Source organism: Bradyrhizobium sp. LA6.1 (assembly GCF_040547805.1).
GTDB lineage: Bacteria > Pseudomonadota > Alphaproteobacteria > Rhizobiales > Xanthobacteraceae > Bradyrhizobium > Bradyrhizobium barranii.
The window spans coordinates 1-57671 of record NZ_JBEPQK010000022.1 but is presented as its reverse complement, the minus strand read 5'-3'; the positions used below and the strand labels follow the sequence as shown (position 1 = coordinate 57671).

Below are 57671 nucleotides of genomic sequence, written 5' to 3'. Positions count from 1 at the left end.
GCGGGCTCCCAGAACGTCAACAAGTACTGCAACAAGGATCTCGATGCGATCCTGAACCAGGCTCGGGGCGAGGCTGACGAAGCCAAGCGCAAGGCACTCTACGCCAAAGCGACGGACATTTACCTGACGGCGCTCTCGTCGATTCCCCTCCATCACCCGAACTGGTTCTTTGCGGCCCGCAAATCGGTCGGCGGCATCGTCATGGTGCCGGACGGTCTGTTGCGTCTGGTCGGTGTCAGGCCTGTGAATTGATGCGCAACGCCTCGCGCCCGCCGATGCGCTCGCCCTGGTGAGGACCAGTCTGCCCCGATGAAGAGCTTGCTTCTGCGCCGGCTTGCCGTCCTGCTGCCGACCCTGTTGCTGGTGTCGATGATGGTGTTCGGTCTGCAGAAACTGCTGCCCGGCGATCCTGCGCTGGCGCTCGCCGGAGAAGAGCGTAATCCCGAAGTCGTTGAATATCTTCGGCAGAAGTATCGCTTCAATGATCCGATCCCGGTGCAATACGCCGTCTGGCTGAAAGCCCTGGTGCACGGTGACTTCGGTACGTCGGTACGCACCCGATTGCCGATCGGCACCATGCTGGCGGAAAAATTGCCGGTGACCGCTGAGCTCGCGATGCTGTCGATGCTGGTCGCGCTGCTCGTCGGGTTGCCGATCGGGATCTTCGCGGCGCTGGGGCGCGGGACGCCCTTCGACTACGGCGCCAGTCTGTTCGGGCTTGCCGGACTGTCGATCCCGCATTTCTGGCTGGGGATCATGCTGATCCTTCTGTTCTCGGTGAATCTCGGCTGGCTTCCGGCCGGAGGTTTCGTTCCGCCGTCCGAGAGCGTGGGAGGCAACCTGCTTTCGATGCTGATGCCCGCTTTGGTGCTCGGCACCGGCACCGCTGCGATCATGATGCGCCATGTCCGCGGCGCGATGATCGAGGCGATGAAGCAGGACTACGTGCGCACCGCCCGCGCGAAGGGTGTCCGCGAAAGCACCATCGTGCTGCGTCATGCGCTGCCGAACGCGCTGATCCCCGTGGTCACGCTGGGCACACTGCAATTTGGCGAATTGCTGGCCGGCGCGGTGTTGACGGAGCAGGTCTTTTCCATCCCGGGGTTCGGCAAGATGGTCGTCGACGGCGTGTTCAGCCGCGATTATGCCGTGGTTCAGGCGGTCGTGCTCTGCACAGCAGCCGTATTCCTCCTGATGAGCCTGATTGCCGACGTGGCGTATGTGCTGCTCAATCCGAGGCTCAGATCATGAGCTCGATTGAGACGGTGCCGGTCGCAAGTCAGGCACGCGCCGCCGCTCCTTCGGAAATTCGTCGCCTGTTGCGCGAACCATCCGCCGTCATCGGGGCCACGATCATCCTGTTCTTCGTCGTGCTGGCGGTGTTTGCCTCGTGGATTGCGCCGTACGATCCAAACTCGCCGGACTGGATGGCGATTCGCGCGGCACCCGGTGCGGCACATTGGTTCGGCACCGACGATCTCGGTCGGGACGTGCTGTCGCGCGTGATCTTCGGCACGCAAGCCTCGCTTTCCGCCGGCATCGTCTCCGTGACGGTCGCGGTGCTGATCGGCCTTCCGTTTGGTCTCATGGCGGGCTATTTCGGCGGCCTCACCGACATGGTGATTTCGCGCTTCGCCGATGCGCTGCTCGCTTGCCCCTTTCTGGTGCTGGCGATTGCGCTCGCCGCGTTCCTGGGCCCCAGCCTGCAAAATGCGATGATTGCCATCGGCATTTCCGCCGTGCCGGTGTTCGTTCGTGTCGCGCGTGCCGAGACGCTGGTTGTCTGCACCGAGGATTACATCGCCGCGGCCCGGTCCCAGGGCCTCGGCCATCTCGCCATCCTGACCGGACAGGTGCTGCCGAACGTGCTTGCGCCGACGATTGTGCAGGCGACGCTGACCATGGCGATTGCAGTTCTCGCCGAGGCGAGCCTGGCCTTTCTGGGGCTTGGCCAGCTTCCTCCGGCCCCCTCATGGGGCGCCATGCTTGACGTTGCCAGGCAATTTCTCGGCGAGGCGCCATGGATGGCCTTCTGGCCCGGCCTCGCGATCATTGCGCTCGTCATCGGCTTCAACCTGATGGGTGACGGCCTGAATGATGCCCTCAATCCCAGGCACTAGATGGAAGACGAGCCTGTTCCGCTGGGGGACTCCGCGGCGTGGCCTAGGGCTGTTTGATTTCAGGCGGCAGACCAAAGCCGATCTCGTCCGAGCGCTGCAGCGCGCAGATCCGATGACACAGGTCGATGACGTGCTCGTCGTAGACTAGCGTGTATTGGCGCGAGCATTGGGCGCGCCATTGATCTGTATCAAGCCCGCCGTGGGATAGGGGCCGCTAGGCTTCCAGCAGGAGCGCTGCCCGGACACAGGCCTTGAACACTCTTCGCCAGCATCGGTCTATCGACGGAGTCATCCAGCTCGTGATCCGGCTCGGATTGCTGGCGCTGCTGATCCTGTGGACTTTCCTCATCATCCGCCCCTTCGTGCCAATCTTGGCCTGGAGTGCGGTGCTCGCGGTGGCGTTCTATCCAGGCTTCGGCTGGCTTGCCAAGCGCCTCGGGGGCCGCCCGCGCACCGCCGCGTCCATTCTCACGCTGGTTACGCTGGGCATCGTCATTGGTCCTGCGGCCTGGCTCGGCATGAGCGCAGTCGACGGGATCAAGGATCTCGCGGGCCAGATCAGCAGCGGCGATCTCACGCTTACGGAGGCGCCCGAACAGATCAAGAGCTGGCCGCTGATCGGCCCCCAGCTCTACGATCTCTGGACCCAGGCCAACAGCAATATTCGCGCGGCGCTGAGCGAGGTGATGCCGTATCTGAAACCGCTTGCCGGGATGATGCTGTCGCTCGCCGGTGATGCCGGTGTCGGCACGCTCCAGTTCCTGCTGTCGGTATTCGTCGCCGGCTTCCTCTTTCCCTACGGTCCGCAGCTCGTCGACGCGGTGCGCGGCTTCCTGTTCCGGGTCGTACCGGAGCAGAGCGAGCATTTTCTGGAGCTCGCCGGCGCGACCATCCGCGCGGTGTCGCAGGGCATCATCGGTGTCGCAATCGTGCAGTCGCTACTGGCCGGAATCGGCTTCAAGCTCGCAGGCGCCCCGAGTGCCGGCCTGCTGGCATTCCTCGTCCTGTTGCTGTCGATCGTGCAGATCGGCCCCTTTCTCGTTCTCTTCCCCGTGGTCGTCTGGATCTGGATGGACAAGGACGTGACCACGGCGGTGCTCCTGACCGTCTTCCTCGGCGCCGTCGGCATCCTCGACAACATCCTGAAACCCATCGTCATGGGGCGCGGCCTGACCACGCCGACGATCGTGATCCTGATCGGGGTGATCGGCGGAACGCTCGCGCACGGAATCATCGGCCTCTTCATCGGGCCGATCATCCTGTCGGTCGCCTGGGAACTCTCGGCGGCCTGGATCCGGAACGACCGCGCCGCTGCGCCGAAAAGGCCGGAAGAGACCTGAATCTTCGCGCGCATCACCTTTGACCTAAGTCAATCCTCTCGACTCCCGGTGCGCCTTGATTGGGCGTAGGCAGATCTGACCTCAGGCATGTCGATGGCCCATCAAACGTCGCAGCGGGATTGCACATTCGGGCAAACGTCGCCGGCGATGACGGCCGTCGACTGATCGCCATGGATGCGATCCTTGCCATCGATGCGAATGCAGGAAGCGTGAACTTCCAGCTCTTCTCCGTACGAGGCGAGGGGAGGCTGGAACGGCAAATCAAGGGACGGCTTGACGGGCTCGGCCGCCATCCGCGCCTCAGGGCGAGCAGAGCGAACGGCGATCCGTTGGCGCACCGCACCTATCAGAACGACGACGTCGATGACATCCCGGCGGCATGCGCGGTTGTCGATAGCTGGCTGCGGGACGAATTGGGAATCCAGCCGTTGGCCGTGGGGCATCGCGTCGCTCAGGGAGGACCGGATGACGCCCGGCCGGCCCTGATCGATGACGCCGTGATGGCGCGTCTGGAACGGCTGATTGCACTCGCGCCGCTGCTTCAACCGTATAATCTTGCGCCAATCCGTATCATGCAGGCCAATCATCCGGCGCTACCGCAAGTCGCCTGCTTCGATACTGCATTCCATCTTGGCAAGGTCGTGGAGAGCGGCAGCGATCCTATTGCGCATCAACTCTGCGCAGGTGACGTAAGGCGTTACGGGGCTCACGGTCTTTGCTACGAGTCGATCGCACGAACTCTGACGCTTGAGGCCCCCGAGATTGCCACACGCCGCGTGATCGTTGCGTGCCTCGGCGACACCAGCTCGATGTGCGCGCTGAAGGAAGGCCGCAGCGTCGAAAGCACGAATGGATTCTATGCTTTTGGCGCATCGCCGCCGGACTATTCCGCAGGCGAAATCGATCCCGGCGACACATTTCTGTTCACCAATCCGGGTGACGACGGTGCGGCGGCTCGTTTTCTGCGAGCAGAACAGGCCGTCGAGCACCTCGCCTACTGCGCCGGCCTCAACGCCGGCCTGCTCGCGGCCGCGCTGGAGGGGCTTGACGCCTTTGTTTTCACCGGCGCGATCGGCCAAGGCTCGACCGCGATCCGCGCGCGCATCGCCGAAAGGCTGAGCTGGCTGGGTGCTATACTGGATGCTAAGGCCAACGCCCATAACGCACGGCTGATCTCGCGCCGCGATAGTCGTATCCCTCTGTATGTGCTCCCGTCCGACGATGAATTGACCATCGCGCGGCACACGTTGGCGCTCTTGTTGAACGGGCCGTCGCCACGTTGAGGCAGCTTCCCGGAAAGCTGAAAAGGATTGGCGGCGCTCGATGCTTCTTCAATTCCTCGTCGGTACGCTGGTCAGCGTGATCAATATCGGAATCCATGCGCTGGTGACCATCGTCGCCGTCGGGATCGCTCGCGGCGCGGGCTTGCGGCAAACCAGGCGACCAAGAGTGCATCTGATGGGTGTCATGGTCGCGACAGCCGTGGTGTTGCAGGTCGCGCATACGCTGGAGGTTCTGGTGTGGGCTCTGATGTATGAAGTCGTTCAGGCCGCCGCACCGGGCAGTGATGCGCTCTATTTCGCCTTCGTCAACTACACCACGCTTGGCTACGGCGATATCACGCCGGTGCGCGAATGGCGCCTCATCGGCCCGTTGACGGCCATGAATGGTGTCCTGCTGTTCGGCTGGTCGGCCGCCATCCTGTTCGAGGTCTTGCGCAAGACTCTCGAGCACCTCGGCGTAACCCAGGCGCCTGGCCTTAAATGATCCTGATACCGATGGAGGCTTCGGTCAGAGCCGAACTCACCCCAGGAAAAGGATCATGGCCGTGAACGCCACCGGCAGCGTCCCGAACAAAACGACTGCGATCCGAAATGCGGTCTCGTTCCACATCGGAAGAGGCTAGCATCGGACGGTACCGGTGTGATGTGCAGTTTGTGCCATTCGCCGGTGTCGGCCCGCTCAAGGCTGCAGGTCGAGGCTTGCAAGCTGGTGCCGATCCAGCAGCACGATCTGACGCTGGGTGTTACCGACGAAGCCGAGGGCGCCGAGCTCATGGAGCCGTGACAGCGCGCGGGACACCGTCTCCAGCGTCAGGCCGAGGTAATCGGCGATATCGCGCCGCGACATCGGCAGCGCCATGACGCCGGACGCCGTCAACCGCCCGTCCATCTCGAGCAGGAACGCCGCGACCCGCTCCAGCGAGGTCTTGCGTCCCAGCAGCAGCATGTGGTCCTCCGCATGCTGGAGGTTGTTCGTGGTCATGCTGAGGAGGTTTCTGGCGACCATCGCATCGCTTTCGGCCACCATTTCGAGGCTTTGCCGTCTGACCAGGCGCACCGTTGTGTCGACGATCGCTTCCGTGGTGAAGCGGTGCTCGTTGCCGTTCTCCAGGCCAAAAATGTCGCCGGCGAGGTGAAAGGCGCCAATCTGCCTGCGGCCGTCCGACAGCAGCTTGTAGCTTCGCACCGCACCGGACGTCACCTGATAGACATATTCGGCGGGCTCTCTCTCCCCGTAGATTTCGCTGCCTTTTTTATAGGTAAATTGGCTTAAACTGACGAGCGCATTTGAATCGCTGGTCATGCCGAGGTCACGAAGGGAGTTGGGACGCGGCGTCGAATCCGCTGTAATGCGAACGAACATAGGCCAACTCCTCAGCTCATCGCCGAATTGGTCTGTCAGACGAAAAGTCTCGCCGCTGGGAATGCGCCGCGCCGTCCCACTCCCGTCGAAGTTGATTTACGACTAAGGCGGCATTCTCATCCATTGTCCCAAGGTTCATTGTACCAAGGGACAGCGTGGACGCCTGTTGGGAGGTTGTTGCGCGGATTGAGAAGCTGTCGGAATTCAGCAAGAGGTGATGCGTGCCCGGCCTTGTTCACGTGGTGGACGACGACGATTCCTTCCGGACGGCGATCGCGCGCCGGTTGAAGCTCGCGGGCTACGACGTTGCGACCTACGCATCGGCGCAGGATTTACTGGATGCGGCGCCTGATGACGCGCAGCCGGGATGCATCCTGCTCGACGTGTGGATACCGGGGCTGAGCGGCCCCGACTTGCAGACCCGCTTGGTCGCGGCGGGCTCGACGCTGCCAATCATATTCCTGACCGGACACGCCGACACGCCAACCACGGTGCAGGCCATCAAGGCCGGCGCGGAGGATTTCCTGACCAAGCCGGTATCCTCCGAGCAGTTGATCGCTGCGATTGAGCGCGCGATGGTGCGCCAGCACACCGCGCAGGCGCATCGCGGAAGGCTCGAGACCTTCCGCATTCACCTCGCCGCATTGACGCATCGCGAGCGTCAGGTGTTCGATCTCATCGTCCGCGGCAGGATCAACAAGCAGATCGCGCATGAGCTTGGAACCACCGAGCGCACCGTGAAGGCGCACCGCCACCAGGTGATGGAGAAGATGCAGGTTCGTTCGCTGGCGGAGCTCGTTTCGATCGCGGAACGGCTTGGAATGCTCGATACGAGCGACGATTAGCTGATTTGTCGTCACGGCACAGTTCCCGCGGTGTGACTTCCCCAAGAGACAATATGAAATTCGTTGGTGCGGTGCTGCCATGCAGGGCGGCGAATGCGGCGCTTTGCCTGACACGCAAGTAGCCCAGGCAAATATGGCGCCGGCGCCGCCGTGATCAGTCATTCGTCTCGAAGGGGCACTTCCTTGCCAGAGCGTGACTCTGTTTTTGTCGTCGATGACGATCCGTCCATCCGGACCAGCGTGAACAGACTGCTCCGCGAGCATGGCTTTGCCGCGACGCTCTTCGACTCTGCTGGAGCCTTGCTCCATCACGGCAGCTTCGACAAGGCGATCTGCATCGTTCTCGATATCGACCTGAACGGAAGGTCCGGCATCGACCTGCGCCGGCAACTGGCCGAGGAGGGTGTCACCGCACCGGTGATCTACATCACCGGAAATGACAGCTCGGCGAACCGCGCGGCGGCGGTCGCGTCCGGATGCATTGCCTATCTGGTCAAGCCATTCACGGCGCAGTCCCTGATCGAGTCGGTGGCGCGTGCGTCGGCTGCGTAACGCAGCATGGCCGCTCATTCGTCGACATATTGCTCCAGCGTCCTGGCCGGTGCGCCCTTGTGGACGGACGCGAACTGCGCCAGCGGCACCGAGGTCGTCAATGCCAGAAGGTTTGAATCGACGACCTCGAGGGCAAGTGTCTTCCCTGCCTCCATCTCCTTGATGATCGCGGGAGGCGCGACGTCGGCCGCAATGCAGGCGTTGGTCAGGCACCAGCTGTAGGGGATGCGGAGAGGGCTGCCCTGGTCGACGGTCAGCTTCGCCGGCTGTTGCAGGTACATGCCGACGGGCACGAAGAGCTGCAGCCGCGCCGAAGGAGTACCCTCGCGCTCGATCAGGTCCACGCGCACGGCCGTTTGGCCGGTTGGAAACTTGCCGGTGATTGAGGTCCGGCACAACGTCGGCGCACCGCCTGCCTTGAAGCAGAGCTTCTGCCAGTCTCCGTAGACGATGTCCTTTGCCTCGCGCTGGCCGCGCGTCGCGACCTCGGCGGGTTTATCGGCCTGCGCGGATTTCGGCGCGGCGATGCCGGCACATGTCGCGCTTCCGGCGACCGCGACGACCAGCAGGCCGGAGAGACAATTGCGAGGACTTGGCATGATGTGCCTCCGAACCTGAACTCTATTTCTGCGCGTCGAGGAACTTCGCCACCAGCGGCGACCACAGCGGGATCGCGTCCGGCGAGCCGATGAAGAAATGGCCCTCGTTGCCGAATGGCGGCATCAGATGATATTCGGCGCGGCCGCCAGCCGCCGTGAATGCTGCATGCATGCGCTTCGACAGGTCGGGGCCGAAAAACGTGTCGTTCTCGATGTAGATCCACAGCATCGGCACCCGCGACGTGCTGCCGAAATCCGCGGTCGCCTCGACCAGCTTGTCGGGTGCGCAATTGTTGTTCGGCTTGCCGCCGACCCGCCCGCCGCGGCCGGCGGCAAAGGTGATGATGGCCTTCACCTGTGGTGGGTTCACGCTGGACAAGGCGATGGAAGCCCAGCCTCCGGCGGACTGGCCGACCACGATTACGTCCTTTGGAATGATCCGTTTCTCGGCGGCCATGTAGTCGATGATCCAGAGATCGACCTTGGCGACTGCGAGGCCCGCATCATGGAAGTTGGGGTTCGTACACTTTCCGACCTTGGAAAAGAATGGCCCATAGAGCGCGCGCTCGGGAATGTCGATGGCCGCGGCGCCATAGCCGCTGCCGACCGGTGCGACCACGAGATAGCCGCGCTTGGCGAACCACTTCGCAGCGTCGCGGAATTCCACCAGCGGAAAGAAGCTCCGGTCGGCCGGATTGAGAGAGACGCCGTGGTTCATGATCACCAGAGGGAAAGGGCCGTCGCCGACCGGGCGCACCAGATAGGCGAACATCGGCAACGGCAGTGGCAAGGCCCAGATCTCCTCCTGGATTCGGACCTCGTCCTCAGCCCGCGTCGGGGCGGAGAGCGAGGCCAGAACGAGCAGGGTAGTCGCCAGGGATCGGAGCGTTACAGCCAGAAGCGAGCGCATCGCGATCTCCTTCACCCCGTATACGTAGCGGCAACGACGATCGGGCCCAGCACCGTCAGCAACACGTTGCCGACCGCGTAGGGCACGGCGACACCGAGCACCGGCGTCTTGCTCTCGGCGACGTCGCACGCGCCTGTCACGGCGGCGTCGACCGTCATGGCGCCGGCGAGCGCGCCGCAGGTCACGACCGGGTTCATGCGGAGCACGTAGCGGGCGAACAGGGTCCCGGCCGTCAGCGGGATCAGCGTGACGACGATGCCCATGCCGACCAGCAGGAGGCCGTGCGCCTGAATGGCTGTCCAGGCGGCGAGGCCGTTGCCGAGCCCGATCGCCGCGATGAAGCCGCCAAGCCCCAGATCGCTCAGCGTCTGTTGCGCCGCCGGCGGCAGCGCGCCCATGGTCGGGTTTCGCGACCGCAGCCAGCCGCAGACGAGGCCGGAGATCAGCGCGCCACCTCCGCCGCCGAGCGTCAGCGCGACGGCACCGACTTTGAAGCTTGCGAGGCCGGCCAACAGACCGACGGCAATGCCTGCAGTGAGGAAAGCAATATCGGTCCGGTCGGACGCGTTGAGGGCGTGTCCGACCTGCGTTGTCGCCCGCGCGATATTGCCGGTGCTGCCGACCAGCGTCATGACGTCGCCGATGTAGACGCGCGTGTCGGGGCCGAGCGGCACCTCGCGGCCCATGCGGGTCAGAGAGCGCAGGAACACGCCGCGCGTATCGTCGCCGAGCCGCTCGGCGATGTCCCGGATCGAACGGCCGTGCAGCTTGCGGTTTTCCACGAGGACCTCGGTCACGTTGCCGGGCAAGTTGCGCAGGAGTTCGCCGGCGTCGATTTCGACGCCGAGAAGGGGCTTGGCCGCCACGATTGCCGTGGTGGGGCCGGCAATCACGACATCGTCGCCGGCTTCGAGCCGGGTGTCATGCTGCGGCTTGATGTCTGCTCCGGCGCGCACGATCCGCTCCACGACGGTGCGGCTGCCGATCTCGGCTTCGATCGCCGCGATCGTGGAGCCAGCGGCGGTCGAGACGCGATAGGCGCGCGCCTGGAACTTGCGATAGGACAGGTTTTCGGTTTTCGGTGGCGCGCCGTCGGCCAGCTCGGCTTCGAGCTTCGCAGCCTCCGCCTTGAGATCGACCCGCATCAGGATGGGCGCGACGAACGGGACGAACAACAGCGTCAGGATGTAGCCGAGCACGTAGGTCACGGCATAGCCGGCCGCGATATTGGCCTCCTGCTGCTCCAGCGCCGCCTTCGGCAGGCCGAGTTGCGCCAGCGCGCCCGACGCGGTGCCGATCACCGAGGACTGGGTCAGCGCGCCGGCGGTCAGCCCCGCCGCAGTTCCGGTATCGAGCTCGAAGACATGAGCGAAGACGAGCACGATGACGAGGCCGGTGGCTCCGATCACCAGCGCCAGGACAACCTGCGCCAGGGTCCGAAAGCTCAAGGAAGCAAAGAATTCCGGGCCGGAGCGGTAGCCTATGGTGAATACGAAGAGGCTGAACAGGATGGCTCTGAGGATCGGCGGAAAAGCGAAGCTTCCGAGTTGCCCGATCAGGACGGCGACGATCAGCACGCAGGCGGTCGTTCCGATCGAGAAGCCGCGAATCTTGATCCGGCCGAGGAGGGAGCCGATTGCAATGGCCAGCAGCAGGAAGATTTCCGGAGCGGTGGAGATGATCCACCTGACGGTTTCCATGGTCGCAATTCCCCCGGTGCTTTGGCCGATTTGATTTGCGGGGAGGGGAGATTGCTTGATCCAGATCAAGCCTTGCCGGCGGCAGGGCGCCGCCTATGCGCGCATGCAGAACCTGCGACGGCCCGCTTTGTCAGCATGAGCACTCTGGATGTCGTAGCCGATGCGGTGCGCCGCGATGAGACGGTCGAGATCGTCCTGCTGCTCGCCTTCGCCGGCGGCTATATCGATGCCTATACCTGGATCATCCACGGCGTGATGGCCAATGCCCAGACCGCCAACCTGATCTTTCTCTGGGTCTATGCGACCGCCGGCAACTGGGCGAAGGCGTTTCACTTCGTGCCGCCGATGCTGGCCTTCGCGGTTGGCATCGTGATCGCCGCCTGGCTGCGCCGCGCTGCCGGCGAACGGGCCAGCGCGATCAGCACGCTGATCGAGATTCTGCTCTTGATCGCGATCGGCATTCTGCACAATCGGCTGCCGGATATCGCCGGTACGCTCGGCATTTCGCTCGTTGCCGCGATGCAGACCGCGATCTTCACAAAGGTCGAGGGTGTGGTCTGTAGCACGGTGATGATCACCGGCAACATGCGCCAGGCGATCGAAAACATTTTCGCGGCTGCGTCCGGGGGCGCGCCGCCGCGAACGCTGCGCCGTTCGGGCATCTTCGTCGGCCTGTGCGCGGTGTTCGGCCTTGGCGCCGCTGTCGGGGCCCTTGCCACCAAAGGCATCCCGGATCTCGCGCTCGGCGTTCCCGTGATCGTGCTGCTGATCGTGCTGTTGCGGTGCGAGGTGCCGCATCACGAGGTGGTGCGGTGAGCGCGCCGTCCGAACCCGGATGGACCCGGTTCTTTCCTCCGGCCTCCTGGCTTGCCGGCTACCGGCGCGAATGGTTGCCCTTCGACGCCGTCGCCGGTGTGACGCTCGCCGCTTACGCCATCCCGGTCTCGCTGGCTTATGCGGCGCTCGCCGGTCTCGCACCGCAGGTCGGTGTCTACGGCTACATGCTCGGCGGCATCGGCTACGCTCTGCTCGGGTCGTCACGCCAGCTCGCGATCGGCCCGACTTCGGCGATCTCGCTGATGATCGCCGGTACCGTCGGCGCGCTGGCCGGCGGGGATGCGGTGCGCTATGCGCAGATCGCAAGCCTGGCGGCCTTCGCGGTGGCGGTGCTGTGCTTCATCGCCTGGCTGTTCAAGCTCAGCGTGCTCGTCCGCCTTGTCAGCGACAGCATTCTGGTTGGCTTCAAGGCTGGTGCCGGGCTCACCATCATCATGAGCCAGTTGCCGAGCCTGTTCGGGGTCGCCGGCGGCGGCCACAACTTTTTCGACCGCGCGATCAAGCTGGCAGGGCAACTTGGGCATGTCGATGTCCTCGTGCTGGGGATCGGCGCAGTTGCGCTGCTGCTGCTCCTGCTTGGCGAACGGTTTCTGCCGGGCAAACCGGTCGGCATCACGATCGTGGCGCTTGCGATCGTGGTGGCGACGCTGTTCGGCCTTCCGGCGCTCGGTGTGCCCGTCACCGGGAAGATACCGGAAGGGTTGCCGACACCGGGGCCGCCGACATTCGGGCTGCTGGAGTTCGACGATCTCTTCCCGCTCGCCGCCGGATGCGTCCTGCTCGCCTATATCGAAGGGGTTTCGGCCGCCCGCAGCTTTGCCGCCAGGCACGGCTATCCCCTCGACGTGCGGCAGGAGTTTTTGGGTCTTGGCGCCGCGAACCTCGCGGCCGCCTTTGGCCATGGCTATCCCGTCGCAGGCGGCCTGTCGCAATCGGCCGTCAACGACAGCGCCGGCGCACGGACGCCGCTCGCGCTGGTGATTTGCTCAGTGACGCTTGGGCTGTGCCTTCTGTTCTTCACGGGGCTGCTGACCAATCTGCCCAAGGCGGTGCTCGCAGCCATCGTCTTTGCCGCGGTCTATAAGCTCGTGGACGTGCGTGCGCTGCTGCGGATGTGGCGGGTCAGCCGGATCGATTTCTACGCGGCGGCGATTGCCTTGGTATCCGTGCTGCTGCTCGGCATCCTCCAGGGCGTCCTACTGGCAGCGATTGCATCGATCTTCCTGCTGCTGGCGCGCGCCTCGCGGCCGAATGTCGCGTTCCTTGGCCGATTGCCCGGCAGCGGCCGCTATTCCGACAGCGCCAGGCACGAGGACGTCGAACCGCTGGCCGGAATCATCGCATTCCGCCCCGAAGCATCGCTGCTCTACATCAATGCCGAGACGATCCTGGAGACGGTCCTGATCGCGCTACGGAGGTCGCCAGGCATCCGGCTGGTGGCCTGCGATCTTTCGGCCTCGCCTTATATCGATCTGGCCGGCGCGCGCATGCTGCACGAGCTCTACGACGAACTCGCCTCCCGCGAAGTCATCTTCTGCATCGTCGGCGCGCATGCGCAGCTGCGCGACCTGCTGCGCGCCGAAGGGCTGGCGGAGAAAACCGACAGCGGCCAGTGGCTGCGGTCGCTCGACAGCGTCCTGGGCGACGATTCAGCCAACACCGCGCAACGAACGGTCTGACGCCCCGGTATTGCGATGCAGAGGTGATGCAGGCCTTGACGACGAGGTCGTTTCGCCAACATGTCAGCGACGGGAGCGCCAATGACGACGGCAACGGTGACACCCCCGATCTGGTGCCGCAAATGTCCGGGCAGCATGGTGCGCGTCGTCCCTATTTCGAGACACTGATCGTCACCGGCCTCTCGTCCGGCAATTGGCTCGCGCTCGCCAACGAATGGCGCAAGCTGCGGCGGCCGGTCGATCCATTCGTCTATGAGCCGGTCATCGTCGGCAGCCTCGAAGATGCCTTCTGCGCCGCCATCCTGAATCCCAATCTCGCAGCCGTCGTCATCAACGAGGGCTTTGCGCTGCGCTCACGCCATGATGCGCCGGTGCTCCGTACGATGACCTCGTCGGCCGGGTTGAACGACGAGTCCGATGCCTCGGCGCTGCGGCTTGCCCACGTCATCAAGCGGGTCCGCCCCGAGCTCGACCTCTATCTGATGTCCAATCGCGACGTTGAGGCGATGGCCGGAAATCCCGAGGCCGATGTCGTCCGCCGCATCTTCTATTCGGTCGAGGAACTGCTCGAGCTGCATCTCTCGATCCTGGAAGGGGTGCAGGATCGCTACGACACGCCGTTCTTCGACAATCTGAAGAAATATGCACAGCGTCCGATCGGAACGTTCCATGCGCTGCCGATCGCGCGCGGCAAATCGGTCTTCAAGTCGGACTGGATCCGCGACATGGGCGAGTTCTACGGCCTGAACCTGTTCCTGGCCGAAAGCAGCGCGACCACCGGCGGCCTGGATAGTCTGCTGGAGCCGACCGGCAACATCAAGAAGGCGCAGGACAAGGCAGCACGCGCGCTTGGCGCCGATCGCGTCTTCTTCGTCACCAACGGCACCTCGACCTCGAACAAGATGGCGGTGCAGGCGCTGCTCGCGCCGGGCGACATCGCGATCGTCGACCGCAATTGTCACAAGTCGCATCATTACGGCATGGTGCTGGCCGGCGCGCAGCCGCTCTATGTCGAAGCCTTCCCGATGACGGAATATTCGATGTACGGCGCCGTGCCGCTGAAGACCATCAAGCAGGCCTTGCTGAACGCCAAGGCCGATGGCCGGCTCGATCGCGTCAAGCTGCTGGACCTGACCAACTGCACCTTCGACGGCCACATCTACAACACCCGCCGGGTGATGGAGGAGTGCCTCGCGATCAAGCCCGATCTGATCTTCCTGTGGGACGAGGCCTGGTTCGGCTTTGCGCGCTTCTCGCCGTTCCTGCGGCGGCGCACCGCGATGGGGGCCGCCAACGAGATCGAGGCCTGGATGCGCGATCCGAGATCGGTCGCAGCTTACGAAGCCCAACAAGCCACGCTCGGCAAGAATCCCTCGAACGAGGTGCTGCTCAAGACCCGACTGATCCCCGGTCCGCGCCAGATCCGCTTGCGCGTGTATCAGACCAATTCGACCCACAAGTCGATGTCGGCGATCCGTCAGGGCTCGATGCTCTCGGTCAAGGACGTCGAATTCCACACGGTCGAGCAGCAGTTCAAGGAGGCTGTCTTTACCCATGCCTCCACGAGTCCGAACCAGCAGTTGATCGCGAGCCTCGACGTCTCACGGCGCCAGATGGAGCTGGAAGGGTATGGGCTGGTGGCCAACGCGATCGAGATCGCGCTCGCCATCCGGCACGCGGTCAACACCAATCCGCTGATCTCGAAATATTTCCGTATCCTCGGCGCCGACGCCATGGTGCCGGCGCAATATCGCCAAAGCGGGTTCACCGATTATCTGGCGGCCGGCGCGAACTGGGCGAGCGCGCTGAAGAGCCTGGACGAGGACGAGTTCTGTCTCGATCCGACCCGCATGACACTGGTGTGCGGCACCGCCGGCTACGACGGCACCCAGTTCAAGGGCATCCTGGCGAACGACTACAACATCCAGGTCAACAAGACCTCACGCAATTCGGTGCTGCTCCAGTCCAACATCAACAACACCCGCAGCGACGTCGCGCATCTTGTCAGGGTTTTGGCCGAGATCGCGGGCGAGGTGGATCGCGGCCTGGCCCAAGGCGGTGCCAACGCGAAGAAGACCTTCGAGGCGCGGGTGAAGAGCCTGATGACTGACGTGCCTGATTTGCCGAACTTCTCGCACTTCCACCAGAGCTTCCGTGGCGATGCCGGCAGCAAGACCAATGAGGGTGACATCCGCAGCGGATTCTACGCGGCCTACGACGCGGCGGGATGCGAATATATCAGGCTCGCCGATCCCGAGATCGACCGCCGCCTGAAAGCCGGCCCCGACCTCGTCTCCGCCAGCTTCGTGATTCCCTATCCGCCGGGCTTCCCGATCATGGTGCCGGGTCAGGTCATCACCCAGGAGACCATCGACTTCATGCGCAAGCTCGATGTGAAGGAGATCCATGGCTACGACGCCAAGGAAGGCCTGAAGCTCGTACGCGCCGAAGCCTTGGCGAAGATCGGCAAGCCCAAGCCCGGCGCGCAGCCGAAGCTGAAGGCCGCTTCGTAAAAAGGGGACGAACATGCAAGGCTTTTTCACCTTCCTGCAGCAGAATCCGTTTCTGCTGTTGTTCTTCGTCGTTGGTCTTGCCGTCTATATCGGGCGAGCCAGCATCAAGGGCTATGGCCTCGGGATGGTTGCCGGTGCCATCGTGGTGGGCGCCGGCTTGTCGGTCTGGGCGTCCACTTATGGCGTGAAGCTCGAGCTGAACAATTTCGCCAAGAGCCTGTTCTACTATCTCTTCATGTACGGCGTGGGCTTGCGCGTCGGTCCGTCCTTCATCAACAGCCTGAGGGGCGACGGGCTGAAATTCTGCGTCCTGGCCGTGGTGTCGAGTGTTCTTGGCCTCGCGCTCGTCGTCATCTGTACGAAGTTGTTCGCGCTACCGATCGGCGCCGCCGGTGGCATGCTGGCGGGGTCTCAGACCATGTCGGCTGCGATCGGTTCGGCCGAGCAGGCCATCACCTCCGGTGTCGTCAAGCTGCCCGAGGGCATGAAGCCCGAGGACGCCTCCGGGATGATCGCGTTGTCCTACGGCATCACTTACATCTGGGGCACCGTCGGCATCATCCTGATCTGCAAATATCTGCCGCGCTGGTGGGGTGTCGACGCCACGGCCGCCGCCAAGCAGTATGAGCGGGAATTCGGTGTCAAGGATCTCGAGGGCGGCGGCCTGACCGGTTATCGCCAGTTCGCCCTGCGGGCCTACCGGCTGGAAAATCCCGCGACGGTCGGCATGAGCATCGCAAAATTCCGTACCGTGAATCCGGAATACCGCATCGTCAATGTTGGGCGGAACGGTGAGCCGCAAGGCGCCGATGCTGACCTCGTCTTGCAAAAGGGCGACATCGTCGCGCTGGGCGGTGCGACCGAGCATCTCACGGAGAAAATGGGCCTGATCGGTCCGGAGGTTGCGGACGCCAAGACGCTCGGCATCCCCATGGACCAGGCGGACATCCTCGTCACCAACAAGGACATGGTGGGACGCACCTTCGAGTCCTTCCGCGACACCGCAATCGCCGGCCAGTTGCAGGTGACCAAGGTTGAGCGTGGAGGCGTCCAGATTCCGGCGGGTCTCAAGACCAAGCTGGAGCGAATGGACATCGTCTCCGTGGTCGGTCTGAAGTCCGCGGTCAACGATCTCGGCGAGATGTGGGGGCGCATCGCGCGCACCAACACCTCGACCGACCTGCTGACGCTGGCGGTCGGCATGATCATCGGCTTCCTGATCGGCATGATCGAATTCCCGGCCTTCGGCGCCAAGATCGGCCTCGGCAACGCCGGTGGTCTCCTGCTCTCGGGCGTCATCGTGTCCTCGATCGTGTCGCGCTTGCGCTTCTTCGGCAACACGCCGAACGCGGCGCGCAATGTGCTGGAGGATCTCGGTCTCGTGGTCTTCGTCGCGATCGTCGGCGTCAATGCCGGCGCCGGTCTGCTGGCACAGCTCACCGGTGCGGTCGCCTTGAAGATCTTCCTCGCCGGTTTCATCGCTTGCACGATCCCGCCGTTCATCGTCTGGGCGATCGGCTTCCACCTCTTCAAGATCAATCCGGCGGTGCTGATGGGCGGCGTTGCCGGCGCCCGGTCGCATTCCGGTCCGTGTCGTGAAGCCGCGGTCGAAATCCAGAGCTCCGTGCCCTGGATCGGCTTCCCGGTCGCCTATGCCGTATCGGGCATCCTGCTCACCGTGTTCGGCTACTTCGCGATGATCCTGGCACAATAGTCCGTTGCAACAACCAAAAGGGGAATGAACATCATGAGGAAATTTGCCATCGGCGCCACTTTGGTCATCTCGTTCGCCGCCGCGGCCGGCTTCAGCACGCCGTCGCGTGCCGAGACCGGTCAGGTTGCCGTCGTCTTCACCAAGGGCGGCTTCATCGTCGGCGTCGGCGGCGGCGAGGGTGTTTTGGTGTTGAGGGGCAAACAATATCCCTTCACCGTGTCAGGCATGAGCGTCGGTTTCACGATCGGAGCTTCGACGACCAAGTTTGTCGGCCGCGCCCTCAATCTGAGGGGTCCGCAGTCGATCGAAGGCTCTTACGCGGCGGGCGGAGCCGGCGGCGCCGTCGCCGCGGGAGCCGGAGCCGTGCAGTTGCAGAACGGCAATGGCGTGATCCTTCAGCTCAGTGGACCGAGGGTCGGCGCGGAAGTATCGGCTGCGGTTGGCGGCGTCACGATCCGGCTGAAATAGGCCCGGCAGGGCGCTCAAGCTAAACGGGCTGCGTCATCGCAGCCCGTTTCGTGTTTCAGTAGCGTTCCTCGACGAACTTCAGGCCGCGCAGGCTCGCCTGGTCGTTGTAACGTCCCTTGTCGGACCGCGGCGGCAGCTTGACCTTCTCCCGCTTGACCTTCTTGTAAGGGATCGTTCTCAGGATGTGCGAGATGACGTTGAGCCGCGCTCGCCGCTTGTCGTCGGAGCGGATCAGTCGCCACGGTGCATGCTTCGTGTCGGTCGCCTCGAACATCGTGTCACGCGCGCGCGAGTAATCGTACCAGCGTCCGAACGACTCGGTGTCCATCGGGCTCAGCTTCCACTGCCGCAGCGGATCCTCGATACGCGCCTTGAAGCGGAGCTCCTGCTCCTCCATCCCGACCTCAAGCCAGAGCTTGATCAGGACGATGCCGGCGTCCACGGCGAATTTCTCGACCAGCGGACACAATTCCAGGAAGCGCTTGTGTTCGGTCGGCGAGCAGAAGCCCATGACGTACTCAACGCCGGCGCGGTTGTACCAGCTGCGGTCGAATATCACGATCTCACCGCCGGCCGGGAATTGCTCGATATAGCGCTGCAGGAACAGCTGGGATTTCTGCCGGTCGGAGGGCGCGGGCAGGGCGCAGACACGGAACACGCGCGGGCTCACCTTTTCGGTCAGCGCCTTGATGGTCCCGCCCTTGCCGGCCGCGTCGCGCCCCTCGAAGATGATGATCACCTTCAGTTTCTGGGCTCTGACCCATTCCTGAAGGTGACACAACTCGACCTGGAGTTTTTCGAGCTCCTTCTCATAGTCCTTCCGCTTCATCCGCTCCACGGGCGCGTCCTTGGCCATGCTCAATCACCCCAGGAAATGGTCACCCCGATGTCGCCGGGCACACCGCCTGGAAAATCGATGATCTGATAGGCGATGCGATAGCCGCGCGGTTTCAGGTAATCGCTCCAGAGCTGGAAGATTTCCTTCGGAATCCCGGTCAGGGTGTTCTCCCAGCCCGCTTCCATCTGATTGATGGCGCGGCCCTTGTCGGTGCACAGCGTGTTGGGGAAGCGATAGACCAGAACTTCGGTCAAGCCGTTCCGCACCGCACGCTGGATGATCGTCGAGGCGAGCTTGATCTTCTCGTCCTCGGTCTTGCCAGAAGGCTTGCTGAGGCGTTCAATGAGGGCGTGTTTCTCGGCTTCGGCGGCGGCGGCAAGGCGCGCATACTCGTCGGCCTTCTCTGCCTCCTTGAGGGCTGCTTCTTTCCGGATCTGCGTGGCGCTGGGGATGAGATCATCGATGCCGGGCATGGCAGGCGGCTCCTGTTGTTGCACGTCAACTTTCAGGCGAGGCTAGGTGGGGCCGTTCCAGGCCCGTTGATCCAAATCAAGCAATTGCGCCACCCGATACCGACACTGCTTTCGACGCATTCAAGTGGAAACGCGCCTGACGAGGAGAGAACGTTGAGCGATCAGCTTCATCCGATGGCCCCGCATCATCTACCGTTCTATCTCGCACCGGGAAGCGGGGCGGATCCGCTGATGGTCGTGATGGGAATTTTCCTGATCGGCACCGTGCTCTGGGTCGGTACTCTTTATTGGAAACTGCACAGCCTGCCCGAGCGAATGGCGCACAAGTCGCAGAAGCTGCAATTCGAATTCGTAGCCGTGCTCGGCCTGATCTCGCTCTTCACGCACATGCACATCTTCTGGATCGCAGGCCTGCTGCTGGCCATGATCGACATTCCCGACTTCGGCGGTCCGCTGCGCAGCATCGCCGATTCCGTGGAGAAGATCGCGGATGCGACGCCCGAAGACAGCGACGCGGCCACGCAGGCCAGCCCACGACCGACAGGTGGCGACACGCCGCCTCCAGAAAAGCCGGGGCCCGCGAAGGAGAAGGAGCACAGCCATGTTTGAGCTGATGTTCTGCTCGCTGCTGACGATCCTGCCCGACTATCTCTACCGCCGCTACGTCCAGGGCAAGCGCTTTGGCAAGGAGATTACCTTCTTCTCCATCTGGTACGAGCTGCGCTGGGGCATTACCGGCTGCCTGATGCTGACGGTGTCGCTGATCACCATGATCTTCTATTTCCATCCGTCGACATCCAACGCAACGCTCTATTTCCGTACCGTGCCGATCTTGCCCGAAGGCTCGGGCCGCGTGGCCGAGGTCAAGTTCGGCTTCAGCGCGCCGGTGAAGAAGGGCGACGTGCTGTTCACGCTCGACGCCTCGAAGCAGCAGGCCGCGTTTGAGACCGCCAGGCGCAAGATTGCCGAAGTCGATGCCGCCATGCAGACGGCACAAGCTGACGTGGCCAAGGCCGAGGCGCAGATCGGCGAAGCGAAGGCGAATTACCAGCAGGCCAAGGACGAGCTCGACGTCAAGACCGAGCTGCAGCGCCGAAATCCCGGCATCGTGCCGCAGCGCGATATCGAAAAGCTCCAGGTGCTGGTCGACCAGCGCCAGTCCGGCATCGATGCCGCGACGGCCGCGCGGCAGTCGGCGGCCTTGCAGGTTTCGACCTCGCTTCCAGCGCAGAAGGCGAGTGCCGAGGCGACGCTTGATCAGGCCCAGGTCGATCTCGACAAGACACTAGTCCGCGCCGGCGTCGACGGGCGCGTCGAGCAGTTCCTTGTGCGCCCCGGCGACGTCGTCAACCAGTTGATGCGGCCGGCGGGAATCCTGATTCCGACGGAGGCCGGCCGATCGGTCCTTCAGGCCGGCTTCGGTCAGATCGAGGCCCAGGTGATGAAGACCGGCATGGTGGCGGAGGCGACCTGCATCTCGAAGCCGTGGGTCATCATCCCGATGGTGATCACGACGGTGCAGGACTACATCGCCACCGGCCAGTTCCGCTCCGGCGAGCAGTTGCTGGAAGCGCAGAACGCCGTTCGGCCCGGCACGATCCTGGTGTTCCTGGAGCCGCTCTACAAAGGCGGCCTCGAGGGCGTGACGCCGGGCTCGAGCTGCATCGTCAACGCCTACACCAGCAATCACGAAGAGATTTCCGCCAAGGACACGCCGACCAGCCGGAAGATCGCGCTGCACGTCGTCGACGGCGTCGGCCTGGTCCATGCCCTGCTGCTGCGCATACAGGCGTTGCTGCTGCCGATCCAGACGCTGGTGCTGAGCGGGCACTGACGTGCCAGATCGGATCGTTTCGCCCCGTCCTGCGTGCAGCTTGACTGCGTCCTCGGCACTGTCGAAGCGGCCCATTTGCCGCTAGAATTGTGGTCCGGAGGCGCCGGAGAGCGGTTGAGGCGAAGGGGAACGGGCGCATGACCATGGCGTCGGTCAAGCAGTGGCTGGTTGCTGCCACGCTGTTGGGTCTCGGCTTGTTGCTCGCCGCGTGCATGCTGTCCGGGCCCGCGCGAGCCGCTGAGCCCGGCTCGGCTGCGCGCAGCGAGCCAAAGCGCGTGCTGATCCTGCACTCCTTCGGCCGCGAGTTTCGCCCCTGGAGTGAATATGCGCGGAGCATCAAGGCCGAGCTCGAGCGGCAATCGCCCTGGCCGCTCGACGTCCAGGAGCACACGCTGCTCACCGCCCGTTTCAACAGTCCGGGCCCCGAAGCGCCCTTCGTCGATTATCTCGGTTCGCTCTACCAAGGCAGGCCGCCCGACATCGTGCTGAGCATCGGCGCACCCGCGGCGCGGTTCGTGCAGAGATACCGTGCGAAGCTCTTTCCGGAAACGCCGACGGTGCTGACCGTGGTCGAACAACGACTGGTGAACCGCCTCGACCTCACCGACAATGACGTGGTCGTGTCCGTCCGCAATGATTTCGTGGCGGCCTTCGAGAACATTCTCAAGCTCTTGCCCGATATCAAAACGGTTGCCGTTGTGGTCGGTGCCTCGCCCCTCGAGAAATTCTGGATCGACGAGGTGAAGCGGGAGTTGAAACCGCTGGAAGGCCGGCTCGACCTCGTCTGGTACTCGGACCTGCCGTTTGAGGAGATCCTGAAGCGCGCATCGGTGCTTCCGCCTCATTCCGCGCTGTTCTGGGGGCTGATGTTGGTCGATGCTGGCGGCATTGTCCACGAGGGCGATATCGCCCTGCACAGGCTGCATGCTGTCGCGAACGCGCCGATCTTCTCGTATCAGGAACCTTTCTTCGGCGACGCCAGCGTCGGCGGGCCCATGCACTCCGTCGCCGAAACCAGTTCGAAGACCGTCGGTGCCGCGATCCGGATCCTCGGCGGCGAGAAGCCGGCCCGTATCAAATACGAGCCGATCGGATTCGGGCCGCCGAAATATGATTGGCGGGAGTTGCAGCGCTGGGGGATCGGCGAGAGCAGTCTGCCGCCGGGCAGCGAAATCCTGTTTCGTGAGCCGGCCCTCTGGGATCGCTATCATTGGCAGATGCTGCTGATCGCGGCCGTGATTTTGATACAGGCCGGCTTCATCGGCGGACTTCTGAGCGAGCGCCATCGCCGTCAATTGGCCGAGATCGAGTCGCGACAGCGCCTGACCGAACTCGCCCACGCCAATCGGTACTCGGCCGTCGGCGAGTTGACGACGTCGATTGCCCACGAGCTGAACCAGCCGCTCGGGTCCATTCTGACCAATGCCGAGACGGCGGAGCTCATGCTCAAAGCCACTTCACCCGACATCAACGAGATTCGCCAGATTCTAGCCGACATCAGGCGCGACGATCAGCGGGCGTCCGAGGTCATCCGCAGGCTTCGCAGCGTCCTGAAGAAGCGGCCGTTTGAAATCAAGGACACCGAACTGAACGACACGGTGCGGGAAGCAATTGGTCTGGTGACAGCGCTCGCCGACGGGCGCCGGATCACGCTGGCTTACGCGCCGGCCGCTGCGGAGCTGCACGTCAAGGGCGATCCCGTGCAGCTGCAGCAGGTCGTTCTCAATCTGATCATCAATGCGTTGGATGCGGTCTCCGACGCGGACATGAAGAAGCGCGAGGTCAGCGTATCGACCGGGCGCGCCAGAGGCCACGCCGAGATCCGGATCGCCGACACCGGTTCGGGCATTGCGGTCGGTGACCTCGCGAACATCTTCAATCCATTCTTCACGACCAAGCCTCAGGGCATGGGTATGGGGCTTGCAATCGTCAAGACCATCGTCGAGGCCCATCACGGCACCATAGCCGCCGAGAACCAGCCGTCGGGCGGCGCGCTGTTCACGATCAGGCTCCCGATCATCCACTAGCGCGGACGTTGAGCGATCCGGCAGCCCGGCATTGCTCTCGCGCCGCAACAAGGCGGCGAAGCCGTCCTTCGGGTTGATCTTGATCAATAAACGCCAGTACCGCGGCCCGATCTTGGTGGTCGGAAAGTTCGATGGAGGATGGCATGTTTCGCTGCGGCAAGACCCTGTTGGCGCTTGCGCTCGTGGTTGCGATCCCGGTCGTCGCGACTGCTCAGACCGCCGACAAGCCGGCGGCCCCGAGCACGCAGGCGCAGCCGGCAAGTCCGCCGGCACCGGCCGCCGAGGTTCTGAAGCCCGAGCAGCTCGAGGCCCTGGTCGCGCCGATCGCACTCTATCCCGATGAGCTGCTTGCCAATCTGCTGGCTGCCTCGACCTATCCGCTCGAGGTGGTGCAGGCCGACCGTTGGCTGAAGGACCACAAGAGCCTGAAGGGCGACGCGCTGAAGGCGGAGGTCGACAAGCAGGGCTGGGACGACAGCGTCAAGGCGCTCGCAAGCACGGCCGATGTTCTCTCCATGATGAGCGACAAGCTCGACTGGACCCAGAAGCTCGGCGATGCCTTTCTTGCGCAGCAGCCCGACGTGATGGATGCGATCCAGCGTCTGCGCAACAAGGCCTATGACAACAAGAAGCTGGTCACCACCAAGCAGCAGAAGGTCAGCGTCCAGAGCCAGGAAGGCAGGCAGGTCGTCGTCATCCAGCAGGCCGATCCGGAGACGATGTACGTCCCCTATTACGATCCGGCGACGGTCTATGGCACCTGGCCCTATGCGGACTATCAGCCGTATTATTTCGGCTATCCATCCTATATCGGTGCTGGCGTGGTCGCTGCTGGCCTCGCCTTCGGCACGGCCTGGGCGATCGGGCGCTGGGGCAATTACTGGGGCGGCGGCGCCAACTGGGGTAACCGCAACGTCTACGTCAACCGTCGCACCACCAACATCAACAACGGCTGGCAGCACAATCCGGCGCATCGCCAGGGGGTGCGCTACAACAACGTCAATGTTCAGCAGCACTTCGGGAACAACAATATCAGGGCTGGCGCGTCGGACCGGATGGACTTCCGCGGCCGCGATGGAAACCAGGTGCTGCGTCCGAACCAGGGTGCGGGAGATCGGGCGGGAGATCGCGCCGGCGACCGTGCCGGTGATCGTGGCGGTCCGGGTGATCGTGCAGGAGATCGTGCTGGTGATCGCGGTGATCGTGCCGGCAATCGCGGCGACCGGCCCGGCGGCGGCGATCGCGCTGGCGCGGGAGATCGTGCCAAGGGTGGTGGAGATCGCGCCAAGAATGCAGGCAAGAATGCAGGTAAGGGCGGTGGTGATCGTGCAAAGGCTGCCAACCGTGCCGGCGGCGGCGCTGCCGCCAATCGTGGCGGTGGCGGCAATCGCGGCGGCGCGATGAACGTCTCCTCCGGTCGGGCGGCGGCCGCAGCATCGGCGCGCGGACGCTCCAGCATGGCGAGCATGCCGCGCGGTGGTGGCGGCGGGGGCTATGCCGGGCGCGGCGGCGGCGGCGGAATGGCCATGCATGGTGGTGGTGGTGGCGGCTTCCGTGGTGGAGGCGGAGGAGGAGGCCGCGGCGGTGGCGGCGGTGGCCGGCGCTCCGACATCGCGCTGAAGCACGACATCACGCTGCTCGGCCATCTCTCTAACGGCCTCGGCTATTATCGCTTCAGCTACATCGGCAGCGACAAGGCCTATGTCGGCGTGATGGCGCAGGAGGTGGAGCAGGTGATGCCTGACGCCGTGACGCGCGGCAGCGATGGTTATCTGCGCGTCTATTATGAAAAGCTTGGCCTGACATTCCGCACCTACCGCGATTGGCTCGCCGACGGCGCGAAGATCCCTGCGGAGGTGACGCCATGATCGGCCTGAAATCGCTCCATCGCGCGATCCTGGCGGGCGTGGTGGCGCTCGCCATGCTTGGCTCGGCGGCACAGGCACAGCAATCCTACAAGACACCGGAGGATGCGGCCGCCGCGCTCGCGGCCGCAGTCAAAAGCGGGCCGGGCGACATTCTGAAGGTGCTCGGCAGGGCCGCCGAGGATATCGTCTCGTCCGGTGACGAGGTCGCCGACAACGACATCCGTCAGCGCTTCACGTCGATGTACGACGCCAAGCACGGCATCAAGGCGGAGGGCAACAAGACCGCGACCTTGATACTGGGGCCGGACGATTTCCCGTTCCCGATTCCGCTGCTCAACACCAAGACAGGCTGGGCGTTCGACACCGACGAGGGGCGGATCGAGGTGCTTCGCCGCCGCATCGGCCGCAACGAGCTCGACGCGATCCAGACCGCGCTCGCCTATGTCGATGCCCAGAATGAATACGCCGACAAGGATCGCGGCGAGGGCGCCGGTGTCTACGCGCAACGCTTCCTTTCCACGCCCGGCAAGAAGGACGGCCTGTTCTGGCGTGACGACAGTGATCCGAGCCCGCTCGGCGCGCTGGTCGCGGAGGCCTCGGCCGAAGGCTACAAGCAAGGCACAGGCGAGGGACCCGCGCCTTATCACGGCTACTACTTCCGAATACTGAAAGGCCAGGGTTCCGACGCGCCCGGTGGCGCGCTCAACTACGTCGTCAAAGGCAAGATGATCGGGGGCTTCGGACTGATCGCCTGGCCCGCCGAATACGGCAATTCCGGCGTGATGACCTTTCTCGTCAATCATGCCGGCACCGTCTACCAGAAGGACCTCGGCAACCGCACGGCGGTCATCGCCGAGCGCACCACGCTGTTCGATCCCGACCAGACCTGGAAGAAGGTCGATGCCGCGAAGCCATAAACCGGAACGCATGCGGCGCGCGATCGCAATCGGCTTTACGGCGCTCGTGGTGCTCCTGCTCGCGATGCCGGCCACGCCGTCGTTCGCGCAAGCGAGCGGCCATGTCCAGGTGAGGTTCGTCAAGGCTGGCCTGCTGGTCGGAGGCGGCACCGGCAGTGGTGTGCTGAACTACCGTGGTCGGAACTATCCCTTCAAGGTCTCCGGCTTGAGCGTCGGCATCACGGCCGGTGCGACCGTCGGCAGATTTGATGGCCGGGCATCAGGCATTCGCGATGTCGGCGACTTCGTCGGCAGCTATAGCTCCGTCGGCGGCGGCTTCGCACTCGTCGGCGGCGTCAACGGCGCCCATCTGCGCAACGAAAAGGGCGTGACGATCGTGCTGCAAGGCCCGAAGGCCGGACTTGAGCTCGCCTCCAACATCAGTGCGATCACGATCGCCTGGAAGTGAGCGCCTCGAGCCTGGGGTTACCGGGCCGCGATGGCAGTCATCTCGAGTTTGACGCCCGGACCGAGATCGGCCACGCCGATCGCAGCGCGCGCCGGCAGGTGAGCTTCCGCAAAGTGCGCCTTCCAGGCCGCATTGAACTCCGCCTTCTCCTTCAGGTTGGTCATGAAGATGGTCACCTGCAAGACGTTGGCGAGATCGGAGCCGAGCGTCTTCAACAGGCGCGCCAGCTGCCCGAGGACGTCGTTGGCCTGGCCCGACATATCGAGGCTGGTGTCCTCGGGGACGATCCCGCCGATGTAGAGCACGCCATTATGCTCGACCACTTCGTGGAGGAGTCCTTCGTAGGGCAAGACGCGCTGGATCATGATGAGACCGATGTTGCTGTGGGGATGGGCGGCATATCGCACATTTCCATATCGATGTCGTTTGAAGAGATTTCGCGACCGGGGCGTCCCGAAGGTCATTCAACAAGATATTGAAAATAAAGAATAAATTGGCTTAAGAATCGCCGCTCGTCGCGCGGTCGGACGGTCACCAAGCTGTACTTGCGCGCGGGAGCCCGGCGTTTCCGACGGCCCTGATCCCGACGACATCGGGATGCGGATCGGTATACTGCCACCGGAATCGACGCGGCAGCGGCTGGGCCCGTGCCGTACCGGAACAAGGATCAGATGATGGACGATACGATTGGCTTCCCCGACCCCGGCCTCGACCTGTCTGACGGCTTCAAGCCCCACACCTCGCATTGGGGCGTGTTTTCGGCGCGCCAGAGCGAAGCCGGGCTCGAGGTCAGGGCCTATGCGGGCGACCCCGATCCGAATGGCATCATCGGCAATTTCCCCGGCGCGCTGCGTCATCAGGCGCGCATCGCCCAGCCGGCGATCCGCCGCGGCTGGCTCGAGCGCGGACCTGGCCCGGACGATCGCCGCGGCCGCGATGAGTTCGTCTCCGTCAGTTGGGAGAAGGCGCTCGATCTGCTCGGCGACGAGCTCGGCCGCATCCGCGACACGCGCGGCCCCGGCGCCGTGTTCGGCGGCTCCTACGGCTGGTCGAGCGCGGGCCGCTTCCATCACGCCCAGAGCCAGGTGCATCGCTTCCTCAACATCGCAATGGGCGGCTATGTGCGCTCGGTGAACACTTACTCTTCGGGCGCATCCTCGGTGCTGCTGCCGCAGATCCTTGCGGGCTACGAGGACATCACCAAGCGCAACGTCACCTGGGAGCAGATTGCCGAGAACACCGACATCGTGCTGGCGTTCGGCGGCATGGCGCTGAAGAACTCCATGGTGGCCGGCGGCTCGATCAGCAAGCATGTCGAGCGCGGCGCCATGGAAGCCGCGCGCCGGCGCGGCTGCGCGTTCATCCTGGTCAGCCCGCTGCGCGACGATCTTCCCGTCGAGGCCGGCGCCGAATGGATGACGTGCCTGCCCGGCACCGACACCGCCCTGATGCTCGGCATCGTCCACACACTTGTGAGCGAAGGCCTGCACGACCAGGCCTTCCTCGATCGCTACACCGAAGGCTGGCCCGTGTTCCTGCGCTATCTCAATGGCGAGAGCGACGGGCAGGCCAAGCATGCCGAATGGGCCGCCGCGATTTGCGGTGTCGATGCGGACGCGATCCGCGAGCTCGCGCGTCGCGCCGCCGGAAAGCGTGCGCTGATCACCGTTTCGCATTCGCTCCAGCGCGCCGAGCATGGCGAGCAGCCGGTGTGGATGGGCATGGTGCTCGCAGCAGCGCTCGGCCAGATCGGCCTGCCCGGTGGCGGCTATGCTTATTCGCTCGGCGCGATCGGCTATTATGGCCGCCGCGTCAACGACGTGCCGGGACTGACGCTGGGGCAGGGCCGCAACGGCGTGCGCGATTTCATTCCGGTCGCGCGCATCGCCGACATGCTGCTCAATCCCGGCACGACCTATCGCTACAATGGCGAGACGCGTACCTATCCGGACATCCGCCTCGTCTACTGGGCCGGCGGCAATCCCTTCCATCACCACCAGGACATCAACCGCTTGCGCAAGGCTTTTGCGCAGCTTGATACGTTCGTCGTGCACGAGCTCGCCTGGACCGCGACGGCGCGGCACGCGGACATCGTGCTGCCCTCGACGATGACGCTGGAGCGCGAGGACATCGGCTATTCGACCAACGATCCCCTGATGGTCGCGATGCACAAGATCGCCGAGCCCTTCGGCCTTGCGCGTGACGATTACGACATCTTTGCCGATCTCGCCGAGCGCCTGGGTGCGCGCGAACCTTTCACCGAAGGGCGCACGTCGCGGCAGTGGCTCGAACACCTGTACGAGCCGACTCGCGCCTCGCTTCAAGCGCGTGGCCTCGAGGCGCCTGATTTCGACGAATTCTGGCGGCGCGGCAGCCTGGTCGTGCCGCAACAGCCCGATGACGGTGGCCGGCTGCGCAGCTTTCGCGAGGATCCGGCCAATCATCCGCTGCCGACGCCGAGCGGACGCATCGAGATCTATTCAGCCAAGATCGCTGCGCACGGCGATGCCGATTGCCCCGGCCATCCGGTCTGGCTCGACAAGACCGACATGCCGAAACCCGGCGCGCCGTGCTTCCTCGTCGCCAACCAGCCGGTGACGCGCCTGCACAGCCAGCTCGACTTCGGCGGCCATTCGCTGGGCGCGAAGCATCGCGGCCGCGAGGTGGCGCGCATGAATCCACGCGATGCCGATGCACGCGGAATCAAGGACGGCGACATCATCCGGCTGTTCAACGAGCGCGGCGCCTGTCTCGCCGCCGTCCACGTCACCGACGGCATCGCGGCCGGCGTCGTGCAGCTTCCGACCGGCGCGTGGTACGACCCGATGGACCCCGAGGACGAAGCGCCGCTCTGCGTTCACGGCAATCCCAACGTGCTCACCCGCGACATCGGCACCTCGTCCTTCGCGCAGGGCTGCACCGGCCAGCTCACGACGGTCGAGGTGGAGAAGTTCACCGGCAATCTGCCGCCGATCCGCGCGTTCGATCCGGTGTAGGCGCGTTGCCGGGATTGCTGCGGCCGTAGTGCGAAGGCGCCGGACTACGCTGCGCTCTATCCGGTCTACGCGCGAAATGCGCTCGCAACGACGACGTGGAGGGAGTGTGAGTCATACTGCGCTCTCGTGCCCGTGCCGTAGCGCGTCCAGGACACGAGAGGCAGAAAGAAAAGGGGCCGTCCTGTGTGGGCGCAGGGACGGCCCCGAGTGGCTCGCAGACCCGGAAGGAAAAGGGCTCGAGCCGGCGCGAGTGGCAGGGCACTCACGCCAAAGAAATCGCAAACCGGTCGAAGTGCAGATGGCGTGATCCCAAGTGCCTTGATCTCAAGTCGCTTGATTCCAAGTCCCTTGATTTCAGATCCCTCGATCCCAATTCGCCTGCCGCCGCACGAACTACGCGGCTGCGCCGACCATCCAGTCCATGTCCGCGGCAGGGCGCCGCCGCGGAAGCGCCTCCGTAGCAGGCAGAACAGCCCTGCTGGCCAGACGCCAGCGTGCCGGTGACTCGCCGCTGATGCGCTTGAACACGGTCGAAAAATGCGCCTGGGTGCTGAAGCCGACGGCAAGCGCGATCTCCGCCAGCGGCCGCTCGGTCGTCGTGAGCAAGGTCTTCGCATGCTCGACGCGATGATTGAGCAGATATTCGCGCGGACGGTAGCCGGTCGCGGCGCGGAACTGTGCCGCGAAATGCATCCTCGAGAGGCCTGCGACATTGGCGAGCTCTGACAGGCTGATGCAGCGATCAAAGTGATCGGCGATATATTGCTCGACGCGGCGTAGCCGCCATTTCGGCAAGGCATTGACTTTTGAGCGTGGCAGCTCGAGCCGGGTCAGATGCATCGCAAGGGTCTCGCCGATGCAGCGCGCGAACTGCTGGTCCGCGGTATCGCCATGCTCGGTCAGTGCCTTGGCGAGCTCGGCTGCGAGCGGGTCGCGCAGCAGGACGAGGTCGTTGAGGCCCTCGGTCGCCGGCCGCGCCGCCGAAAAATGATCGGTGGAGATGTGGAAGTGCAGGAAAGCGCTGGGCGACTGGAATTGCACGCCGAGAAGCTTCGATGGCGCACTGACGTACAGCGTGCCCGCGGGCATGGTGCCGTCGAAGATGATCTGACGGTCCCGCGTCAGCTTTACCCGAGCGGTCTTCAGGGCGATGGCGACGAAATAGCGGTCCGCCGGCGTCGTCGCTTCGTGCGACGAGGTGGTCCGAGAATCCTCCCATCGCGAAATCGTGATGTCCGCGTCCAGGCCGCGGTCGATCTTGCGCCATCCGCTTTCCTGCGCGATTGCTCGCATCCCGTGCGAAGCCTCGCGATCACACCGGCTGGTGGGAAATTCGATCCAGGCATGCGCTGCTTGCAAGTCATTGAACATCGCTCGTCCTCTCCTGGCCTCGTCGCCGCTTGCAGCGATCGGCCAACTCTCAGTGCTTTCCACGATCAGAGGATAGGCGTGAGCCAGGCAAGAAGCCCGTTAGTGATGATTAGGAGGTGTTAGATTTTGTGCGAGCGCCTGTAGTGTGACAGCCCGCCGCAGGACGTTTGATTTTGTCCAGCTTTTCAATTATTTGCGCAGATCGGTGCGGTGTGAGGACATTGCAGAACATCGTGCTGCGATCGATGTGCCGGTATGAGGCCGGCGCGGTGCCTCGCTGGACCGCGCATCGACGGCGGGTATAGTCGCCGCGCATTTGAATGAAATGGCCGTCAAGATGAGTCAGAAGTGACCGAACCCCCGGCAGGACATGGCTCGCCCGGCAATGGCGCCGGGGCGAGCCTTGATTTCGACGCAGTCTCGTTCGGACCGTTTTCGCTGCGGTCGCGGTTGCTCGAGAGGGACGGGGCGCCGGTCAAGCTCGGCAGCCGCGCAATGGACATTCTGCGCCTGCTCCTCAGTCGTGCCGGCGAAGTGGTGCCGAAGAACGAGATTCTGAGCTACGCGTGGTCCGGCCTCGCGGTCGAGGAGATCAGCCTGCGCGTCCATGTCGCGGAGCTGCGCAAGGTGCTTGGCGACGGCAAGGACGGGGCCCGCTATATCGCCAACGTCCCGAGCCGCGGCTATTGCTTCGTCGCGCCTGTGCAGCGTGGCGAACGCAACGTGGCGCCCGTGCCCGTATTGCGTGCGCCCGAACGAGCGGCGGCGCCTGCGGCCTTGCCACACCGGCTGGACCGGATGATCGGTCGGGACGATGTGCTGCCCGAGTTGTCGGCGCGTCTGCTGAGCGACCGCTTCGTCACGCTGCGAGGACCGGGCGGCATCGGCAAGACCACGGTTGCGACCGCGCTTGCGCATGACCTGTGGCAGGCGTTCGAGGGGCACGTTCATTTCCTCGAATTCGGCCCACTGAAGGACGCCACGCTGGTCGCGAGCACGGTTGCCGCTGCTCTGGGCCTCGTCGTGCATCACGATGATCCCTCAGGCAGCATCGTCAATTTTCTGCGCGGACGGCGGCTGCTTCTCATCCTCGACAGCTGCGAGCACGTCATCGACGAGGTCGCGCGTCTGGCCGAAAACATCTATCGCGAGGCACCTGGCATCGCCATTCTCGCCACCAGCCGCGAGTCGCTGCTGGTGGAAGGCGAGCAGATCTTCGAGCTCGTTCCGCTGGCCGGCCCGCCGCAAGGCGCCCGCCTCAGCGCTGGCGAAGTGCTGGATTATCCGGCCGCGCAGCTGTTCATCGATCGTGCCGCGGCCGCAGGCCATCGCGGCGATATCACGGACGACGATGCCGACGTCCTGGCCGAGATCTGCGGCAAGCTCGACGGCATCGCGCTCGCGATCGAGCTCGCCGCCGTGCGCGTCGGCGTCTACGGATTGCGGGAGATGGCCGCGCTGCTCGACTCCAGGCTCAAGCTCGAATGGCGCGGACGGCGAACGGCGCCCCCACGGCAGCAGACGCTCGGCGCGACGCTCGACTGGAGTTTTGGCCTGATCGGCGAGAGCGAACGCACGGTGCTTCAGAGACTCGCCATCTTCGCCGGCCCCTTCACGCTCAAGGGGGCGATCGCAGTCGCCGCGGATGAGGGTGCCGCGGCCGATCGCGTCGTCGATGCGCTGGAGCAGCTCGTGGCCAAGTCGCTGGTGTCGGCACAGCCCGATGGCGCATCGCGGCGCTATCGCCTGCTGGATGCCACGCGCGCCTATGCCATGCAGAAGCTGGTCGACGCAGGCGAAGCGGCAGCGATCGCGCGCCGTCACACGGCATATGTCCAGCGCACGCTCGAAGCCGGCATGGCGGAGCAGGGCGGCGACCCGGCTTCGCGCCTGCAGGCGCGCGCGAGCCTGCTCGCAGATGCCCGCGCGGCGTTGGAATGGAGTTTTGCCAACCACGACGGTGCCGCCTTGCGCGTGCCGCTCGCCGGCAGCGCCGCAAGGCTGTTCGTCGAGCTCAACCTATTGAACGAGGCGCGCATCTGGTCGGGCCGCGCGCTCGCGATGCTCGACGATGCCAACCAGGGCGGCAAATGGGAGCTCGAGCTGCAGTCGACGCTTGGCCACGCCTTCATGTTCACGGAGCGCAACAGCGAGCAGGCCGAGGCCGCACTCCGGCGCGGGCTGGAGATCGCGGAAGCACTCGACGATCACGCCAACGCGTTCAGGCTGCTTTCGCGGTTGAACATGTTCTATCGCCGCACCGGCGACTACAGGCACCTCGTGCCGACCGCACGCCAGGCCGAGCGCATCGCCCGCCAGATCGGCGACACCGCGGGGATCGCAGGCAGCAAGGCGCTTCTCGGCGTGTCCTATCATCTCGCCGGCGACCAGGCCGAGGCGCAGGCCCATCTCGATGAAGGCGTGCGCGACGACGCCGCGCTGCGCGGGACGGAGCCCGGGCATTTCGCCTATTCACGCACGCCGCAGATTCCGCTCGCGCGGGTGCTGTGGCTGCGTGGCTTTCCCGACCGCGCACTCGATTGCGTCCGCCCGCTCGTCGGCGCCGCCGCGCCGCGCGATGTGGTGATGCATTGCATCGCGCTGTGCTGGTCATCCTCGGTGTTCGGCTGGGTCGGCGACTGGGCCGCCGTCGAGACGATGACGGGGCGCCTCGCGACCCATGCGAATTTGCACGGACTCGCGCCGTACGAAGCCGTCGCGACCGGCTTTCGCGCGCAGACCATGATCGCCCGCGGTGAGCCGGCCGGCGGTGTCGATCTGCTGCGGAGCGCGCTGCCGCGCCTGCATGCGGATCGCTACGAGCTCTACGCATCCGCCTTCGCCGGAGACCTGTCGCAGGGACTGGCGGCGCTGGGACGGTTGACGGAAGGGCTGCAGGTCCTGCACGAGACGATCGCCCGCGTCGAGCAGGGCGGCGGAGGTTTTGACATGCCCGAGCTCCTGCGCCGGCGCGGCGACCTCGAGGCGCGGACCGGTGATCTCGGTGCCGCCGAAGCGAGCTTTGCCGCATCGCTCGCGCTGGCGGAGCAGCAGGGCGCGCTGTCCTGGCGATTGCGGACGGAGATGTCGCTCGCGGCGCTTCGGCTTCAGCAGGGTATCAAGAATCCGCTCGACGATCTCGCCGCGACCTATGCGCGGTTCTCGGAAGGATTCGAGACAGCGGATTTGAAGGCCGCCCGGCTCGTGCTGGACGAGGCATCGGCCTGACGAGGCTCAGTCGAACCGGAAATCCGCGAGATCGATCGACACCATCAGCTCGTCACGCAGCGGCATCAGATCGTCGCCGCGCAGATAGATGCGCCGGCGGCTCGGGAGCTTGAAGCCGTCGACGGTGACGGGATCGGATACGTACTGAGCTGCCGGAAAGTTGCCGGCGATCTCGACCCGGTAATCATGCCGGCGGATGAGCATGTCGGGGCCAAAATAGAAATCCTGCTCGGCGCTGTGGCTTGCGATCACGGCCGGGAAGGTCGCCCGCAATCCGCGCCAGACCTCCGCGCCCTCGCGCCAGGGTGCGATCTCCCGGACCTCGAACCCGTCCGCCGCCAGCAGGAATGGCGCAGTCATGTAGGTCCAGAGCGCATAGCCGTTGAAATAGGCGCGATGCAGCGGATCCCAATGCGTGCGCATATCGTGCCGCGCGAACGCGGCGCGCGGATTGTTGCGCTCCGCGACGACGCGGCCGTCCGCAGCCACGATGGCGATCCGCTCCGGGCTGAAGTCGGTGCGCTGGCCGGGCTTGCCGAACGGCTCCACCGAAGCCCGCTCCCGATGCAGCTCGATCCGCATCGTGCGCGGCGCTTGGTCCTGATCGACGCCCTTCAATATCCAGAGGTCGCCGCCGGTCACGATCGTGGCGGTGAGTCGCTCGTGGGCATTCCATCGATCGAGCCCGCCATGGGCCTCGATCGCATTCGCCAGCAGCGGAATCATCCGGCCGTTTCCTCTCGCATCGGTGGTGTCGCCCCAATAGAGATACCCCCGCGCGCAGACGGCCGCCCGTTAAGCGTTGTTAAGTGCCGTTGGCGGGTCCGGCGCCTAGGCTTCGGCCATGACGTCCAGCACCGCGTCGGCAAAGGCCTTCGGCGCCTCTTGCGGCAGATTGTGGCCGATACCGCCCTTGATGGTCCGGTGCGAATAACGCCCGGAGAATTTCTTCGCGTAGGCGGACGGCTCCGGATGCGGCGCCCCGTTGGCGTCACCCTCCATGGTGATGGTGGGCACGGCGATCACGGGCGCCTGCGCCAGTTTCGCCTCGTCGTCAGCATATTTCGCTTCGCCTTCGGCGAGGTCCAGACGCCAGCGGTAATTGTGGATCACGATCGCCACATGGTCCGGATTGTCGAACGCCTTCGCGCTGCGGTCGAAAGTGGCGTCGTCGAAATGCCACTGGGGCGAAGCGAGCTGCCAGATCAGCTTCGAGAAATCGTGGCGGTACTTGTCGTAGCCCTCGCGGCCGCGCTCGGTCGCGAAATAGAACTGGTACCACCATTGCAGCTCGGCCTTCGGTGGCAGCGGCATCTTGCCGGCCTGCTGGCTGCCGATCAGGTAACCGCTCACCGAGACCATCGCCTTGACCCGCTCCGGCCGGAGCGCAGCGATGATGTTGGCGGGGCGCGCACCCCAGTCGAAGCCGGCAATCGTCGCCTTGTCGATTCCGAGGGCGTCCATCAGGGCGACGATGTCGGCCGCGATCGCCGCCGGCTGCCCGTTCCGCATCGTCGCGTCGGAGAGGAAGCGCGTGCTGCCGTAGCCGCGCAGGTAAGGCACGATCACGCGACGCCCGGCTGCAGCGAGCAGCGGTGCGACGTCGACGAAGGCGTAGATGTCATAGGGCCAGCCATGCAGCAGGATCACGGGCGGGCCATCCGCGGGACCCGCCTCGGCATAGCCGACGTTGAGGAGGCCGGCGTCGATCTGTTTCAGGGACGCGAACGAGGTGTTGGCGCCGGGCTTGACGATGGCGGCGGACTTCGCCGGCTTCGCCGTAGCCGTCGTGCTCAGCGCAAGATGGGTCGCGGCGAGCGCCATCGCAGCCCTGCCGACGAAACGACGTCGTTCGTGGCTGATGTTGTCGGTCATGTGTGCCTCCTGTGGTCAGTGCATTGTGCAAGTCGCCGTCAGCCCTTGTGCCCGTCCAGACGCGCAAGGAAGTCGCGGACCAGCGTGGCGATCTCGTCGGTCGCCTCGTCGAGCGCGAAGTGGCCGGCTTCGAGGATGTGGACCTCCGCATCCGGCACATCGTCACGATAGGCCGAAGCGCCGGCGATGGCGAAGGACGGATCGTACTTGCCCCAGACCACCAGCGTCCGCGGCCGCGCCTTGCGCAGCCACTCCTGCCACTTCGGATAGGAGGCGACGTTGGTCCGGTAATCCAGGAACAGCGTGGTCTGGATCTCGGCCTGGCCCGGACGCGTCAGGAATGCGTATTCGTCGGTCCAAGTGTCAGGGTCGTAGCGCTCGGGGTGCGGGCTGGAGCCGAGGTGCCTCTGGCGCGTGGCGGCCAAGGATGTGAAGTTGGCCTTGAGCGCCTCGACCTCATGCGCCGGATCAGCCCAGTATTTGCGACGCGCTTCCCAGAGCGGGCTCAAGCCTTGCTCATGCGAAACGGCATTCTGGATCATGATGGCGCGGACGCGCTCGGGATGCGCCAGCGCCATGCGGAAGCCGACCGGGCCGCCATAGTCCTGCATGAACAGCACGTAGTTGGTCAGGCCGAGCTTGTTCGTCAGCTCGCCCATCACGCCGGCGATGTTGTCAAAAGTGTAGGTGAAGTCGGACGGCGGCGGCGCGCTGCTGTTGCCGAAGCCGGGATAATCAGGCGCGATCAGGTGATATTTGTCCGCGAGCAGCGGCAGCAGGGGTTCCCACATCCGCGACGAGGATGGGAAACCATGGAGCAGCAGCACGGTCGGCGCATCGGCTGGCCCGGCCTCGCGGTAGAAGATATTGAGACCCCCGATATCGATCGTGTGATAGCTGATCGAGCGTCGGCTCGACCGCAGATCCTGTGCCGAGGCCTGCACGGTCGCGCAGGTCAGCGCGGTCGCGAGGGCGAGGGTGGCTGGAATGTTCATGTCATCGCTCCGATGTGGGCGTGCCGCGTCGAGATGTGCCGGCGCGTCATGCGCCGGCAACCGCTCTGACGGGATTGAGCGGCACGCTGCCACCGTGATCGCTGTTGTGCGCGGCAGCTTCCGCTCGCCGGATCACATTCGTGAGCTCCGGCGTAAAGCTTTCGTCATCGTCCTCAATGTGTCAGGTCAGTGCCGGGGCCGTGCTCATTGATGCGCACCGCTCCGATGCGAGTCTGACTTACGCGGCCGACTTCGCCTTCTTGGCGAGCGCGGCGAGCAGCGTCTGCGCGGCCGGGCCGGAGGAGTGCGGATTCTGTCCCGTGATGAGCTGGCCCGCGCTGACGACGTGTACGCCCCAGTTCGCCGTTTTCGAGAAGACCGCGCCGAGCTTCAACATCTCGTCCTCCACGAGGAACGGCACGACATTGGTCAGGCCCACGTCCTCTTCCTCGCCGTTGGTGAAGCCGGTCACTTCCTTGCCCTCGACCAAAGGCTTGCCATCGGGCGTCTTGACGTGGCGCAGCGCACCGGTCGAGTGACACACCACCGCAATGATCTTGCCGGCGGCGAGGAAGGATTCGATCAGCTTGACCGAGTCCTTGTCTTCGGCGAGGTCCCACATCGGGCCGTGACCACCGGGATAGAACAGCGTGTCGAACTCTTCCTGCTTGACGCTGTCGAGGCGCACCGTCTTGTCGAGCTGGGCTTCAGCGGCAGCGTCCGCCTCGAAGCGCAGCGTCAGGTCAGTGCGGAACTCGGGCTCGTTGCTCTTGGGATCGAGTGGCGGCCGGCCGCCCTTGGGCGAAGCCAGCGTGATCTCCGCGCCGGAATCCTTGAACACGTAGTAGGGGGCGGCAAGCTCCTCGAGCCAGAACCCGGTCTTGCGTCCGGTGTTGCCGAGCTGGTCGTGGGAGGTGATAACCATAAGAATCTTCATGACGATCTCCTTGAGTGCGTTCGCCGCGATGACGCATTCCCTCGTGGTGGAGGTGCGCCGGCCTCGGTCTCGTTCGAGCACGACACTTGTTCGTTGCTCGTGAGCCCAATGTTGCACCCAAGGCCGCGTGTTAGCTCGTTATGTATTGTTAGGCGTTGAGAGCAGTGAACGGTTCCAGCTCTCGCGCGTTGCCACCGCTACTCGAACACGGCGTCGAAGATCTCGACGTCCATCAGCACGGGCTTGGCGATCACGCTTCCATCAGGCCGCAGCGTCTGCACACGCCGCAATGTCGGCACGACGATGCCGCCGAAGCTGTCATGGGCCCAGGAATAATGTGCGACCTTGTTTCCGAACAGATCGTGATCCGTCCGCCGTTGCAGGGCGTTCTCGTCGAAGTAGAAGATCTGCTCGGGCGCAAGCGTGATCAGGTTCGGCGGGAACTGCGCGCGCAGCCGACGCCACGTGTCAGCGTTTTCGCGCCACGGCGGAAGCTCCTCCGTGACGACGTCGGGATGGGCGAGCAGAAATGGGTTGGTCAGATAATTCCAGATCGCAACGCCGCAGAAGAAGACGAGGTGCAGTTCGTCCGCGAGCGCAGGAGAGCCGGTCTCGGGAAATGCAGGGCTCGGGTTATCCCAGGTGCGCAGGACCTCACCCTCGAGGCTCTCGATCGTGATCGCGTCGGGTTGAAAGCAGCCGGAGTGTTCACCCCCGGTGATGCCGGTGAAGCGGACCGACTGGGCGCGGGTCGAGCCCTCCGCCGTCACGTCCTTGAATTCGCTGGCATGTCCGGCGCTGGAGAACAACGAGCCGCCGACGGAAAGGTGGAGCGTGAATCGGGTCAAGCTATTCCAGCGGGCCATACCGCCGCTGGCATCAATTACATCGTCAAGAAGCGCCATATCCCGCCATATCCACCGTGAAGTCCCACCACCATGGCGGGGCGGATGCGGCTTGGCGTGTTAGAAGTTGTTAGGACTTGCGAGCAGGTGCTTGGACGGTATCCCGTTGAAGATACTGTCAATTCAGCGTGCTCAGGAGCTCCCTGGCGGCGACGAGATCGCGGGTCTGGAGGCCTTCTTGGTATCGCGCGACGAGCGGGGCGAGCAGAGCGCGTGCTTCGCCCGCTTGTCCGGCCTGGCGCCAGACCCGGCCGAGGCTGATCGCCCCCCGCAGCTCCCAGCCGAGCGCGCACTGCCGGCGCGAAAGATCGAGCGATTTCCGGAAGCAGCGCTCGGCCTCCGCGGTGTTTCCCGACCGGACGAGGATGTCGCCCTTGACCCGGAGCATCTCCGGCATGTCGAAGGATTCGCCATGATCTGGAATCTGCGCAATGGCATCATTGATCGTGCGCAGGGCCTCGTCCGGCTGGTTCTCCGCCACGAGGCCCTCCGCCAGCGCCGTCGCAAACACCGTCGTCATGATCCGGTGCCGCGTCGCGTACAGCGTGGCCTGGCTGCGGCGAAGATGCTCGATCCCGCCGGCGGTGTCGCCGCGGCGAAGCATGAGCTCGCCCTTCTGGCCGATGCCGACGGCGTGATAGGGACCGAGGAAGTGCCGCGCCGAATGGTCGATCAGCCGCTCGATCAGGATTTCGGCATTGGCCCAGTCGCCGACCCAGAGGAACACGTAGATCGTCCAGATCAGGGAGATGCCGAGGGTGAGGGGTTGTTCGAGCAGTTCGGCCTCGCGAACGGTGTATCTCGCTGCCTCGATCGCGCGATCGGGCCGGCCGGTGAGCCAGAGCCCGCGCGCCAGCGCGACCAGCGCGACGATGCGGTCATCATAACCGAGATGCCCGATGTTCAGCCGCTGCGAGCCGGGATTGTGCACCATCGCGCTCTCGCAGAACTGCACGGCCTTGTCCTGATTGCCGATCAGATGGTGCGCGACGCCCAGCATCCATTCCACGTTCAGCGCGGCGGCAGGATCATTCAGCTTGCGCGCAACGCTCTCGCCCTGCTCGCCGGTGCCGAGCGCGCCGTGAAAATCCCCGACCCTGGTCAGGTAGATGTGCAATCCGCGCAGCAGCCAGAGCTGCCAGTGCAGATCCTCGAGATCCCGCGCAAGCTGAAGACTGCGCGTGAACGCCGACCGGACCGCTTCGGTATTGCCCTGCGTGAACATCACGGAGACGCCGAGCGCGGCCTGCAACGTCATCTCCTGGCGGTGGTCGACCGAATTCGTATCGAGAGAGACCAGCGCCTGCTTCGTCCAGCGATAGCACTCCGTCAGCAATGTCAGTTCGAGGAAAAACTGGGCCGCCGAAGCCGCCAGATCCACGCCGATCGTTCGGTTGGCGCTATCCGAAAAGCTCCAGGTCAGCGCGGCCCTGACATTGGGCAAATGGTCGGCATAGGGAAGGAAGCCGCCCGCGGTCTGCATGCCCGTGGATTTGAGCGCGATGTCGCGCAGGAAGTCGCGGAAATATTCGGCGTGAGCGCGCGCGACACGGGGCGCTTCGCCGTTCTCGACGAGCTTCGCGCCGACGAAGGCGCGGGTGGTGTCGAGCAGACGATAGCGCAGCCGCCGCTCCGCGGGTGAGGTTGCGATCAGCGATTTGGAGAGCAGGTTCGAGATCGCCTCGACCGCCTCGGGCTCGCTGATGCCCTGGCTGAACGCAACGGCGAGCGCGGCCTCCATCGTGAATGGCCCGACGAACACCGACAAACCGCGCAGCGTCGCGCTTTCGGCTGCCGGCAACAGATCATAGCTCCAGGCGAGCGCCGCGCTCAGGGTCTGGTGCCGCGGGATCGCGGTACGGCGTCCCCGCCACAGCAGCGCGAAGCGGCTGTCGAGCAGCGAGGCGGTTCCGGCAATGCCATAGGCGTTAACGCGTCCGGCGGCGAGCTCGATCGCGAGCGCGATGCCGTCCAGTCGCCGGCAGATCTCGGCGACAAGCGGTGCATCCTCCTCGCTCAGTTCGAATTCGCCCAGGCTCTCGGCAATGCGTTCCACGAAGAGCTGGCTTGCGGGATAGGCAAGGATGTCGGCGATGCCGAGCCCGTCGCGCTGGGGCGGGCAGTCCAGCGGAAACAACCGGTGGACGCGTTCGCCTTCGGTGCGAAAGGATTCGCGGCTGGTGGCGAGAATGTGCAGCTCGGGCGCCTCCTGGACGATGTGCTCGGCCAGGGGCGCGAGCTCGTCGATGATGTGCTCACAGCTGTCGAAGATCAGCAGCATCCGGCGGTTGCGCAGCACCGTCAGCAGGCCCGGCATCGGGTCCTCGGAATTGACGGTCAGGCCGAGCGTGGCGGCGATGGTGCTTGGAACGAGCCTGGCATCCGTCAGCGCGCCGAAATCAACGAAGTTGACCTGACCGTCGAAGGCCTCGAGCTCGCGATGCGCGACGGCGAGCGCGACGGAAGTCTTGCCAATCCCGCCGGGGCCGACAATTGTCACGAAGCGATGCTGCGCAAGCTCGGTGGAAATCCGCTCGACCGCGTCGTCTCGTCCGATCATCCTGGCAAGCGGCGGCGGGAGTATGTGAGGCGACGGGACGGCCGGGCCTGTCCGCGTCTCCGACGATTCGGACCGGACCAGCGGGCTCGCGAAGCAATAGCCACGGCCGGGCACGTTGACGACATAGCGGGAGCCTTCGCCGGCATCCCCCAAGGCCTTGCGCAGCGTCGTGATGTGGAAGCGCAGGCTGCCCTCGTCGACCGTCACGTCGGCCCAGACGCGCTTGATCAACTCACGCTTGTCGATGACCTCGCCGGCGCGCTCGACGAGAAAAATGAGGATGTCGAGTGCGCGGCCGCCGAGGTGAAGCGGAACGCCGTCCTTCTCGAGCAGGCGCGACCTTGCGTACAGCCGGAATGGCCCGAAGGAAATCGCCGCATCCTGGTCGTTAGTGTCCACCACGCGCCAATGAATCCAGTGAAGGGGCTGTTGTCCGCATCCTGATCTAGCAGAACGAGGTCATGAGTAAACTGGTCGAAAGTGGCGAAATCGCGCGGCAAGTCATTCGGCCGCACCGGGATGATGCGTGACAAATTTCGCTTAAACGCGAGCGGCTTGGGAAGCGATCGGGACGACCCGTCAGCGTGCTTGACCGTCGAGAGGACGGTCTGGCCGCCAACTTGTGCCGCCGATAATAACAAAATCTTGCAACGTCTAACGAGCAAAACGCGCGCGGTGCATCCAGTATAGGCTTCGAGTTAGGTCCTAGATCCAACGGGGAGGCTATCATGTCCGCTATCGGCCTGGAGACGAGCGACCATTTCGTTCGTTCTCAGCACATTGCCAGCCTTGATGATCAGTCGCGTGATTGGGAACTCGTGCTGCGGGAATCCCACCATCGGATGAAGAACACGTTGACGCTGCTGGGTGCGTCAGTCCGCCGCGACTTCTCGCGGCCGGGTACCAGGGATATGTCGGGCGCGGTGGACCGGTTCGAGCAGCGCATCGTCGCGTTCGGCAGGCTCTATCAGCTCTTGTCCGACATCGACAGTCTGTCCGCCGTCTCCGTCGAGGCCTTCTTCGAAAACCTGTGCGAGGCGCTCTCCGAGGCAGTGCTGGAACCGGCCAGCATCCGCTGCGAGGCCGCGATCGAGAGCGGGGCGCTGCCGGCATCGCAGTGTCATCGGCTGGCGTTGATGCTGACGGAGCTGGTCACGAATGCCGCCAAACATGCCTTCCCGAACAGGAACGATGCGCTGATCCGGATCGAAATGGCCAACCGCGACGGCGCCTGGCTCTGCACGGTGGCTGACAACGGCATCGGCGCGACCGGTCCGCTTCAGGGCACCGGCAGCCGCATCCTTGAAGGGCTCGCACGCAGTATCGACGCGCGGTTGCAGGGCGAGGCGAGCCAGGGCGGCACACGCGTGACGATCGTGATGCCCACTGCCGCTTGAAGCTCGCTTCAATTTCAACTCAGGGAGTTCGACATGGCCACCACCGAAATCGACCCCGACGCCGCGGCGAGGTCTCCGAACACGTCTTGGACATCGCGTGGCGTTGATCTGAAGCTCGAGATCGTCGTCATCCCCGTGTCGGATGTCGACCGCGCCAAGGCGTTCTACACGCGCCTCGGCTGGCGATTGGACGCCGATTTTGCCTCAGGTGACGAATGGCGCGTGATCCAGTTCACGCCGCCGGGTTCGGCCTGTTCTGTGATCTTCGGCAAGAACGTCACACCGGCAGCGCCGGGTTCGGCGCGCGGGCTGTACCTGATCGTCTCCGATCTGGCGGCGGCGCGACAGGATCTGCTCGACCGTGGCATCGCGGTGAGCGCACCATTCCATGGTGCGGGCGACGTTCACGCCGGTCCGGACGAGCCGTATCTGTTCGGCAGCGTCCGGGTCAGCGGTGCTGACCCGAAGCGCGGCAGCTACAGCTCGTTTGCCTCGTTCAGCGATCCCGACGGTAATGGCTGGCTGTTCCAGGAGGTCACGACGCGACTGCCTGGACGCATCGCGGGTGACGGCACGACGTTTGCCTCAACGGCCGATCTGGCCGCAACCCTGCGACGTGCCGCTGTCGCGCATGGTGAGCACGAGAAGCGCATCGGCGGACACGACGAGAACTGGGCGGATTGGTACGCCGACTACATCGTCCGCGAGCAGGCCGGTCAACCGCTGCCCTCCTGAGTTGTAATGAACACATCGCCTGAATTCACAGACAGGGCGCGCGCCGATTGAACTCGTCGCGCGCCGAGTTGCTTCTGCATCGCGCGTATCGTCATCGTCGCTCGCTTTCCTGCATCCCCCGGACTCGCAACGGCTAACGCGGCCTAACAACCGATAACGAGCTAATTGCCAGGACCTGCGCCAATCTCTCTTCACGACGAAACGACGCGTCGATTTCGAATTCGGTTGGCGTCACCGACCAAAGCAGGGGAGATCTGCCATGACAACGCAAGCACGAGCCGACATTCTCAATCCCGACCGCCGTCAATTGCTGAGCCAGGCCGCAATGACCGCGGTTGCCGCCAGCGTGGCGAGCCTGCTGCCGCTGCATCCGGCAAAGGCCGCTGCAAGCGGCGCCATCCGCCCGTTCCGCGTCAGCGTGCCCGAGGAAGATCTGCTTGACCTCCGCCGCCGCCTCGCAGCGACACGCTGGCCCGATCGCGAGATCGTCGCCGACCAATCGCAGGGCGTGCAGCTCACGACGCTTCAGCAACTCGTGCGCCACTGGCAGAACGACTACGACTGGCGCAAGATGGAGGCGCGGCTGAACGCCTTGCCGCAATTCGTCACCGAGATCGACGGCGTCGACATCCACTTCATTCACATCCGCTCCCGCCACGAGAACGCGCTGCCGATGGTCGTCACGCATGGGTGGCCGGGCTCGATCATCGAACAGATGAAGATCGTCGGCCCGCTCACCGACCCCACCGCGCATGGCGCGAAGGCCGCGGATGCATTCGACCTGGTGATCCCCTCGCTTCCCGGCCACGGCTTCTCCGGCAAGCCGACGGAGCTCGGCTGGGATCCCCAGCGCATCGCGCGCGCCTGGATCGTGCTGATGAAGCGCCTCGGCTACAACCGCTACGTGGCGCAGGGCGGCGATTGGGGCAATGCCGTCACCGAGCAGATGGCGGTGATCGCACCGCCGGAGCTCCTCGGCATTCACACCAATATGCCCGCGACCGTTCCCGACGACATCGCTAAGGCGCTTCAGCCCGGCGGGACGCGGCCGTCAAACCTCCCGGCCGATGAGCGCATTGCCTACGACCAGCTCGACGATTTCTACAAGCATGGCCTCGGCTACGCCATCGAGATGTCGAACCGGCCGCAGACGCTCTATGGCCTGGTCGACTCGCCGGCCGGTCTTGCATCCTGGATGCTCGATCACGACGCACGCAGTGCTGCGATGATTGCGCGGGTGTTCGACGGCAAGACCGAAGGCCTGTCGCGGGACGACGTGATCGACAACATCACGCTCTACTGGCTCACCAACACCGCGGTGTCGTCGGCGCGGCTCTACTGGGAGAACAAGCTGGTGTTCTTCGAGCCCAAGCACATCAAGATCCCGGTCGCCGTCAGCGTGTTCCCTGACGAGATCTATGCCGCGCCGCGCAGCTGGGCCGAGAAGGCCTATCCGAAGCTGATGCACTACAACCGCCTCGACAAGGGCGGCCACTTCGCGGCCTGGGAGCAGCCCGCGCTGTTCTCTGCGGAAGTGCGCACCGCGTTCCGCCCGCTGCGCCAGTCGATCTGAACCGAGGCAGGGGACGCGCGCTGCCGTGCGTCCCTTTTCCGAACACAAATATCAGGAGTGCCAACAATGAACCGCCCCGTACAGATCTTCACCACCGAGGACATTCGCCTGGAGCGCCGCCTGCCGACATACTGGCGCGTCACCTTCGACATGCCGCCGGTGAACATCTTCGGCCCAAAGCACCTTCCGCTGCACAACGACATCATCACCGCGATTGAGACCGATCCGGACGTGAAGGTCGTCGTATTCGACAGCGCCGTCGAAGGCTTCTTCATCACGCATTACGACTTCCTGGCGCCGCTTGAGGACTCGCTTCGCGTTCCACCCGGGCCGACCGGCCTGCAGGCGCTGCCCGACATGCTGGTCCGCCTCAGCCGCGCGCCGGTCGTCTCCATTGCCTCGATCCGGGGCCGTGCGACCGGGGTCGGAAGCGAGCTCGCGCTGGCGAGCGACATGCGCTTTGCCAGCCGCGAGAAGGCGATCCTGTCGCAATGGGAGGTCGGTGCGGGACTCGTGCCCGGCGGCGGACCGATGGCCCGGTTGCCGCGGCTGATGGGCCGAGGCCGCGCGCTCGAAGTGTTGCTCGGTGCCGATGACATCCACGGCGATCTCGCCGAGCGTTACGGTTACGTGAACCGTTCGCTGCCGGATGCCGAGCTCGACGGCTTCGTCGAGGCGCTCGCCATGCGCATTGCGTCGTTCGACAAGGAGGCGATCGCAGAGACCAAGCGTCTCGTCGATGTTGCGAGCCTGCCGCCGGATGACGAGATCAAGCCGGAGTGGGACGCGTTCCTGGCCGCGCTCGGCCGTCCCGCCAGCCAGACCCGCATCAAGGCGCTGATGGCGCGCGGCTTCCACCGCGCCGGCGACGTCGAGAACCGGCTCGGCTTCCATGTGGGTCAAATCAGCGGCTAACGGAACCGCTGTGGCGTTCGGCCGGTTGGAGGGGTGACAGGCGGTCGTGCCAATGTCGCTTTCCTCCGCTACCGAGCGCCGGTGCTAAAAACCAACCTGAAAACCAGCAAGGAGAATTGAGATGATCCGCAAGGCAACAGCAGTCTGGAAGGGCACCGGTCGCGACGGCACCGGCCATCTGTCGAGCGAATCCGGTGTGCTCGCCGGCACACCTTATTCGTTCAAGACCCGCTTCGAGAACGAGAAGGGCACCAATCCCGAGGAGTTGATCGCCGCGGCCCATGCCGGTTGCTTTACCATGGCACTGGCCTTCGGCCTTCAGCTCGCCGGCTTCACGCCGGACGAGCTGTCGACGGAAGCCGCCATCACGCTCGAGCCGGAAGGCAAGGGCTTCAAGATCAGCAAGTCGGCACTGACGCTTCGCGCCAAGGTGCCGAACCTTGACGACGCAGGTTTCGCCAAGATCGCCGGCGAGGCCGAGAAGAACTGTCCGGTGTCGAAGGTGCTCAACGCCGCGATCACGCTCGACGCCAAATTGACCTGATCCAACACAGGGAGCGGTGCCATGCCTCGCCAAGATCTGTCTCGCCAAGATCCGCCTCGTCAAGATCTGCCTCGCCAGCATCAGCCGGATGAAGACAGGTTCCGGGCGATTTTGCCCGAGGACATCGCTTGGCAACCGTTCCCTGCGTTCCCGCCGGGCGCGCGGCTGGCGGTGATGGTCGGCCATCCCAATGAACCCGGACCTTACGTGGTCCGGGTGAAGGTGCCCGGGGGCACAAAGCTGATGCCGCACAAGCATCCGGAAGACCGCATCTACACGGTCATGTCAGGTGTGTTCTACATCGGCCTCGGCGAGCGTTTTGATGGCGACCAGGTGAAAGCCTATCCGCCGGGCAGCGTCATCGTGCTGCCCGGCGAGACCTGGCATTTTCACTGGGCGAAGTCCGGCGAATACGTCACACAGGTCTCCGCCATCGGGCCGCTGGGCCTCGAATATCACGATGAGCATGATGACCCGCGCTTGCATCCGGCAGCGGACAAGCGCTGACTATCCCGACGAAACGAATGGAGTATCAGATGACGACAGAGCGCGCAGTTTTGGCCGGAGGCTGCTTCTGGGGCATGCAGGATCTGATCCGCAGGCAACCGGGGGTGATCTCCACCCGTGTCGGTTACACTGGCGGGCATGTGAAGAACGCTACCTACCGCAATCACGAGGGCCACGCCGAGGGGATCGAGATCATCTTCAATCCCGCGAAGACGAGCTTCCGGACCATGCTGGAGTTTTTCTTCCAGATCCACGATCCCACCACGCTCAATCGCCAGGGTAATGATCTGGGCACGAGTTACCGCTCGGCAATCTTCTATACGAGTGACGAGCAGAAGAGAGTCGCGGAAGACACCATCGCCGATGTCGAGGCGTCCGGTCTCTGGCCCGGCAAGGTGGTGACCGAGGTCGCGCCCGCAGCGGAGTTCTGGGAAGCCGAGCCCGAGCATCAGGATTATCTCGAGCGCTATCCCGATGGCTACACCTGCCACTTCATCCGGCCCGACTGGAAGCTGCCGCGGCGTGCGGCCGCCGTGGGAGGCTAAGCGGATTGTCGCGTAAGGCCGCCGAGGGCCTTTTGACGAGGAGTGCAAATGTGCGAACTCCCCTCATCGTACGATCACGAGAATTCCTCGCGGCTCAACGCGCCTCCGGCCGGCGTCGGCAGATCACAGCCACCGCCTTGCGGGCAATCTCCCTCAGATCGGCGCGGCGTGCGCCGGCGCGGGCGCGGATGGCGATCGTCTGCATCGTGGCGGCGGCAAGGATTGCAAGTGCAGCCGGATCGGCCTCGCGATCCAGCTCGCCCTTCTCTTGGGCCAGGCGGAAGCGGGCCTCGAAATCGGCATCGATCGCGCGCAGTCCCGTCGCAACGCTGCTCCGGATCGCCGCATCCTCGGCGACTTCGGTCACCGCGGTTCCGACCACGAAGCAGCCGCGCGCTGATCCCTTGCCGGAAAAGTAGATCGACAGCGCCGCATCATAGGCCAGCATCAGCGCTTCGTCCAAGGGATGGTCCCCTGCGAGAGCCTCGCGCGTTGCCGCGAGGCTGATCTCCCAATAGCGCGCCAACGCCTCGAGATAGAGCGCGTGCTTGTTGCCGAACACCGCGTAGAGGCTCGGTGGGCTCATGCCGGTCGCGGCCGCGACCTTGTCCAGGGACGTGCCGGAATAGCCCGTCCTCCAGAACGTTTCCGTGGCCCGTTTGAGGGCCGTCTCAGTGTCGTAGGCGGGTGGCCGTCCCCGGCGCGCAGGCCCCGTCTCGCTCTTTTTCCGTGCCATGTCGTCCGAACCTGGTTGCCATGTTCCACACGTATATTTGTATGGATCGTTATAAAAATCAATGGCCGCGCGGCTTGATCGCCGCATCGGGGTACAATATTTGTAACGAACGTTAGCAAATGAGATAAGGACGAGGACGATGGGTTGGAACTTTGCGCCAATCGCCGGCTGGCTGGGCGATCGCAGCTTCCGCGGGAGCGAGGCTGCTGCGCCGTTGTTCGGAGCGGATCTTGCCAGGCGGCTGCGCCGGCCCCTGATGCTCGTGGTGCCCGCCGCGGCTGCCGTGTTCGGCGCCTTCATGTATCTGGCGCAGGAACAATTTGTCTCGACCGACGATGCGTTCGTGCGCGCCGCGAAAGTCACCATCAACGCGCGGGTGTCGGGCCAGGCGGTCGAGATCGCCGTGCGCGACAATGAGCGTGTCCGGCAGGGCCAGGTCCTGTTTCGAATTGACCCGGAGCCCTACCAGATCGCCGTCGATCAGGCCGAGGCCCGGCTCGGCAGCGCGCGGCTCCAGATCGACTCCCTCAAGGCGACCTACCGCCAGCAGCAGGCGGAGCTGCAATCGGCGAAGGACTCGGCCTCTTTCGACGAGCGCGAGTTCGACCGCAAGAGGATGCTGGTCGCCTCCGACTTCACGCCGCGTGCGGTCTACGAGCGGGCCGAGACCGATCTCAAGGTCGCGCGCCATCGGATGGCATCGATCGAACAGCAGATCGCCAATACGGTCGTCGCGCTCAACGGTGACCCCGACATCGATGTCGACCGCCACCCGACGGTCCGCGCGGCCAGGGCGCAGCTCGATCGCGCGCGGCTCGATCTCTCCTACGCCACGGTGAGGGCTCCCGACGACGGTATCGTGACCAAGGTCGACGATCTGCAGATCGGCGGTTTCGTCAACGCAGGCGCGCCCACGTTCTCACTGATGTCGAGCCGGGACGTCTGGATCGAGGCGAATTTTCGTGAGACGGGCCTGACCCACATGCGGCCGGGCCAGGAGGCGACGATCGACGTCGACGCCTATCCGGATCGAAAATTCAAGGCGCATATCGTCAGCATGAGTCCCGGCACCGGGTCGGACTTCTCGATCCTGCCACCGGAGAATGCGACCGGGAATTGGGTCAAGGTCGTGCAGCGGCTGCCGGTGCGCCTCGAGCTCGACGATCCCGATTCGACCCGGCCACTGTTCTCCGGCATCAGCGTGACGGCGCGGGTCGACACCGGCCATCGTCGCAACTGGCTGCATCTGCTCCAGCCTGCGCTTGCGACGGAGGTCAAATGAGTACGCCCCTCCCATCGACCGCGACCGGCGGTCATCATGCAATCTCGGCGGCCGCCCTGATGGCGACCTACATGCAGGCCGTCAACATTTCGATACCGAACGCCGCGCTGCCGCACATCCAGGCCACGCTCTCGATGGCCAATGACGAGGTCGGCTGGGTGTTCTCCTCGTATATCGCTGCCAGCGCGGTGACCATGTCGATCACGCAATGGCTCGCGGGACGCTACGGCCGCAAGGCTGTCTATCAGGCAGCCCTTGCCGTCTTCACGCTTGGTCTTGTCCTCGACACGCTGGCAACGACGTCGATCCAGTTCGTGCTGGCGCGGATTCTCCAGGGCGCGGCGAGCGGACCACTTGCGCCGCTCTCATTGGCGATTCTGCTGGAGGCGACGCCGGCGGCGCGACAAGCGCGCATGGGTCTGGCATTGACGGTCTGCTCGCTGCTCGGCATCAGCACCGGCCCCGCTCTTGGTGGCTGGCTCAGCGAATATTACGGCTGGCCGTCGATCTTCTATGTCAGCCTGCCCATGACGGCCTTCATAGCCCTGACGATGGCCCTGTTGCTGGGCGAGAAGCGGGCAGAGCGGAGCCAGCCCTTCGACGTCTTCGGCCTGACGACCTTCTCCGCCGGCATGATCGGGCTGCAGATGCTGCTGGATCGCGGCGAGCGCCTCGAATGGTTCGCCTCGACGGAGATCTGGGTCGAAGCGATCGCCTCGGTCCTGGGATTCTATCTCTTCATCGTGCACGTTCTGACGAAGAAGGAACATTTTCTCCGCACGGCGCTGTTCAGGGATCGCAATCTCGTCCTCTCGACGGTGATCTCCTTTGCGCTCGGCTTCGTCCTGCTGCCGACATTGGCATTGACGTCCCCGATGCTGGAGGAGTTGCTCAACTATCCTGTCGACACCACCGGCTACATGAGCATTCCACGCGGCGTGGCGCTGGTGGGAGCGCTCGTGCTGACGAGCCTGGTTCCGGGACAGGTCGACTACCGGCCGTTCCTCATGGGTGGAATGGCGCTGGTGGTCTATGCCAACTGGCTGATGCTCGGCTATTCGCCGGCGATGGATTGGCGGCCGGTCGTCGAAGCAGGTTTCCTCCAGGGCGCTGGTCTCGGCATGTTGTTGCCGGCGCTGGTGAGGGCCGCGTTCGGAACGCTCGATCCGAAGCTTCGCCCTGAAGGCAGTGCGCTGATCAACCTGTCGCGCCTTTATGGCAGCACCATCGGCATCGCGGTGGTCCAGCTCTTCTTCTATGCCAACACCCAGGCCGTGCATATCGCGCTCGCCAAGCATCTCACGCCTTATCGTGTCGCGGCGAATGTCACGGGCCCGATCGGGAAGTCAGGTCTCGCCGCCCTCAACGGCATGGTCACGCGCCAGGCGGCCACGGTTGCGGTCATCGATCAGTTCGAGATCCTGATGTTCGCCATGCTCGTCGTGATCCCGCTGGTGTTCTTTCTTCGTAGGCCGCGTCCCGCCGGCTAACGCCGGAGAGTCGTGAAATCTGTCGGCAATCTCGATCGCTTCCTCCGCATCGCGCGGCTAGCAGTCAACAAGGAGTATCACCATGACGACCTCGGATTCACTTCGTTACACGAGAATTCCCACGCATGAGTCCGTGACGATTCCCGCAGTCGGATTTGGCACGCTCATTCCCGATCCGCACGTGACCCGGCAGGCCACCAGGGCTGCATTGGAGGCCGGATTTCGACATCTCGATTGTGCCGAGCGCTATCGCAATGAAGCGGCCGTCGGCGACGCGATGCAGGATGCGTTCAGGGCGGGCACGCTTCGGCGCCAGGACCTGTTCGTTACGACGAAGCTATGGAACACCAATCATCGACCGGAGCGGGTCAGGCCTGCTTTCGACGCCAGTCGCCAGCGGCTGCAACTCGACGAGATCGACTGCTACATCATCCATACCCCCTTCGCCTTTCAACCCGGCGACGAGCAGGACCCGAGGGATGCGAGTGGCCATGTCATCTATGATTCAGGCGTGACGTTGGCGGAGACATGGGGGGCACTGGAGCGCCTCGTCGACGAGGGGCACTGCAAGTCGATCGGGCTGTCGGACATCACCTTGGAGAAGCTGCGCGAGATCGTCGAGGTCGCGCGGATCAGGCCTGCCATGGTGCAGGTCGAATCGCATCCCTACCTGCCCGAATGGGACCTGCTCGACTTCTGTCGGGAGCATGGAATTGTCCTGCAGGCGTTTGCCGCGCTGGGACACGCCATGAAGCCGAACCTCCTCGCTGATCCTGTGATCACCGCCATCGCGGAGCGCCTGCGCAAGACGCCAGCTCAGGTCGCCCTGGCCTGGGCCGTCCAGCGCGGCACGGCTTTCCTGACGACCTCGACCAATCCTCGGCGGATCGAGGAAAACTTCGATATTTCGACGCTGCCTGAAGACTCCATGCGGGAGATGCGGGACCACATCACGACGAATGTCCGCTTCAACACAGTGGTCGAGACCGGCGTGCCCGGATTCATTCCGCGGGCAGGATGAAGCGAGCGCTGTGGTACGAAGACCGAAGGCCTTCGGCCGGCCTCGTCAAGTCCGGAGTTGCGCGATCAAATCGCGCGCGCTGCGGATATCGGCGATGCCGGCGCCCTCGCTGAACGCCCCGCATGCACGTTCGAGAATTGCCAGGGCCTCTGCACTCTGGCCGGCTCCGATCATGAATCGCGCGAGGCTGATCGCACCGCGCAGCTCCCAGAATCGCGCGCCCTGCTGGTTGGCAATGTCCATGGCCTCGCGAAAGCGCGCCTCGGCGTCCCCCGCATGCCGCGGGCTCTTGAGCAACAATTCGCCCTTGATGCGCATCAGTTCCGGCAGATACCACAGCTCCTGCCGGTCGTTGCAGCGGGTCAGGACGTCCTCGATCACGTCGAGGCCACGGTCGACCTGGTGGGCCTCGCCGGAACATGCGGCGAGTTCGCCGAGCAGCGGAAGAAAGCGCGGCAGGAAACGCGCATCGCCGGCGCGATTGAGCTCTTCGCGCAGCAGCGGCAGGCCGGTCGCGACATCGCCACGCCTTACGACGACCGCCGCGTTGAAGGCCCGTGCCCACAGGCCCCACAGCCGGATGGCGTGGCGCTCGGTGTGTTCGAGCAGCTCGGCGCCGTGGCGCTCCGCGGCCTCGAAATCGCCGGACCAGAAGGCGATCGGGCAGGCGGCTTGCCCCAGCACGCTGCAGAAAGTCAGCGCGTGGCCGTTGGCGCGACCTTCCTCGATGTTTCGGGCGGCGAGCGCCTGGGCCTGATCGGCGAGGCCCTGAAGCCACAGGATGCGGGCCCGGAAATATTGCGTCGATATCCTGAGGTCGAGCGGGAAGATCTTCGGCTTCTCCGCCAGCACATGCAGCGACGCGTTCACGCGCTCGATGCGCAGCCGTGCGTCGTTCTGATCGCCGAGATAATGCAGCGCCACCGCCATCAGCCGGTCGCCCAGCATGAGATCGGTCCTGTCCGGCGAGTTCGCCGCTGCATTCGCAAACCGGTCGGCGAGCGCGCGGGCCTTGCCGAACTGTCCGTTGTTGAACTGGTCGATGCACAGGCCCCAGAGCGCGCGCAGCCGGAAGTCCTTGTCGTCGAGCCTGTCAGCCAGCTCCAGGGTCGTCTCGAGGATCGGACGCGCCTCGCGGGCGCGGCCCTCGCCATACATCAGCGACCAGCCGAGCGCCGACAGGAGTTGCATGCGAATGCGATCATCGCCGCCGCCGTCGCCGAGCGCGGTGAGCGCCGTCTTGGCGCGCTCGCGGCATTCGGCGAACAGGGACAGGCGGACCCATAGCGTGACGGCAGCCGCCGTCAGCGCGATCCCGAGTGCAGCGTCGCCGTCGGGCCCGAAGGCCCAGTTCAATGCGGCGCGCACATTGTCCAGCTCCGCGCCATAGATGCTCAGCCATTCCGGCAGCGGCGTCGATGTATCGGCCTCCGCGCGCTCGAAGAAGTCGCGGAAATGCTCTGCATGACGGCGCGCGAACTGACTGGTCTCGCCGAGCTCGTTCAGCTTTCCATGCGCATAGGTGCGTGTGGTGTCGAGCAGGCGATAGCGCAGCGTTCGCGAGCCGGATGGCGAGATCAGCGATTTGGTGACGAGGCTGTCGATCGCCTCCAGCGTTTCGGACGCGCCGAGGCCGTCGCCGGCGGCCACCGCGGCAGCCGCCTCCGGCGCGAAGGCCCCGGCAAAGACCGACAGGCGTCGCAGCGTGGCACTCTCGGCGGGAGGTAGCAGATCGTAGCTCCAGTCGAGCGCCGCGGCGAGCGTCTGGTGTCGTGGCACGGCGGTGCGCCGACCCCGCCACTGCAACGAGAAGCGGCTGTCGAGCAGCGACGCCGTGCCGGCAATACCGTACGCATTGACACGGCCGGCCGCGAGCTCGATCGCAAGCGCAATGCCGTCGAGGCGCCGGCAAATGCTCGCGACGAGCGGCGCTTCTTCCGCACTGAGCTGGAACGGACCCGAGCTCTGCGCAATGCGCTCGACGAAGAGCTGGGCCGCGGGGTAAGTGAGGACCTCGGCGACACCCAGGTCCTCGCGCTCCGGCGGGCAATCCAGCGGGAACAGGCGGAAAATCCTTTCGCCGTCGCTCCGGAACGACTCGCGGCTGGTTGCGAGAACGCGAAGCTGCGGTGCGTCGCGAACGATGCGCTCGACGAGCGGTGCCAACGCATCCAGCACATGCTCGCAGCTGTCGAAGATCAGCACGGCTGGGCCGGTCTTCAGAAATGTCAGCAGGGCCGGCGTCGGATCCTCCGCGCTGATGGTCAGTCCCAGTGCGGAGGCGATGGTGGTCGCGATGTGGCTGGCATCTCTCAGCGGACCGAAGTCGACGAAGAATACGCGCCCGCCGAAATCCGCCGATCTGCGATGCCCGACGGTGACGGCGACGGCGGTCTTGCCGATGCCGCCGGGGCCGACCACCGTCATGAAGCGATGCAGCGAAAGCCCGTTCGATATCTTCTCGACGATCTCCTCCCGTCCGACCATTTTCGAGAGCGGCGAGGGAAGGGAACGGGGAGGTGCGATATTCACGGCGGGCTGAGCGGCCGGCGGGGCCGCGTGAGCGAGCGAGGCGACAAAGCAGTAGCCGCGGCCGGGCACATTGACGACATAACGGGCCGACTTGCCGGTATCGCCCAGCGCCTTGCGCAGTGCCGCGACGTGGAAGCGCAGGCTGCCCTCGTCGACATTGACGTCGGCCCAGATGCGCTTGACCAGCTCTCTCTTGTCGATGACTTCGCCGGGGCGCTCGGCGAGGAAGATCAGAATATCGAGCGCGCGGCCGCCGACGTGAAGCGGCGAGCCCTCCTTCTCCAAGAGCCGCGACTTCGGAAATAGTCGAAATGGCCCAAAAGAAATGGCCGAGTCTTCGGTACGATCTGGCACGCGCCATTGCCCCCGCAACGGGAGTCAAAATGTATTACTTTTTGGTCTATCAGAACGAGGCGTACAGTAAACTGGCCGAAAGCAGTGGGCAGAGCTGGTAGCCCTGCGCGCATGGCTTCGATCGGTCGGTCCGCCGAAATAACCCTTAAGACGTAAAGGGTTATGGTGACATGACAAGGCGATGACACCGGTGCTCTCACCCGGATGGCGAATTGACGGCGGTAGCAGATTGCTGAGACTGCATGGTTCGGGAGCCGGTCCCGCCTTGACAGTGACCACCGACTTCCGGAATTCGAACATGGCTTCCTTCTCGCGGCGACGATTCGTCCATGCGCTATCGGGCGCAGCGGCGCTGGCGGCGATCCCGCGCAGCGGACAAACCGCTGATTATCCGTCTCGTCCCATTCGCCTCGTGCTTCCGTATGGTGCCGGCGGAGCGGGGGATCAGATCGGGCGTCCCTGGGTGGACAAGATGTCATCGCTGCTTGGGCCGACCTTCGTGGAGTATATCGGCGGTGCGGGCGGCGCGATCGGGGCTGCGACGGTCGCGCGCGAGGAGCCCGACGGCTATTCGCTGCTGCTCGGCAATGGTAGCACCCAGGTCATCATTCCCCTGACCTCGAAAAATCCCGGCTATTCGGTCGACGATTTTCGCGCCATCTATCGCTTGATCAGCACCGCGCTGGTTTTCGCGGTCCATCCGTCGGTGCCTGCCGCGGATCTGCGTGAGCTGATTGCCTACGCTAGGGATAATCCGGGAAAACTGTCCTACGGGACACCAGGCATCGGCACTGGCAACCATCTGGTCGGCGAATCCTTCAAGCAGCAGGCCGGCGCGCTGGACATCGTCCACGTGCCGTATCGGGGCATTTCGCAGGCGACCAACGACCTCGCCGGTGGCCAGATATCGCTCGTCATCGGCGTCATGTCCGACCAGTTGAAGCAACTGGGCGAGGCCGGGAAGGTCAGGCTGCTGGCGGTCACCAGCGAAAAGCGGTTGAGCGGCGCGCCGGAGATTCCGACCGCGGTCGAATCCGGCATGCCGGATCTCCGCTATGAGGGCTGGTTCGGCATCTTCGCACCCAGGCACACCGACGATGCGATCATCGACCGGATCGCACAGGCGACGCTGGTCGCGATGGCCGATCCGGCGATGCAGGCAAACTACCGTGCCCAGGGCATCGAGCCCGACATCGATTCGAGTCCCTACAAATTCCAGCGCATCATCGACGTGACGACGGCAAGCCTGGCGCCCGTGATCAAGTCGATCGGGCTGAGCAATTTGTGAGGCCGCTCAGGCCTCCACGCGCGACGTCTGCCGGCCCTCCGCCGTGACCATGCGCGCCGACAGCGCGACGAGACACATCAGCGCGGCCAGCAGCCAGAACGCTGTCGGCAATCCGCCAAGCCGTGCGACGAAGCCGACGCCGGCGGGACCGATGAGGATGCCCGCGTAGCCTGCGGTCGTGATGGCGGCGACGGCGAGCCCCGTGGGCATCACGGTCTGCCTGGCCGCCCGGCGGAACAGCACGGGCACGAGGTTCGATGCACCGAGGCCGATCAGCAGGAAGCCACCGATGGCGACCGCCGCTACGTGAGCCCTGAGCAGGACTACGAAGCCCGCGATCGCAATGATGCTGCCCCAGAACAATGTCGCGCGATCCCCGATGCGTGCGACGACGGCGTCGCCGCCGAGCCGCCCCGCGGTCATCGCGATCGAGAACACGATGTAGCCGATCCCGCCTTGCACTTCCGAGACGAGGCCGGCGCCGATGACGAGCAGCGCGCCCCAATCGAGCATCGCGCCCTCGACGAGGAAAGTGATGGCGGCGAGCAGCGCCAGCAGGAGCACGGAGCCATGCGGCAGCACGAAGAGCGGTCCGTCCTGCACCTGCACCGAACGAAGCAGGCGCGGCCAGGCCGCCAGCATCGCGACCAGCATCAGCATGGAGCAGATCAGCGTGCAGGCGAGCGCGCCGAGTTGCAACGAGAGCAGCGCAGTCATCAAGGCGGATCCCGCGAAGCCGCCGATGCTGAACAGCGCGTGGAAGCCGGACATCAGCGGGCGGCCCGCGTCGCGCTCCACCTCGACCGCATGGATGTTCATGGCGACGTCGATGGAGCCGAGCGCGGCGCCGAAAGCGAACAGGGCCAGCGCCAGCGTTGCCGGCGAGCTCGCGATCGCCAGCAGGGGCAGCGCCAGGGCCAGACCGAGTCCGCCCGCGATGATGATCGGCTTGCTGCCGTAGCGCGCGCTCATGACTCCGGTCAGAAGCATCGCGACGACCGAGCCGATGCCGAGGCTGAGCAGGAGCAATCCAAGAACGCCGTCATCGACGCCGAGCCCCGTCTTTGCGAATGGCACCAGCGGCGCCCAGCATGCGATGCCGAAGCCCGCGACGAGAAAGGCGAGCCGCGTCGCGAGGCGCGTTGCCGGCCGGTCGGCAGAATGCATGGGAACTCCGGGGAAGCAGGGCGGGGCGGATCGACAAGCCCTGAGATTGCTGCGCCTTTATGTCCGAGGCGTGCTCGAATTGTCGCAGATAGTGCTCAAGAACGGCGCGACGTCAACCTGGGTTCCGAAGCGTGTTGCGTTCGGGACGATATTCGTAAGCGCGCCGCCGGATTCGCGAGCGCGCCGCCGGGCCCGGCCGTCGGGCAAAACACCGGGTCATTCCGATCTGCGCCGGTGTCAAGTTGCGCTTGCAATAATATTCCACTTTACCGAAATTCGGAATTGGCGTATGTGCCGCCCATCCCGGCTCACCAAGAGGGGCGATCTTGTGTCGTCACTGTCGCGAGCCGGGCTTGCGGTGGACGCGACAGCGTCGGGCGCGAGAGGTCG

Annotated in this window: 49 protein-coding genes (1 of these 49 running past the window's edge); 32 read left to right on the top strand and 17 right to left on the bottom strand. The window is 64.6% G+C overall.

The window, feature by feature from the left end; translation table 11 throughout:
* The 6 genes from ABIB99_RS37410 to ABIB99_RS37385 form a co-directional block, all read left to right on the top strand.
* Positions 1-252, top strand: the end of a protein-coding gene (locus ABIB99_RS37410; RefSeq protein ID WP_283017296.1) for an ABC transporter substrate-binding protein. It extends 1260 nt beyond the left edge of the window; 252 of the gene's 1512 nt are visible here — the last part of the coding sequence; its start codon lies beyond the left edge, outside the window; the stop codon is at positions 250-252.
* A 57-nt stretch (positions 253-309) separates the two neighbouring features.
* Complete coding sequence (locus ABIB99_RS37405; protein WP_028149199.1) at positions 310-1251, top strand: ABC transporter permease; 942 nt, start codon at positions 310-312, stop codon at positions 1249-1251.
* Positions 1248-2120 carry an ABC transporter permease gene (locus tag ABIB99_RS37400; protein WP_063981848.1) on the top strand — a complete coding sequence of 291 codons (873 nt, stop codon included), beginning with the start codon at positions 1248-1250 and terminating at the stop codon, positions 2118-2120. Before ABIB99_RS37405 ends, ABIB99_RS37400 begins: the two co-directional genes overlap by 4 nt.
* A gap of 251 nt (positions 2121-2371) precedes the next feature.
* Positions 2372-3460: an AI-2E family transporter gene (locus ABIB99_RS37395; protein WP_354180625.1), complete on the top strand. Its 1089-nt coding sequence runs from the start codon at positions 2372-2374 to the stop codon at positions 3458-3460.
* Between the two features lie 170 nt (positions 3461-3630).
* Positions 3631-4743, top strand: coding sequence for an acetate kinase (locus ABIB99_RS37390; protein ID WP_354180623.1), 1113 nt, complete (start codon positions 3631-3633; stop codon positions 4741-4743).
* A 40-nt stretch (positions 4744-4783) separates the two neighbouring features.
* Complete coding sequence (locus ABIB99_RS37385; protein WP_039152864.1) at positions 4784-5227, top strand: potassium channel family protein; 444 nt, start codon at positions 4784-4786, stop codon at positions 5225-5227.
* A gap of 195 nt (positions 5228-5422) precedes the next feature.
* Here the strand turns inward: ABIB99_RS37385 and ABIB99_RS37380 are convergent, their stop codons facing one another.
* Positions 5423-6106, bottom strand: a complete 684-nt coding sequence (locus tag ABIB99_RS37380) for a helix-turn-helix domain-containing protein (RefSeq protein ID WP_166100662.1) — start codon at positions 6104-6106, stop codon at positions 5423-5425.
* 221 nt (positions 6107-6327) lie between these two features.
* On the opposite strand from ABIB99_RS37380, the gene ABIB99_RS37375 reads away from it, so the two are divergent.
* Both ABIB99_RS37375 and ABIB99_RS37370 read left to right on the top strand, forming a co-directional pair.
* The gene (locus ABIB99_RS37375) at positions 6328-6951 is read left to right on the top strand and encodes a response regulator transcription factor (RefSeq protein WP_071911438.1); all 624 of its coding nucleotides are present in this window, start codon (positions 6328-6330) and stop codon (positions 6949-6951) included.
* A gap of 150 nt (positions 6952-7101) precedes the next feature.
* A complete protein-coding gene (locus ABIB99_RS37370; RefSeq protein ID WP_349642908.1) occupies positions 7102-7503 on the top strand; it encodes a response regulator transcription factor in 402 nt (133 codons plus the stop codon).
* 14 nt (positions 7504-7517) lie between these two features.
* Here the strand turns inward: ABIB99_RS37370 and ABIB99_RS37365 are convergent, their stop codons facing one another.
* The 3 genes from ABIB99_RS37365 to ABIB99_RS37355 are packed head-to-tail and all read right to left on the bottom strand — an operon-like array spanning position 7518 to position 10712.
* Positions 7518-8102: an invasion associated locus B family protein gene (locus ABIB99_RS37365; RefSeq protein ID WP_354180619.1), complete on the bottom strand. Its 585-nt coding sequence runs from the start codon at positions 8100-8102 to the stop codon at positions 7518-7520.
* A 22-nt stretch (positions 8103-8124) separates the two neighbouring features.
* A complete protein-coding gene (locus ABIB99_RS37360) occupies positions 8125-9012 on the bottom strand; it encodes an alpha/beta hydrolase family protein (protein WP_354180617.1) in 888 nt (295 codons plus the stop codon).
* Between the two features lie 11 nt (positions 9013-9023).
* Positions 9024-10712 (bottom strand): aspartate:alanine exchanger family transporter, encoded by a 1689-nt coding sequence (locus ABIB99_RS37355; RefSeq protein ID WP_354180615.1) that lies wholly within the window; start codon positions 10710-10712, stop codon positions 9024-9026.
* A gap of 135 nt (positions 10713-10847) precedes the next feature.
* Between ABIB99_RS37355 and ABIB99_RS37350 the strand changes: the two genes are divergently transcribed.
* Genes ABIB99_RS37350 through ABIB99_RS37330 form a run of 5 tightly spaced genes read left to right on the top strand, consistent with a single transcriptional unit; the run spans position 10848 to position 17923 of the window.
* Positions 10848-11528 (top strand): YoaK family protein, encoded by a 681-nt coding sequence (locus ABIB99_RS37350; RefSeq protein ID WP_208087988.1) that lies wholly within the window; start codon positions 10848-10850, stop codon positions 11526-11528.
* Positions 11525-13228, top strand: a complete 1704-nt coding sequence (locus ABIB99_RS37345) for a SulP family inorganic anion transporter (RefSeq protein ID WP_354180612.1) — start codon at positions 11525-11527, stop codon at positions 13226-13228. The genes ABIB99_RS37350 and ABIB99_RS37345 overlap by 4 nt, the downstream gene beginning before the upstream one ends.
* A 26-nt stretch (positions 13229-13254) precedes the next feature.
* Positions 13255-15741, top strand: coding sequence for a decarboxylase (locus ABIB99_RS37340; protein ID WP_354180610.1), 2487 nt, complete (start codon positions 13255-13257; stop codon positions 15739-15741).
* A 13-nt stretch (positions 15742-15754) separates the two neighbouring features.
* Positions 15755-17455, top strand: a complete 1701-nt coding sequence (locus ABIB99_RS37335) for an aspartate:alanine exchanger family transporter (RefSeq protein WP_354180608.1) — start codon at positions 15755-15757, stop codon at positions 17453-17455.
* Between the two features lie 33 nt (positions 17456-17488).
* Positions 17489-17923, top strand: a complete 435-nt coding sequence (locus ABIB99_RS37330) for a hypothetical protein (protein ID WP_354180606.1) — start codon at positions 17489-17491, stop codon at positions 17921-17923.
* Between the two features lie 55 nt (positions 17924-17978).
* On the opposite strand, the gene ppk2 is transcribed toward ABIB99_RS37330, so the two are convergent.
* Both ppk2 and ABIB99_RS37320 read right to left on the bottom strand, forming a co-directional pair.
* Positions 17979-18779 (bottom strand): polyphosphate kinase 2, encoded by an 801-nt coding sequence (gene ppk2, locus ABIB99_RS37325; protein WP_071911459.1) that lies wholly within the window; start codon positions 18777-18779, stop codon positions 17979-17981.
* A gap of 2 nt (positions 18780-18781) precedes the next feature.
* Positions 18782-19234, bottom strand: coding sequence for a hypothetical protein (locus ABIB99_RS37320; RefSeq protein ID WP_166343343.1), 453 nt, complete (start codon positions 19232-19234; stop codon positions 18782-18784).
* Between the two features lie 174 nt (positions 19235-19408).
* Here ABIB99_RS37320 and ABIB99_RS37315 point away from each other — a divergent pair, with 174 nt between their 5' ends.
* The 6 genes from ABIB99_RS37315 (at position 19409) to ABIB99_RS37290 (ending at position 26328) form a co-directional block, all read left to right on the top strand.
* A complete protein-coding gene (locus ABIB99_RS37315) occupies positions 19409-19843 on the top strand; it encodes a hypothetical protein (RefSeq protein WP_049807440.1) in 435 nt (144 codons plus the stop codon).
* Positions 19836-21068, top strand: coding sequence for an HlyD family secretion protein (locus ABIB99_RS37310; protein WP_208087983.1), 1233 nt, complete (start codon positions 19836-19838; stop codon positions 21066-21068). Before ABIB99_RS37315 ends, ABIB99_RS37310 begins: the two co-directional genes overlap by 8 nt.
* Before the next feature lie 137 nt (positions 21069-21205).
* The gene (locus ABIB99_RS37305; RefSeq protein ID WP_354180603.1) at positions 21206-23095 is read left to right on the top strand and encodes a sensor histidine kinase; all 1890 of its coding nucleotides are present in this window, start codon (positions 21206-21208) and stop codon (positions 23093-23095) included.
* 143 nt (positions 23096-23238) lie between these two features.
* Positions 23239-24963 carry a DUF3300 domain-containing protein gene (locus ABIB99_RS37300; RefSeq protein WP_166353315.1) on the top strand — a complete coding sequence of 575 codons (1725 nt, stop codon included), beginning with the start codon at positions 23239-23241 and terminating at the stop codon, positions 24961-24963.
* On the top strand, positions 24960-25880 hold the full coding sequence (locus tag ABIB99_RS37295; protein ID WP_247303613.1) for a DUF2950 domain-containing protein: 921 nt from the start codon (positions 24960-24962) through the stop codon (positions 25878-25880). Before ABIB99_RS37300 ends, ABIB99_RS37295 begins: the two co-directional genes overlap by 4 nt.
* The gene (locus ABIB99_RS37290; RefSeq protein WP_247303611.1) at positions 25864-26328 is read left to right on the top strand and encodes a lipid-binding SYLF domain-containing protein; all 465 of its coding nucleotides are present in this window, start codon (positions 25864-25866) and stop codon (positions 26326-26328) included. Before ABIB99_RS37295 ends, ABIB99_RS37290 begins: the two co-directional genes overlap by 17 nt.
* Before the next feature lie 17 nt (positions 26329-26345).
* Here the strand turns inward: ABIB99_RS37290 and ABIB99_RS37285 are convergent, their stop codons facing one another.
* Entirely contained in the window at positions 26346-26735 is a 390-nt protein-coding gene (locus tag ABIB99_RS37285) for a RidA family protein (protein ID WP_479711147.1), read from the bottom strand.
* A gap of 267 nt (positions 26736-27002) precedes the next feature.
* Here ABIB99_RS37285 and ABIB99_RS37280 point away from each other — a divergent pair, with 267 nt between their 5' ends.
* A complete protein-coding gene (locus tag ABIB99_RS37280) occupies positions 27003-29324 on the top strand; it encodes a molybdopterin guanine dinucleotide-containing S/N-oxide reductase (RefSeq protein ID WP_354180600.1) in 2322 nt (773 codons plus the stop codon).
* A gap of 393 nt (positions 29325-29717) precedes the next feature.
* Here ABIB99_RS37280 and ABIB99_RS37275 read toward each other — a convergent pair whose 3' ends face one another.
* Positions 29718-30695: a helix-turn-helix domain-containing protein gene (locus tag ABIB99_RS37275; RefSeq protein WP_247303606.1), complete on the bottom strand. Its 978-nt coding sequence runs from the start codon at positions 30693-30695 to the stop codon at positions 29718-29720.
* 348 nt (positions 30696-31043) lie between these two features.
* Between ABIB99_RS37275 and ABIB99_RS37270 the strand changes: the two genes are divergently transcribed.
* Positions 31044-33923, top strand: coding sequence for an ATP-binding protein (locus tag ABIB99_RS37270; RefSeq protein ID WP_354180597.1), 2880 nt, complete (start codon positions 31044-31046; stop codon positions 33921-33923).
* 6 nt (positions 33924-33929) lie between these two features.
* Here ABIB99_RS37270 and ABIB99_RS37265 read toward each other — a convergent pair whose 3' ends face one another.
* The 6 genes from ABIB99_RS37265 to ABIB99_RS37240 form a co-directional block, all read right to left on the bottom strand.
* Complete coding sequence (locus tag ABIB99_RS37265) at positions 33930-34649, bottom strand: hypothetical protein (RefSeq protein ID WP_354180595.1); 720 nt, start codon at positions 34647-34649, stop codon at positions 33930-33932.
* A gap of 105 nt (positions 34650-34754) precedes the next feature.
* Positions 34755-35798 (bottom strand): alpha/beta fold hydrolase, encoded by a 1044-nt coding sequence (locus ABIB99_RS37260; RefSeq protein ID WP_354180593.1) that lies wholly within the window; start codon positions 35796-35798, stop codon positions 34755-34757.
* A 38-nt stretch (positions 35799-35836) separates the two neighbouring features.
* Positions 35837-36793 carry an alpha/beta fold hydrolase gene (locus ABIB99_RS37255; RefSeq protein WP_354180591.1) on the bottom strand — a complete coding sequence of 319 codons (957 nt, stop codon included), beginning with the start codon at positions 36791-36793 and terminating at the stop codon, positions 35837-35839.
* 238 nt (positions 36794-37031) lie between these two features.
* Positions 37032-37730, bottom strand: coding sequence for a type 1 glutamine amidotransferase domain-containing protein (locus tag ABIB99_RS37250; protein ID WP_354180589.1), 699 nt, complete (start codon positions 37728-37730; stop codon positions 37032-37034).
* Positions 37731-37927: 197 nt separating this feature from the next.
* The gene (locus tag ABIB99_RS37245; protein ID WP_071911486.1) at positions 37928-38635 is read right to left on the bottom strand and encodes a hypothetical protein; all 708 of its coding nucleotides are present in this window, start codon (positions 38633-38635) and stop codon (positions 37928-37930) included.
* A gap of 118 nt (positions 38636-38753) precedes the next feature.
* A complete protein-coding gene (locus tag ABIB99_RS37240; RefSeq protein ID WP_354180587.1) occupies positions 38754-41597 on the bottom strand; it encodes an ATP-binding protein in 2844 nt (947 codons plus the stop codon).
* A 326-nt stretch (positions 41598-41923) separates the two neighbouring features.
* Between ABIB99_RS37240 and ABIB99_RS37235 the strand changes: the two genes are divergently transcribed.
* The 7 genes from ABIB99_RS37235 to msrA all read left to right on the top strand — a co-directional run bounded on the left by ABIB99_RS37235 (position 41924) and on the right by msrA (position 47411).
* Positions 41924-42592 (top strand): sensor histidine kinase, encoded by a 669-nt coding sequence (locus ABIB99_RS37235; RefSeq protein ID WP_354180585.1) that lies wholly within the window; start codon positions 41924-41926, stop codon positions 42590-42592.
* Positions 42593-42625: 33 nt separating this feature from the next.
* Positions 42626-43327: a VOC family protein gene (locus ABIB99_RS37230; protein ID WP_354180583.1), complete on the top strand. Its 702-nt coding sequence runs from the start codon at positions 42626-42628 to the stop codon at positions 43325-43327.
* A 259-nt stretch (positions 43328-43586) separates the two neighbouring features.
* Positions 43587-44900 carry an epoxide hydrolase family protein gene (locus ABIB99_RS37225; protein ID WP_354180581.1) on the top strand — a complete coding sequence of 438 codons (1314 nt, stop codon included), beginning with the start codon at positions 43587-43589 and terminating at the stop codon, positions 44898-44900.
* Between the two features lie 66 nt (positions 44901-44966).
* Entirely contained in the window at positions 44967-45815 is an 849-nt protein-coding gene (locus tag ABIB99_RS37220) for an enoyl-CoA hydratase/isomerase family protein (RefSeq protein ID WP_354180579.1), read from the top strand.
* 121 nt (positions 45816-45936) lie between these two features.
* On the top strand, positions 45937-46359 hold the full coding sequence (locus ABIB99_RS37215; protein ID WP_014493564.1) for an OsmC family protein: 423 nt from the start codon (positions 45937-45939) through the stop codon (positions 46357-46359).
* Positions 46360-46380: 21 nt separating this feature from the next.
* Entirely contained in the window at positions 46381-46866 is a 486-nt protein-coding gene (locus ABIB99_RS37210) for a cupin domain-containing protein (protein WP_354180576.1), read from the top strand.
* Between the two features lie 29 nt (positions 46867-46895).
* Positions 46896-47411, top strand: a complete 516-nt coding sequence (gene msrA / locus ABIB99_RS37205; RefSeq protein WP_071917299.1) for a peptide-methionine (S)-S-oxide reductase MsrA — start codon at positions 46896-46898, stop codon at positions 47409-47411.
* Between the two features lie 94 nt (positions 47412-47505).
* Here msrA and ABIB99_RS37200 read toward each other — a convergent pair whose 3' ends face one another.
* On the bottom strand, positions 47506-48147 hold the full coding sequence (locus tag ABIB99_RS37200; protein WP_354180574.1) for a TetR/AcrR family transcriptional regulator: 642 nt from the start codon (positions 48145-48147) through the stop codon (positions 47506-47508).
* A gap of 139 nt (positions 48148-48286) precedes the next feature.
* Between ABIB99_RS37200 and ABIB99_RS37195 the strand changes: the two genes are divergently transcribed.
* The 3 genes from ABIB99_RS37195 to ABIB99_RS37185 all read left to right on the top strand — a co-directional run bounded on the left by ABIB99_RS37195 (position 48287) and on the right by ABIB99_RS37185 (position 51940).
* Positions 48287-49429: an HlyD family secretion protein gene (locus tag ABIB99_RS37195; RefSeq protein WP_354180572.1), complete on the top strand. Its 1143-nt coding sequence runs from the start codon at positions 48287-48289 to the stop codon at positions 49427-49429.
* Positions 49426-50919: an MDR family MFS transporter gene (locus tag ABIB99_RS37190; protein WP_354180570.1), complete on the top strand. Its 1494-nt coding sequence runs from the start codon at positions 49426-49428 to the stop codon at positions 50917-50919. Before ABIB99_RS37195 ends, ABIB99_RS37190 begins: the two co-directional genes overlap by 4 nt.
* Before the next feature lie 82 nt (positions 50920-51001).
* Positions 51002-51940 carry an aldo/keto reductase gene (locus ABIB99_RS37185; RefSeq protein WP_354180568.1) on the top strand — a complete coding sequence of 313 codons (939 nt, stop codon included), beginning with the start codon at positions 51002-51004 and terminating at the stop codon, positions 51938-51940.
* A gap of 45 nt (positions 51941-51985) precedes the next feature.
* On the opposite strand, the gene ABIB99_RS37180 is transcribed toward ABIB99_RS37185, so the two are convergent.
* Complete coding sequence (locus ABIB99_RS37180; protein ID WP_354180566.1) at positions 51986-54826, bottom strand: ATP-binding protein; 2841 nt, start codon at positions 54824-54826, stop codon at positions 51986-51988.
* Between the two features lie 298 nt (positions 54827-55124).
* On the opposite strand from ABIB99_RS37180, the gene ABIB99_RS37175 reads away from it, so the two are divergent.
* On the top strand, positions 55125-56114 hold the full coding sequence (locus tag ABIB99_RS37175; protein ID WP_354180564.1) for a Bug family tripartite tricarboxylate transporter substrate binding protein: 990 nt from the start codon (positions 55125-55127) through the stop codon (positions 56112-56114).
* A gap of 6 nt (positions 56115-56120) precedes the next feature.
* Here the strand turns inward: ABIB99_RS37175 and ABIB99_RS37170 are convergent, their stop codons facing one another.
* Complete coding sequence (locus tag ABIB99_RS37170; protein WP_354180562.1) at positions 56121-57281, bottom strand: MFS transporter; 1161 nt, start codon at positions 57279-57281, stop codon at positions 56121-56123.
* Positions 57282-57671 lie beyond the last annotated feature (390 nt).

Bases quoted from the DNA above. Each gene is read 5' to 3' on its own strand.
- ABIB99_RS37405 (WP_028149199.1), top strand. From the start codon at position 310: ATGAAGAGCTTGCTTCTGCGCCGGCTTGCCGTCCTGCTGCCGACCCTG.
- ABIB99_RS37400 (WP_063981848.1), top strand. From the start codon at position 1,248: ATGAGCTCGATTGAGACGGTGCCGGTCGCAAGTCAGGCACGCGCCGCC.
- ABIB99_RS37390 (WP_354180623.1), top strand. From the start codon at position 3,631: ATGGATGCGATCCTTGCCATCGATGCGAATGCAGGAAGCGTGAACTTC.
- ABIB99_RS37385 (WP_039152864.1), top strand. From the start codon at position 4,784: ATGCTTCTTCAATTCCTCGTCGGTACGCTGGTCAGCGTGATCAATATC.
- ABIB99_RS37380 (WP_166100662.1), bottom strand. From the start codon at position 6,106: ATGTTCGTTCGCATTACAGCGGATTCGACGCCGCGTCCCAACTCCCTT.
- ABIB99_RS37365 (WP_354180619.1), bottom strand. From the start codon at position 8,102: ATGCCAAGTCCTCGCAATTGTCTCTCCGGCCTGCTGGTCGTCGCGGTC.
- ABIB99_RS37360 (WP_354180617.1), bottom strand. From the start codon at position 9,012: ATGCGCTCGCTTCTGGCTGTAACGCTCCGATCCCTGGCGACTACCCTG.
- ABIB99_RS37355 (WP_354180615.1), bottom strand. From the start codon at position 10,712: ATGGAAACCGTCAGGTGGATCATCTCCACCGCTCCGGAAATCTTCCTG.
- ABIB99_RS37350 (WP_208087988.1), top strand. From the start codon at position 10,848: ATGAGCACTCTGGATGTCGTAGCCGATGCGGTGCGCCGCGATGAGACG.
- ABIB99_RS37340 (WP_354180610.1), top strand. From the start codon at position 13,255: ATGCAGGCCTTGACGACGAGGTCGTTTCGCCAACATGTCAGCGACGGG.
- ABIB99_RS37335 (WP_354180608.1), top strand. From the start codon at position 15,755: ATGCAAGGCTTTTTCACCTTCCTGCAGCAGAATCCGTTTCTGCTGTTG.
- ABIB99_RS37330 (WP_354180606.1), top strand. From the start codon at position 17,489: ATGAGGAAATTTGCCATCGGCGCCACTTTGGTCATCTCGTTCGCCGCC.
- ppk2 (WP_071911459.1), bottom strand. From the start codon at position 18,779: ATGGCCAAGGACGCGCCCGTGGAGCGGATGAAGCGGAAGGACTATGAG.
- ABIB99_RS37320 (WP_166343343.1), bottom strand. From the start codon at position 19,234: ATGCCCGGCATCGATGATCTCATCCCCAGCGCCACGCAGATCCGGAAA.
- ABIB99_RS37315 (WP_049807440.1), top strand. From the start codon at position 19,409: ATGGCCCCGCATCATCTACCGTTCTATCTCGCACCGGGAAGCGGGGCG.
- ABIB99_RS37310 (WP_208087983.1), top strand. From the start codon at position 19,836: ATGTTTGAGCTGATGTTCTGCTCGCTGCTGACGATCCTGCCCGACTAT.
- ABIB99_RS37305 (WP_354180603.1), top strand. From the start codon at position 21,206: ATGACCATGGCGTCGGTCAAGCAGTGGCTGGTTGCTGCCACGCTGTTG.
- ABIB99_RS37300 (WP_166353315.1), top strand. From the start codon at position 23,239: ATGTTTCGCTGCGGCAAGACCCTGTTGGCGCTTGCGCTCGTGGTTGCG.
- ABIB99_RS37295 (WP_247303613.1), top strand. From the start codon at position 24,960: ATGATCGGCCTGAAATCGCTCCATCGCGCGATCCTGGCGGGCGTGGTG.
- ABIB99_RS37290 (WP_247303611.1), top strand. From the start codon at position 25,864: ATGCCGCGAAGCCATAAACCGGAACGCATGCGGCGCGCGATCGCAATC.
- ABIB99_RS37280 (WP_354180600.1), top strand. From the start codon at position 27,003: ATGGACGATACGATTGGCTTCCCCGACCCCGGCCTCGACCTGTCTGAC.
- ABIB99_RS37275 (WP_247303606.1), bottom strand. From the start codon at position 30,695: ATGTTCAATGACTTGCAAGCAGCGCATGCCTGGATCGAATTTCCCACC.
- ABIB99_RS37265 (WP_354180595.1), bottom strand. From the start codon at position 34,649: ATGATTCCGCTGCTGGCGAATGCGATCGAGGCCCATGGCGGGCTCGAT.
- ABIB99_RS37260 (WP_354180593.1), bottom strand. From the start codon at position 35,798: ATGACCGACAACATCAGCCACGAACGACGTCGTTTCGTCGGCAGGGCT.
- ABIB99_RS37255 (WP_354180591.1), bottom strand. From the start codon at position 36,793: ATGAACATTCCAGCCACCCTCGCCCTCGCGACCGCGCTGACCTGCGCG.
- ABIB99_RS37250 (WP_354180589.1), bottom strand. From the start codon at position 37,730: ATGAAGATTCTTATGGTTATCACCTCCCACGACCAGCTCGGCAACACC.
- ABIB99_RS37245 (WP_071911486.1), bottom strand. From the start codon at position 38,635: ATGGCGCTTCTTGACGATGTAATTGATGCCAGCGGCGGTATGGCCCGC.
- ABIB99_RS37235 (WP_354180585.1), top strand. From the start codon at position 41,924: ATGTCCGCTATCGGCCTGGAGACGAGCGACCATTTCGTTCGTTCTCAG.
- ABIB99_RS37230 (WP_354180583.1), top strand. From the start codon at position 42,626: ATGGCCACCACCGAAATCGACCCCGACGCCGCGGCGAGGTCTCCGAAC.
- ABIB99_RS37225 (WP_354180581.1), top strand. From the start codon at position 43,587: ATGACAACGCAAGCACGAGCCGACATTCTCAATCCCGACCGCCGTCAA.
- ABIB99_RS37220 (WP_354180579.1), top strand. From the start codon at position 44,967: ATGAACCGCCCCGTACAGATCTTCACCACCGAGGACATTCGCCTGGAG.
- ABIB99_RS37215 (WP_014493564.1), top strand. From the start codon at position 45,937: ATGATCCGCAAGGCAACAGCAGTCTGGAAGGGCACCGGTCGCGACGGC.
- ABIB99_RS37210 (WP_354180576.1), top strand. From the start codon at position 46,381: ATGCCTCGCCAAGATCTGTCTCGCCAAGATCCGCCTCGTCAAGATCTG.
- msrA (WP_071917299.1), top strand. From the start codon at position 46,896: ATGACGACAGAGCGCGCAGTTTTGGCCGGAGGCTGCTTCTGGGGCATG.
- ABIB99_RS37200 (WP_354180574.1), bottom strand. From the start codon at position 48,147: ATGGCACGGAAAAAGAGCGAGACGGGGCCTGCGCGCCGGGGACGGCCA.
- ABIB99_RS37195 (WP_354180572.1), top strand. From the start codon at position 48,287: ATGGGTTGGAACTTTGCGCCAATCGCCGGCTGGCTGGGCGATCGCAGC.
- ABIB99_RS37190 (WP_354180570.1), top strand. From the start codon at position 49,426: ATGAGTACGCCCCTCCCATCGACCGCGACCGGCGGTCATCATGCAATC.
- ABIB99_RS37185 (WP_354180568.1), top strand. From the start codon at position 51,002: ATGACGACCTCGGATTCACTTCGTTACACGAGAATTCCCACGCATGAG.
- ABIB99_RS37175 (WP_354180564.1), top strand. From the start codon at position 55,125: ATGGCTTCCTTCTCGCGGCGACGATTCGTCCATGCGCTATCGGGCGCA.
- ABIB99_RS37170 (WP_354180562.1), bottom strand. From the start codon at position 57,281: ATGCATTCTGCCGACCGGCCGGCAACGCGCCTCGCGACGCGGCTCGCC.